Genomic DNA, 56,334 nt, shown 5'->3' with positions numbered 1-56,334 from the left:
TGGTGAGCCTGCGTTGAATGCTGCGGATAAAGACGCGTTGGTCAACATCGTTGCTGCCCGCACCGGTAAGAGCAAGGCAGAGGCCACGCAGATCGTCGACAACTATGCCCAGGCTTACCAACAAGCCATGCAAAAGGTCGATGAGTTGAAGCAGCAGGCCGAGCAGAAAGCCCGTGAAGCCGGTGAAGTGGCGGCTCAACAACTCTCCCGTGCGGCTTGGAGCACCTTGGCTATGTTGCTGCTGGGCGCAGCGCTGAGTTTCTTTGTGGGACGCATGGCCCTGACCACGCGTCGAGTGCCGTTGGCTTAACGGCGTGTGCAGCAAGGACGCTGCTTTTCGCCGGCATCAAACCTGCCACCGTCGGCAGCCATCCGGTTGCTGGATCAGTTGGGCAGGTGCGGATGACAGGTCGGCATCAACCTCAATGAATGGGTAAAATGCCGGCCTTTTACGCGTATCCCGCAAAGGTGCCCCTTGAGTGCAGGCAAAGCTGTCGGACTGTTATTACTCACATCCATGCTGGCGGCGTGCGGCACCTCGCCGCCACGCACGCCCAATGACCTCTGCGGTATCTTCCGCGAAAAGGACGACTGGTACGACGCCGCCAAAGTCACGCAAAAACGCTGGGGCGTGCCGATCCAGGTGCCGTTCGCCATCATGTATCAGGAGTCCGGCTTCCACCAGGACGCCCTGGCCCCACGCAAATACCTGTTGTGGATCATCCCCTGGGGCCGCGTTTCCACCGCTGCCGGCTACGCCCAGGCCAAGGACGAGGTGTGGAACGACTACCGCAAGAGTACTGGCCGCAGCGGCGCCAGCCGCCAGGACTTCGACGACGCCATCGACTTTGTCGGTTGGTACATGGACAAGACCTACACCGTTAACGGCGTATACAAATACGACGCTTACGGCCAGTACCTGAACTACCACGAAGGCTGGGGCGGCTACCGCCAGCGCACCTATGCCGCGAAGGCGTGGTTGCCGCCAGTGGCCAGCAAGGTACAGGCGCGTTCGCAGATGTATGCGGCGCAATATGCGCGGTGCAAGGATGATTTGGGGCGGGGGTTTTGGAGTCGGTTTTGGCGGTGGTTGTAAGAGGGTAAACGCTGTTCCCACGCTGCATGAATAGTGCAGCGTGGGGGAGGATCTACATCTTGATCAACCAGCCTACCAGAGGCACTATCATCAACGTACTCAACGCCATGGAAGTGACATTGCCTATATACGGATGAAAGTGTACGGGCAAGCGCCCCGCAATCGCAGAGGCCAGTGGCGGAGCGATCAGCGCCCCGAGCAGTGCACTTGAAGCGATGACTGTCCAACTGCCACCATGGGTCAATACAGCCGCCGGGACTACAGAGACCAGCGGAACGTAGGTCGGATACCAGCCTCGTTTCATCCACTGTTTTCGCCAGATCGCGACGCCCAACGCCGATGTCAACGCTTGGGCCGCCAGCAGGGGCAAGACCAGGCCTGATCCATACGCCGGGCTGATCGGGTTCAGTGCATAGGCCACCAGCACACCTGCCAGCAACCCGAGACTGGCGAGCTCGTTGCCGAAAAAAGGCGCTTCGGAAAAATCTGCCAGCACCCGACGCAGGCTCCAAACAATACCGTAAGTGGGCGGTCTGGCGGGTGCTGGCTTGGCGGGGGCTATGTAGTCAGAACTCACCAACGACGGCACTCGACGACACAGTACAAACGCAATGACACTGCCGATCGCCATGCCCACCACGTTGCCGATCACCACTGGAAGACCCAGTGGAACGCATACGAAGTTCACGATCAGCATGCAAATGGGTGTCACCAGCAATGCGCCCAATACAGCACCGTTTACAGCAACTTTCCAGCCACCGCCGAACATCAGCACCATGGCTGCCGGTAACGAGACGAATGCCGCAAACGTTGGCTGCCAGGTCTGTGCAGTGACGCTCCAGCCCCACAGAAGATTACTCAGCATTAGCCCCAGCAGTGAACTTGTCACCAGCCAAGGCCATAGCCCTGTTCCGTAGGAAATAGAAAATCCTTGCCAGGCTTTACCGTGCTTGCTCGCCCACCATGCCAGGTAGGCGCCGCTCAACAAACCGAGTGATGCCAATTCGTGCTTATAGAAGGCTACTTCGCTGATATCCCCGACTATCCATCGAAGCCAGGCAACAGGATGGGGCAGGCTTGCAACCATTTCGGCGTAGCCCGGCCATGACCATTGATTGCTGAGCGCCACCCAGAGCACCAGTACCATGCTGGCAAACCCCAACATCAGGACGGTGAGATCTACCCTGGACCGGCGGGCCCTCGTTTCGGTAATGAAGGTTTTCATATAGCGCCCTCCGATCAGCGTGGAAGGGCAGGGTGTCGGGAGTAGCCGAGCATTTGATCGTAGAGATCAATGCGTCGATCACGCTGCAGGTCATTGAGGCTGTTCCAGATCGGAGCACTGCGGGCGCTGGTGATATCAACGTCGGCGAACAGGATTTCCTGGCGATTGGCTGAAGCTACCGCGCCAATCGGCCAGCCGTTGGTTCCGGCAATCAACGAGCATCCGAGGTAACGCGCTTCACGCTCTTCGCCGATGCGGCTGGCGGCAGCGATAAACACGTTATTGACGTGGGCGGCGGTCATCGTCAGGTACGACGCCATGCATTTGCCTGCCTCATCGAATAGCGGCGGTGGCGTCCATACCCAATTGTTCAGGCTGCAAATAATATCGGCGCCCTGCTGGCTGAGAATACGTGGCACCTCCGGGAACCAGATATCCCAACAAATCAGCAAGCCAATACGGCCTATCGGTGTTTCAAATACTGGAAATCCGGTATCACCCGGAGTGAACCAGAGTTTTTCCAGGTTCCATAGATGTGCCTTGCGGTATTTGCCGATGAACCCGTCGGGACCTAGCAGCACAGCTGTGTTGAACAACTGCATACCGTCTATTTCACACAGGCCTGTCACCAGGTACACCTGGTGTTTGCAGGCAAAATCTATCCATGCCCGCACACTTTCGCCGCCTGGAATCAGCTCGGCATGATCAAAGGCATCCTGGCGACTGCTGAAGAAATACCCGCAATTGGTGAGCTCGGGCAGTACGATCAGGTTGGCTCCACCGTTTGCAGCTTCGGTCGCCAGTGCAAGACTTTGATGCAGGTTGCTGGACCGGTTGTTCATGCCAACCTGAGGGTCCAGTTGGATGACTGCTACGCGGGCGGGGCTTGCTGGTTCGCTCATGGCGGTGACCTCTTATTGTTATACAACCGGGAGTCGGTTGGGCGTTTATAAGAGGCGACCGAATGTTTAATTGAAAGTCAGGTGATTCCCCTTGAGTTGTAGTCTCTTTCTTTTATGGTTCGGCTTTGTAGATTGGGTAGTCATGCATGGTAAAGCCTCCGTTGAAATTGGCTTGGGTTCTATTACAAATGGCTATCACGGTATCAATTGCTCCCCTGAAGCAGGGCTCTGTCCAGCCCGAATCTACGGAGAAGGATTCGCCGCAGAGGTACAAACCCCCTGAACGACACCGCGTTAACTCGAGTGCATGCCCTCCAGCGACGGTTCCACCTTCACACTTGCCAAACCCACCCGATTCTGGGAAAACCCACCCTTTTGTACCGTCAACGAGCGCCCTATGAGCACCGAAGAACTCCGAATCACCGACATCCGCCCCGGCACCGGCAAAACCGTGGTGAAGGGCGCGCTGATCACCACTCAATACACCGGCACCCTGGAAGACGGCACGGTGTTCGATTCTTCCTGGGAGCGCGGCAAGCCGTTCCAGTGTGTGATTGGCACCGGGCGCGTGATCAAGGGCTGGGACCTGGGCTTGATGGGCATGCAGGTGGGCGGTGTACGTACCTTGTTCGTGCCGGCGCATCTGGCCTATGGCGAGCGATCGATGGGTGCGCATATCAAGCCCAACAGCAATCTGCGTTTTGAGATTGAGTTGTTGGAAGTACTGACGCGGGACGATTGAGGGCGAGTGAACATGGACGTTGATTCACCGCTGTTGCCGGGGTGCTCTGTCGCGGGCATTCAGGTCGTTGAGCTGGACAGCAGTGATGAGCAGGAGCTGCAGCGGTTTTTCGAGCGGGCGCCGGATTACTTCATTGCGGTCAACGGCGAGCCGGCCACGGCGACCGAAGCGCATGAAGAATTGCAGGGACAGTTGCCCGCAGGGTGGGCATGCAGCCGGATGTATTGGCTGGGTTACCGCGATGTGGAAAACCGGCTGGTCGCGGTGGTGAACATCGCGGCGGACTTGCTGGCCGTTGGCGTGTGGCATATCGGGCTGTTGCTGGTGGATGCACGCTTGCATGGCACTGGGCTGGCGCAGCAACTGCATGGGGATCTTGAAGCCTGGGCGGTTCGCAATGGCGCTCACTGGTTGCGGTTGACAGTGGTCATCGGCAACGCCAAGGCGGAGCGCTTCTGGCCAAAGCTTGGCTATGTGCAGGTACGCACCCGCGAGGGGATCACCCTGGGCCGCCAGGTGAACCGGGTTTCGATTCAGGTCAAGGCGCTGACAGGTGGACAGGTGGGTGATTACTTGGCGTCGGTTCAGCGGGATCAAGTGGATGCGCCTTCCTGAACCCATCCTGAAGAATTTTCTTATTCCCCATGCGGACACTTTCCTACGGTTTACTCTCCCATCATCGGGGCGTAAGCTTCGCGCGTTTTCATCAATAGCGGAGACCCTCAGTGGGTACTTGTTCGAGTGACAGTAGTCGGCCGGTTTCGGTAACCGGCACAGGCTTGGCAAGGTAACGCGCATTTTTCCGATGCCGTTGTCTCGCCACTAAAAGCGAGAAGCGGCATCCCGGCAGCGGCCAGTCCTGGCACCTGCCCGAATCCCTCTCATCGACGCTGACCAGCACCCGGTTCACCTCGGGATGCTACGGACGCGCCTGCCTTTTGCGGCAGGCGGGCCACGCTGGCTGTGCCTATAAAACGGGCGCGGTGCAGACGGCGGTACCTGCACGACGGTTTCTTCCTCGCGCAGGAGTAACACCATGAACTTGACTCTGTTGAAAGAGTTCTTTGCCGGCTTCCTGCGGACCCGGCACATCGCCCGGCATTTCCGCCGCCTGGCGATGCTCGATAGCGTGACCGACGCCAGCGTCAGCCGCGAAGTGCCGCCGACACTGGCGCAAACCCTGGTGGTTTCGGCCAACAGCAGTGCGGTGCAGTTGCTCGGCACGCTGGGCAGCCACTCTGAGGGTTTGAATACCCAGGAAGCTGACGCTCTGCGCGTGCAATACGGCCTCAACGAAGTCGAGCACGAACAGCCGCTGCCAGGGTGGGTGCACCTGTGGCACTGCTACAAAAACCCGTTCAACCTGTTGCTGACCTTGCTGGCGGTGATCTCCTGGCTGACCGAAGACATGAAGGCCGCCACGGTGATTTTCTCCATGGTGGTGCTGTCGACGCTGCTGCGTTTCTGGCAGGAGGCCAAGTCCAACAAGGCCGCCGATGCGCTGAAAGCCATGGTGAGCAACACCGCCACGGTGTTACGCCGCGATGAAGCCAAGCGCATCGAATTGCCGATCAAGCAATTGGTGCCGGGTGACCTGATCGTGCTGTCGGCCGGGGACATGATCCCTGCCGATTGCCGAGTACTCAGCGCCAAGGACCTGTTCGTCAGCCAGGCGGCGATGACCGGTGAGTCGATGCCGGTGGAGAAGTTCGCCCAGCAGCAGGACACCAAGACCCGCAACCCGCTGGACTTGGAGAACATCCTGTTCATGGGCACCAACGTGGTGTCCGGGGCGGCGACGGCGGTGATCCTGACCACCGGCAACAGCACCTATTTCGGTGCCTTGGCCCAGCGTGTGACCGCGACTGACCGTGCGACCACCTCGTTCCAGCACGGCGTCAACAAGGTCAGCTGGTTGCTGATCCGCTTCATGTTTGTGATGGCGCCATTGGTGCTGTTCATCAACGGTTTCACCAAGGGCGACTGGACCGAAGCACTGCTGTTCGCGCTGTCGATTGCCGTGGGCTTGACCCCGGAAATGCTGCCGATGATCGTCACGTCCACCCTGGCCAAGGGGGCGGTGTTTCTGTCGCGCAAAAAAGTCATCGTCAAGCGCCTGGATGCGATCCAGAACTTCGGCGCCATGGATGTGCTGTGCACCGACAAGACCGGCACCCTGACCCAGGACAAGATTTTCCTGGCGCGCCATGTGGACGTGTGGGGTGAAGAGTCCGACGATGTGCTGGAAATGGCCTACCTCAACAGCTACTACCAGACGGGCTTGAAAAACTTGCTGGACGTGGCGGTGCTGGAGCATGTGGAGGTGCATCGCGAGCTGAAAGTCGGCACGGCGTTCCAGAAGGTCGATGAGATCCCGTTCGATTTCAATCGTCGCCGCATGTCCGTCGTGGTCGCTGAGCAAGGCCAGCCGCACCTGTTGATCTGCAAGGGCGCGGTGGAAGAGATTTTGTCGGTGTGCAACAACGTGCGCCATGGCGACGTCAATGAAGCGTTGACCGAAGACCTGCTGGCGCGCATCCGCCAGGTCACTGCCGCGTTCAACGAAGAAGGCCTGCGCGTGGTCGCCGTGGCCGCGCAGCCGATGGCACCGGGTCGCGACACCTATAGCCTGGCGGATGAGAACAACCTCACGCTGATCGGCTACGTCGCCTTCCTCGACCCCCCCAAGGAAAGCACCGCGCCTGCGCTCAAGGCGCTCAAAGCCCACGGCGTTGCAGTGAAAGTGCTGACCGGTGATAACGAGTTGGTCACTGCCAAGATCTGCCGCGAAGTGGGCCTGGAGCAACAGGGCCTGCTGATGGGCAACGACATCGAGGCCATGACCGACGCCGAACTGGCCAAGGCCGTGGAAACCACCAATGTGTTCGCCAAGCTGACCCCGAGCCACAAGGAACGCATCGTGCGCTTGCTCAAGGCCAACGGGCATGTGGTGGGTTTCATGGGCGATGGCATCAACGACGCCCCGGCGCTGCGTACTGCTGATATCGGCATTTCGGTGGACAGCGCGGTGGATATCGCCAAGGAAGCCGCCGACATCATCCTGCTGGAAAAGAGCCTGATGATTCTGGAGGAGGGCGTGCTGGAAGGCCGGCGCACCTTCGCCAACATGCTCAAGTACATCAAGATGACTGCCAGCTCCAACTTCGGCAACGTGTTTTCGGTGCTGGTGGCCAGTGCGTTCATCCCGTTTTTGCCGATGTTGCCGATGCATCTGCTGGTGCAGAACCTGCTGTATGACATTTCGCAGATCGCGATACCGTTCGATAACGTCGACGCGCAAATGCTCAGCAAACCTCAACGCTGGCAGCCGGGAGATGTCGGCCGTTTCATGCTGTTTTTCGGGCCGATCAGCTCGATCTTTGACATCACCACGTTCGCACTCATGTGGTATGTCTTCGACGCCAATACCCCCGACCACCAGACCCTGTTCCAGTCCGGCTGGTTTGTGGTGGGGCTGCTGACCCAGACGCTGATCGTGCACATGATCCGCACCCCGAAAATTCCGTTCCTGCAAAGCCGTGCCGCGATGCCGTTGATGGTGATGACCGGCGTGATCATGGCGGTGGGCATTTTCCTGCCGATGGGGCCGCTGGCGCATTACTTCAAGTTGCAGGCGCTGCCGTCGCTGTACTTCGTATTCCTGCCGGTGATCCTGCTGGCGTACATGGCGCTGACCCAGGCGGTGAAGGGCTACTACATCCGTAAGTTTGGCTGGCAATAAGCAGGGAGGATGTCCTATGCAAGCAATCAACAACATCAACCTCGAATCCCTGGTCGACACCCTGGTCAGCCTCACTGCGGCCTTTGTCCTCGGCGGCTTGATCGGCTTCGAGCGTCAGTACCGCCAGCGCACGGCGGGCCTGCGTACCAACGTGCTGGTGGCGGTGGGCGCGGCGATCTTCGTCGACATGGCCAGCCGGCTCGGTGGCGCGGAAGGCGCGGTGCGGGTGGTGGCCTACGTGGTCTCGGGCATCGGTTTTCTCGGTGCCGGTGTCATCATGCGGGAGGAGGGCAACGTGCGTGGGCTCAACACGGCGGCCACCCTCTGGGCATCGGCGGCAGTGGGGGCCTGCGCGGGTGCCGACCTGGTCCTCGAAGCGCTGCTGGGCACGCTGTTTGTGCTGGCCGCCAACACCTTGCTGCGCCCGATCGTCAACAACATCAACCGTCAACCATTGGACGTGGTATCGGCAGAGGTCACCAACATCCTGTATGTGATCGCCCGGCGTACCCAGCAGAAAGCCGTGCTGGCCTTGCTGGAAGCAGAGCTGGCACGTTGCAACTACCCGGCCAGCGACGTGGACGTGCGCCCCTTCGGCACGGAAGAAGTGGAGATCGAAGCGACCCTGGCCGTCACGTCGGTGGACGGTGACGAACTGGATGCGCTGGTAGCGCGAATCTCGATGTCGACCCTGGTGGTGCAGGCATTCTGGAGCCCGAGTACCACCGAGTAGTTCCCGGCCGTCAGGCGTTATCCCGTGCAAAGCGGACTAAGCTACTGCGAGGAAAAGTCCTACAATCAATCGAGATTATCCCTTCATTTGATAAGCCGCGCCGTTGTTAAGGTTGCGCCCTTGCGCCTCAGGAACCAAGGCGCAGCTCAACGTATTGACCGTGATTTATCAAAAGGAGGGGTCTTTACTACCTGTAGTGTCATGCAGAGTTATCAGCACCGTTTGTCGGAACTGTTACTTTTCACAGGTAGATAGGTCCCGTGTGATATGTAAGCGTACTGATCCCTCGGGGAGTCTTATGAGCAAAGCTTTAATTGTGGATGATCACCCTTTTATCCGCGCCACCGTGAAGTACCTGTTGAAGCAAGAAGGCTTCGATGAAATCTATGAAGCGGGCAATGGTGCCGATGCCATGCAGCTGGCGCGTGAGCGGCGCCCGGATCTGATCATTCTCGACCTGGCCATGCCCAAGCTTGGCGGATTGGAGGTGATCAGCCGGATCAAGGCGCTGGAACTGCCTTGCAAGATCCTGGTGCTGACCTCCTATCTGGCCGTGTTCTTCTCCACCCGCTGCATGCGCGCCGGGGCCATGGGCTTTGTGGCCAAGACGGGTGAACTGGACGAGTTGCAAAAGGCGATCAGGGCGATCCGGTCCGGCTACAGCTGCTTCCCCAGCGTGGCCACCAGTTCAGTGCGCCGTGACGATTTGCAGACCACTGAGCAAGAGCTGGTCAATTCGCTGTCGGACCGCGAAGTGACGGTGCTGCAAAGACTGGCCACAGGCCTGACGAATAAGGAAATCGCCGAGGATATGCTGTTGAGCCACAAAACCATCAGCACCTACAAGACGCGACTCAAGGAGAAGCTGCGCATGTCTTCGGTGGTGCACCTGTCCAAGTTCGCCCAGCGCAATCATCTGATCTGAAATGACGACCACCCGGCTGTTGAGATTCACGGCCATCCTGCTGATCGGGTTGTTTTCCCCTGCAGCGATGGCCCTGGATGAGCCGCACACCCTACAGCTCCTTGGCCACGCGACCCTTGAAAACCCAGGGCTGGAGCTCGATGAGAGCGACTGGCGCTGGTTACGCCAGCGACGCACATTGGTGATGGGGGTGTCGGCGCCGGACTACGCACCTTTTGACTTGAGCAATAACAAGGATTTTGAAGGTATCACCGCTGACTACGCGTGGCTGATCAGCCTCATCTTAAGCGTGCCTATCGAAGTTCGACGCTATGACACCCGCGATGAGGTGATCGAGGCACTCAAGCTGGGCCAAGTGGATTTAGTAGGATCGGCCAATGGTTACGAAGCCGCCGACAAGGGCCTGGTGCTGTCCCGTTCCTACGCCAATGATCAACCCGTGCTGATAACCCGCGCGGGTGACAGTCATTTACTGAGCGCCGACCTGGCCGGCAAACGCGTGGCGATGCTCTACCACTACATGCAACCCGACGCTGTCCAGGCCTATTACCCCAAGGCGCAACTGCTGTTGTATGGCTCGACCCACCAAGCCATCGGCTCCGTGGCGTTTGGTCAGGCGGATGTGTACCTCGGCGACATTATCAGTGCCCGTTATCTGATCAAAAAGAACCACCTCAATAATATCCGTATGGCCGATTTTTCCGGGCTGGAGGTCAATCCGTTCGGGTTTGCTTTCACTGCGGATAACATCCGCCTGCTGAATATCATCAACGCAGCGCTGGCCGTGATCCCCGCCAGTCAGCAAATGAGCATCCTGCGCCGTTGGAGCGCCGCAGACAGTGGGGTTCTGGAGGCAGACCGACTGCGCTTGAGCGACAGTGAGCAGCGCTGGCTGGAGAAGCACCCGCGGGTAAAGGTCGCGGTGCTCGACAAGTTCATGCCGCTGTCATTTTTAGATGAGCGGGGGCAGTTCGTGGGGCTGAGCGACGAGGTATTGTCGCGGATCAGCTTGCGCACGGGCTTGAAGTTCGAGATGGTCCACGGCAATTCGTTAACTCGGCAAATTGATGAGGTCAGCAGCGGGCAAGCGGACATGCTCGCGGTCATCACCCCCAGCGTCGAGCGTGCCGAAAAGGTCCGCTTTACCCGACCTTATCTGTCCAATCCTTACGTGTTGGTGGCGCGTGCCAGTGATGAACGGCTGCTCACCCTGGAAGACATGCCCGGTAAACGCCTGGCGTTCATTGGTGGCAACAGCCTCGGTGCACAGATAGCACGCGACTATCCAGGTATCCAGTTTGTCGACGTCGGGAACCCTGAGGCCGCCATGGACCTGGTCGCGAAGGGGAGTGTCGATGCAACTATCGTGTCGTTGATCAGCGCACGCTACATGATTGCGCGCAATTATCGAGACCGTCTGCGTATCACCAGCACGATCGGCACGGAACCGGCGCGCATTGCCTTTGGCGTCAACCGCAGCCAACTGGAGCTGTATTCGATCCTCGAGAAGGCGTTGTTGAGTATCACACCTGAGGAAATGGACGAACTGAGCAACCGTTGGCGCAGTGAGATCATCATTGATGACAGCTACTGGAGCAGCCATCGCAATGTGATCATCCAGGGGTTTGGCCTGGCTGCGTTGCTGCTGCTGGTGACCCTGGGCTGGGTGCTCTACCTGCGCAACTTGATCCACAAGCGCGCCCAGGCGGAACAGGCCTTGAGCGACCAGATGCGGTTCATGAGCGTGCTGATCGACGGCACTCCCCATCCGATCTACGTGCGCGATCGCCAGGGCCGGTTGATGGCCTGCAACAACGCTTACCTGGATGTGTTTGGCTTCAAGTTGGAGGACGTGATCGGCAAGACCGTGGTGCAAACCGATACCGGCAACCCGCCGCAGGCTCAGTCGTTCCATGCCGATTACTTGAGCCTGATGGAGCGCGGCGAGCCGCAGATCCAGGATCGCGTGCTCAAGGTGCCGGGTGGCGGTGTGCTGACCATTTACCAGTGGATGCTGCCGTACCGTGACAGCAACGGCGCCGTCGTGGGCATGATTGCCGGTTGGGTGGATGTCAGCGAACGTCAGCGCCTGCTTGGCCAACTGCAGGAAGCCAAGGAGGAAGCGGACGCCGCCAACCGTGCCAAAACGACGTTCCTGGCGATCATGAGCCATGAGATCCGCACCCCCATGAATGCGGTGATTGGCATGATCGAATTGGCCCAGAAAAACGCCGAGCAGGGCCGTGTCGATCAGGATGCGTTGGAGGTGGCGTCGATGGCATCCCGGAGCATGCTGGAGTTGATCGGCGATATCCTGGACATTGCGCGCATTGAAACCGGTCACCTGTCCCTGAGCCTGGAACAGGCCAATCTCCATGAGTTGCTGGCGTCCGTAGCGCGGGTGTTCGAAGGGCTGGCGCGGGACAAGGGGTTGCTGCTGCAAGTCGAGCTCGACCCGATGATCGACCGGGCGGTGCTGATCGACCCTTTGCGTTTCAAGCAAGTGGTGTCCAACCTGCTGGGCAACGCTATCAAGTTTACCGCCACCGGGCAGGTGCGCCTGGCGGCTCAGAGCACACCGACATTGGCCGGTGACCACTTGAGCCTCAGGTTGTGTGTGGAGGATACGGGGATTGGCATCAGTGCCGAAGATCAGCAGCGCTTGTTCAGCCCCTTTATCCAAGGCAGCAACAACGACCAGTCGGCGCGCAGCGGTTCTGGCCTGGGGTTGGTGATCAGCCGCAACCTGTGCGAGATGATGGGCGGCCAATTGCATTTGAGCAGTGTGTTGGGCAAGGGGACGAGGGTGGACCTGACGTTGACGCTGGCCACGGCCACGGACACACCGGTTTACGCACCTGCGCCTCCCGCGCCTGCGACTCACGCGTTGAACCTCCTGGTGGTTGACGACTACCCGGCCAACCGTCTGTTGTTAGCTCGGCAACTGAGCTTCCTGGGGCATCGCATCGTCACGGCCGAAGACGGCGCCGAGGGTTTTGCGCTCTGGCAGGACGGGCAGTTTGATGGCGTGATCACTGATAGCAACATGCCGATCATGGATGGCTATACATTGGCACGTGATATCCGTGCCCAAGAGCGCCAGCGGGGGCTGGTGCCATGCCTGTTGCTGGGGTTCACCGCCAACGCCCAGCCCGAGGAGACCGAGCGCTGCCGGCAGGCGGGCATGGACGGCTGTCTCTTCAAACCGACCGGCCTCGATGATCTGCGCACGGCATTGGCATCGCGCACCGCGGCGCCGGAGGAGAAAGAGGTCGTGCCGGTATGTGACTTGAGTACGCTGGTCGCCCTGACAGGGGGCGATACTGCTGGGCTCAACGAGTTGCTGGCGCCATTGCTCGACAGCCTGGCAGAGGACCGCTTGGTGCTATCGACGCTGAGAGCACGCACGGATTTCGGCAAGTTGCATGACCTGGCCCATCGCGTCAAAGGTGGGGCTCGTATGGTCAAGTCGCAGGCGCTGGTCGCTTGTTGTGAAACGCTGGAGGACGTGTGTGAAAGGAGGGACCGTGATGCGTTGGCGGCTACGGTTGACGCGATTGGCCATGCCATGGATCGCTTGCATCACAGCTTGAGCACGTGCATCAAGCAGTCTTGACCCAGGTGGCTAGCCATTCGGTGGATTTGGGAGAACTCCTACGTTGGACGGGAATAAGCCTGATTTTGTCCTCGGGATATGTCTGGAAAATGGGCCTCGCTCACTGACGAGCGCTGCATGCCCAGGGTTCCGCCATGCCAAACAAAGCATTGACCATACTGATTGCCGATGAACAACACCTGCAACGCCTGCATATCGAAAAAATGCTCAACCGGTTGGGGTACTTCCGAATCGTACCGGTGGAAACCCTTGAAGAGGTCCTGTTGCTCACCGCCATCCCGGCCCGGCCGTTTGATGTGCTGATCATCAATTCGGGGCTGACGGCCCACGCTTGCGGGCCTCAACCTCAGGCACACCATGTGCTGGTCTACGATTATCTGGACCTGAGCGCCCGCACCGCTGACGCAACCCCGGCGGTGCTGATGCGGCTGCCCGGCATGCCTGATAACGTCAACCTCGAACACTTCATGGACATCATCGACCCACCCGCTGCCACCACCGGCCTGCGCGTGCTGCCGTGGCTGCGGGAGTTATCCCGTGCGCCCGTGGCCGGTGTTTAATCCCACTTTGGCGCGATACCCTTGGGGCTGGTCAGGCGATGGCCGCGTTCCAGTTCGGCAATCTGTGCCATATCGGCAGCGCTCAAGGTCAGTTGCAGGGCCTTGAGGTTGCTTTCCAGGTTGGCGCGCTTGGTCGATGATGGGATCACGGCGTAGCCCAATTGCATGGCCCAGGCCAGTGTCACTTGCGCCGGGGTCGCCTGATGGCGCTCGGCGATTTGCTGGATCACCGGGTCCTTGAGCACCTCGCCGTAGGCCAGGGTCATGTAGGACGTGACCTGAATGCCGTTGGCGGTGGCGAAATCCACGACCTTGCGGTTTTGCAGGTAGGGGTGCAGTTCGACCTGGTTGGTGGCGATGTTTTCGGCCCCGACGGCTGCAATCGCCTGTTTCATCAAGTCGACGGTGAAGTTGGAAATGCCGATCTGGCGGGTCAGGCCCAGGTGCTTGGCTTCCAGCAATTGGCCCATGAATTCGGCGACAGGTACCTGGTTTTCCGGTGAGGGCCAGTGGATCAGTGTCAAGTCCAGATAGTCGGTCTTAAGTTTGCTCAGGCTTTCACGCAGGCTTGGAATCAGCTGGCCTTCGGCGAAGTTGGCGATCCAGATCTTGCTGGTGATAAACAGCTCGTCACGCGGGACGCCACTGTTGGCAATCGCCTGGCCGACGTCGGCTTCGTTCTCGTAGATCTGCGCGGTATCGATCACGCGGTACCCCAGTTCCAGGCCGGTGCTCACGGAATCGATCACCACCTGGCCTTGCAGGCGGAATGTGCCAAGGCCGAAGGCTGGGACGTTTTGCGTTGGGATAGACATCGGTAACTCCTGAAGGGGTGTGAACAATGGCGTCGAGTATCCGCCCGTTGTTCCTTCGGAAAAACCGCCGAATCCGAAAAGGACTCTTTACCGCAAATCACGAATAGCAGCGCCGTGAACAGCTCGCGGCGTGCTATCGATTGGTCGCGCATTGCCGCATGAGCGACCTGAGCTGCGGACGCTGGATCAGGTGTCGCCGGGTTATCGCGACTGATGTAGAGTCGTGCTGCCGTCTCAATCGTAGGAATTCGCCGCATGACCCAGGAATCCCGTTTTTCCCGGATGGACCCGGAAGTGCGCAAGGCCAATCTGGTCCAGGCCACGCTCACGTGCCTCAAGCGTGATGGTTTTCAGGGGGCGTCGATTCGCAAGATCAGTGCCGAGGCCGGGGTGTCGGTGGGATTGATCAGCCATCACTATTCGGGCAAGGACGAACTGGTGGCCGAGGCCTACCGCACCATCACCGATCAGGTCATGAGCCTGCTGCGCGCGACCATGGCCAAGGCGCCGCCTAACCCTCGGGAGCGCCTGTCGGCATTGTTCCGCGGCTCATTTTCCGCCGAATTGCTCGACCCGCACTTGCTGGACGCCTGGCTGGTTTTCTGGGGCGCGGTCAAGACAGCGCCGGCGATCAACCTGGCTCACGAACACTCCTATGGCGAGTACCGCACCATCATGCGTTCGGCCCTGACCGACATGGCCAGGGAGGAGGGCTGGAAGCACTTCGACGCCGATCTGGCCGCCATCGGACTGAGCGCGCTGCTCGATGGGTTGTGGCTGGAGTCGGGGCTCAACCCTGGCACGTTCACGCCGGAGCAGGGCATCCAGATCTGCGAAGCCTGGGTCGATGGCCTGCAGGCCGGTGGGCGCCAGCGTTATCAGCTCAAACCCTGAGCCTTCTCCAGCCGCCTGGACGCACGGTTCAGGCCGGCCGTTTACCCCTCCTGAAAATATTTGCTGATTGCCGATTGCCTTCTTACTGAACACTTGTTTAGTATCGTTTCGTGTCGCACCCCTCAAGCCAACTAAAATAATTCGAGGAAGCCATGACTATTGATTCGCCCGTGCTCACTCAGGTGCAAGCTGGCGTTGCCTGGATCACCCTCAACCGTGGCCCGCAGCGCAATGCCTTGGACATTCCCACCCTCAAGCACCTGCACGCCTTGCTCGATACCTTCAACACCGACCCCGCTGTGCGTGTGGTGGTATTGACCGGCAACGGTCGCAGCTTCTGCGCCGGTGCCGACCTGGCTGAGTGGGCCGCCGCCGAAGCCCGTGGCGCCCTCGAAACTTATGGCTGGACCGACACTGCCCACGCCTTGATGACGCGCCTGCACACCCTCGACAAACCCACGATTGCCGCAATCAACGGCACCGCTGTCGGCGCGGGTATGGACCTGACCCTGTGCTGCGACCTGCGCGTCGCCGCCCAATCGGCGCGCTTCAAGGCCGGTTACACCAGCATGGCCTACTCGCCGGATGCCGGTGCCAGTTGGCACTTGCCGCGCCTGATCGGCAGCGAGCAAGCCAAGCGGCTGCTGTTCCTTGACGAGCTATGGAGCGCCGACCGAGCCCTGGCTGCGGGCCTGGTCGGTGAAGTGGTCACGGATGATCACCTGCACGCCCATACCAACGCACTCGCCACACGCCTGGCCAACGGCCCGACCTTTGCCTTCGCCCAGACCAAGACCCTGATCCGTGACGGCGCCGAGCGCAGCCTGACCGCGCAACTGCAGGCCGAACTGGCCGCTGGGCTGTTGTGCGGACGCAGCGCCGACGGTACCGAAGCCTTGCGCGCCTCCCTGGAAAAACGCCTTCCGATTTTCAGCGGCAAATAACAACAACACCTCCGAACAGGTAGCGCCATGAATTTCCAACTCAGCCAAGAACAAGACATGTTGGTGGACGCGGTACGCAGTTTTGTTGCCAAGGAATTGTTGCCCCATGAAGAGGCGGTGGACCGTGCCGACGCGGTCTCGCCCGAGCTGGCTGCGCAGATTCGCGACAAGGCCATTGCTGCCGGTTTCTATGCCTTCAACATGCCGGAAGAGGTGGGGGGCGGCGGCCTGGATTACCTGTCCCAGGCCCTGATCGAACGGGAGCTGTCCAAAGTCTCGTGGGCCTTGCATGTGTTTGTCGCGCGGCCGTCCAAGATCCTGATGGCGTGCACCGGCTCACAGATTGGCGACTACCTGTTGCCCTGTGTGCAAGGCAAGAAAGTCGACTGTTTTGCCTTGACCGAACCCGGCGCCGGTTCCGATGCCAACGCCATTAAGACCCGCGCCGTGCGCAGTGGCGATGACTTCGTAATCAATGGCAGCAAGCACTTTATCAGCCATGCCGGGCACGCCGATTTTGCCATCGTGTTCGCGGTCACCGATACCTACGAACACAATGGCCGGCAGCGCAACGCCGTGACCTCGTTCCTGGTCGATCGTGGCACCCCCGGCATGACCATCCGCCGTGGCCCCAAGTGCGTAAGCAACCGGGGTTATCACACCTATGAAATGTTCTTCGATGATTGCCGCGTCCCGGCTTCCAAGGTGCTGGGCGAAGTGGGCAAAGGCTGGGAGGTGGCCAATGCCTGGCTCACGGCCGGCCGTGTGATGGTGGCCGCCAACTGCGTCGGCCAGGCCCAGCGCGCCCTGGATGTGTCGTTGCAATGGGCGGCGGACCGCAAGCAGTTCGGCCAGCCGATCGGCACCTACCAAGGCGTGAGCTTCAAGCTGGCCGACATGGCCACACAGATCCGGGCCGCTGAACTGCTGACCCTGCACACTGCCTGGAAGATGGATCAGGGCAGCATGACCGATGGCGAGGCCGGCATGGCCAAGCTGTTCGCCAGTGAAACCCTGGGCAAGGTCGCCGATGAGGCGGTGCAGATTTTTGGCGGTATGGGCTTGATGGATGAAGGGCCGGTTGAACGTATCTGGCGTAACGCACGGATCGAGCGGATCTGGGAAGGCACTTCGGAAATCCAGCGCCATATCATCGCCCGTGAACTGTTGCGGCCGCTGTTGCGCTGATCGGCGAGGAGAGCGTATGTCCCAGGCTATTCGCGACAATCTCAAACGCCTGCTGGCGCCCCGGCACCTGGCTTTCGTTGGTGGACGCAGCATGGCGCGTGCGCTCAAGCGCTGTGCCGACGGCGGATTTACCGGGCCGATGTGGTTGGTCAACCCGCAGCATGACAGCCTTGATGGCATCCCCTGCGTGCGCCGCGTGACCGATTTACCGTGCGGGCCGGATGCGGTGTTTATCGCCACCAATCGCGAGTTGACGCTGACCTGCGTGGCTGAGCTAGCCGCTATCGGCACGGGTGGTGCCATATGCTACGCCTCCGGTTTTGCCGAGACGGGGGCCGGCGGTGCAGCTCTGCAGCAGCAACTTCTGAAGGCTGCGGGCGATATGGCCTTGCTTGGCCCCAACTGCTACGGCCTGCTTGACTACCTGCACTGCTCGGCGCTGTGGCCGGTGGCCCATGGCGGCAAGTCGGTAGAGAAGGGCGTGGCGGTGCTCACCCAGAGCGGCAACTTCGCCTACAACCTGTCGATGAGCGACCGTTCGCTGCCAGTGGCCTACATGGCCTCGGTCGGTAATCAGGCGCAACTGGGCGTTGCCGAGCTGATGGACGTGTTGCTCGATGAGCCGCGCGTCACCGCCATCGGCCTGCATTTGGAAGGCTTGAAGAATGTGCCGGGGTTTGCCCGAGCAGCGCACAAGGCGTTGGAGAAAGGCATTCCGATCATTGCGCTGAAAACCGGCGTGTCGCAGATCGGTGCGGAACTGGCCTTGAGTCACACCAGTTCGCTGTCGGGCTCCGACGCGCTGTACGACAGCTTGTTTGCGCGCCTGGGCGTGATCCGCGTCAGCGGCCCCGTGAGTTTTGTCGAAACCCTGAAGGCCGCAGCGTGCGGCAATCTTCCGGAGGGGAATCGCTTGATTGCACTGGCCTGTTCTGGTGGCGATGCGGGGCTGATTGCCGACTACGCCGAACGCAATCACCTGGCCTTGCCGACACTGGACGACGACCAACGTGCTGAACTGGCCCAGGTGCTGCCCAGTTACGCCAACCTGGTCAATCCGCTGGATTTCACCACCGCCATCTGGGGCGACCGTGATGCCCTCGACGCGATGCTCGACACCGTGCTGCGAACCGCCGCCGACGCCGCCATGCTAGTGCTGGATTACCCGGCCGAATTCACGGGTGAGCGCAAGGAGTGCGACCTGTTGCTGGAGCTGTTCTGCGCCGCGCTCGGTCGCCATGGCAAGACCGGGTTCGTCACTTCGGCACTTCCCGAACTGTTGCCGCCCCATGCCCGCGAGCGCCTGCATGCTCAGGGAATTGCTGCGCTGCAAGGCGTAGAGGATGCATTGGCCGCTTGGGGGCGGATTGCCGACTACCCGCGCAACCGCCGCGTGTTGCTGGAGCGAGGAGAATCGATCCTCGAACCGTTGTGCCCAAAAGCCCTGGATGACAGAGGCGAGGCCTTGGACGAATGGGCCTCCAAGCAAGCCTTGCGTGCATTCGGCCTTACGACACCGGCCGGCGTATTGAGTACGCCGGGCAGGGCGGTCAGCGATGCAGAAATGCTGGGCTATCCCCTGGTGCTCAAGGCGGTCAGCGCGCAGTTGCCGCATAAAACCGAGGCCGGTGCCGTGGTGCTGAACCTGCAAAACGGCAGGGCCCTGACCGCTGCACTTGAGCAGATGCGCGCGCACATCTCGGCTTATGCACCGCATGTCGTCTTCGATCAATTGCTGCTGGAGTCGATGGCTACACCGCCGTTGGCGGAGTTGATCGTGGGCATCAAACGCGAAAACGACTTTGGCCTGGCCCTGGTCATCGGCGCCGGCGGCATCCTGGTGGAGTTGCTCAAGGACAGCCGCAGCCTGTTGTTGCCGACCACCGACAGTGCCATCCGCAACGCCTTGCTCAGCCTGCGCAGCGCAGCATTGCTGCAAGGTTTTCGCGGGCGTGAAGTGGCGGATCTGGACGCCCTGGTGACGGCCATTCGTGCCGTGGCCGACTACGCCTGCGCCAATGCCGGGCAGTTGCTGGAGCTGGATGTGAACCCATTGTTGGTCAATGCCCAGGGCGCCACGGCGGTCGATGCGTTGATCCGTCTAGGAGATGAACATGTACGATAAAGCGATGACCGGTGGCCAGGCCCTGGTGCGACTGCTGGCCAACTATGGCGTCGACACGGTATTCGGCATTCCCGGTGTGCACACCCTGGAGCTGTATCGCGGCCTGCCCGGTAGCGGCATTCGCCATGTGCTGACGCGCCATGAGCAAGGTGCCGGCTTTATGGCTGATGGCTACGCGCGGGTCAGCGGCAAGCCGGGGGTGTGTTTTGTGATCACCGGCCCCGGCGTGACCAATGCCGCCACCGCTATTGGCCAGGCCTATGCCGATTCGATTCCGATGCTGGTGATTTCCAGCGTCAACAGCACCGTCAGCCTCGGCAAGGGCTGGGGCATCCTGCATGAGACCCAGGACCAGCGCGCGATCACGGCGCCGATCACCGCGTTTTCGGCGGTCGCTCTGAGCGCTGAGGACTTGCCTGAACTGGTCGCCCGTGCCTACGCCATCTTCGACAGCGAGCGACCCCGCCCGGTGCATATCTCGGTGCCGCTGGACGTGTTGGCCGCGCCAATCCAGCGCGATTGGAGCAACGAGGTCGTACGCCGGCCAGATCGCGGTTTGCCGCCGGCCAAAGCCCTGGATCAGGGCGCGGCCAAACTCGCGGCAGCCAAACGCCCAATGATCATCGCCGGAGGCGGTGCGTTGGCGGCTGGCGAGGCATTGCAGCGCTTGAGCACGCAGTTGGCGGCGCCGTTCTTCACCAGCGTGGCCGGTAAGGGTTTACTGCCTGTCAATGACCCGCTGAATGCCGGTTCCACCCTCTGCGTCGAACCCGGGTGGCAACTGATCAGTGAGGCGGATGTGGTGCTGGCGGTGGGCACGGAAATGGCCGATACCGACTATTGGTGTGAGCGTTTGCCTCTCGGCGGCGAGCTACTGCGGGTGGATATCGACGCGCGCAAGTTCAATGATTTCTACCCCTGTGCCGTGGCGCTTAAAGGCGATGCGCAGCAGACCGTGCTGGCCTTGCTGGAACGCCTGCCGACCACCGCGCGCAACGCTGAAGCCGCCATCTCGACGGTGGCGGCGTTGTTGCACGCGGTCGAATCGGGGCACGGCCCGTTGCAGTCCATCCACCAAGCCATTTTCGACCGCATTGAAGCCGAATTGCCGGCCAATGCATTCATCAGCAGTGACATGACCCAGTTGGCCTACACCGGCAATTACGCCTACCGCAGCCGTGCGCCGCGCAGCTGGTTGCATCCTACCGGCTACGGCACCCTGGGCTACGGCCTGCCTGCCGGCATCGGCGCCAAGTTTGGCGCGCCACAACGGCCGGGCCTGGTGTTGGTAGGCGACGGTGGTTTCCTCTATACCGCCCAGGAATTGGCCACCGCCGTGGAAGAACTGGACAGCCCGTTGGTGGTGCTGTTGTGGAACAACGACGCCCTTGGCCAGATTCGTGACGACATGCTGAGCCTCGATATCGAGCCCATCGGCGTGCTGCCTCGCAATCCGGATTTCGCGCTGTTCGCCCAGGCGTTCGGGTGCACCGTGAACCAGCCCCGCAACCTGGATGAATTACAGACGGACCTGCGCAACGCTTTCAAACGCAATGGCGTGACCTTGATCGAGTTGAGACATGCCTGTGCCTGTTGACCTTTGGAGAGACAAGATCAGGGGGGGGCCGACTGGCTCGATCATCTGCTGGCCCAACGGGCGGCGCACACTGTTTGAGGACATCCCATGAAGGTTTTGATTGTTCACGCCCATCCTGAACCGCAGTCATTCACCGCGGCCTTGCGCGATCGGGCGGTCGCCACGCTGGAGGGCCTGGGGCATGCGGTAAAGGTCAGCGATTTGTACGCCATGCGGTGGAACCCGGTGGCGTCGGCGGCGGACTTTTCGTCGCGGGAAAATCCGGATTACCTGGTATATGCCCTGGAGCAGCGCCTGGGGGTGAAGAAGCAGTCAATCGCCGCAGATATCCAGGGCGAGTTGGACAAGCTGCTGTGGGCTGACCTGTTGATCCTCAACTTTCCGATCTTCTGGTTCTCGGCGCCGGCGATGCTCAAGGGCTGGATCGACCGGGTGCTGGTGTCGGGGGTGTGTTACGGCGGCAAGCGCTTTTATGATCAGGGCGGGCTGGCGGGTAAACGGGCGATGATCACGGTGACCCTGGGCGGGCGCGAGCATATGTTCGGTGAGGGCGCGATTCATGGGCCGCTGGAGGATATGCTGCGGCCGATTCTGCGCGGGACGTTGGCGTATGTGGGCTATGACGTGCTGGCCCCGTTTGTGGCGTGGCATGTGCCGTACATCAGCGCTGAAGCGCGGCAGGATTTCCTGGTGGCGTATGAGCAGCGGTTGCAAGGGCTGACGGATGAACAGCCCTTGGTGTTTCCGAAGCTGGCGCAGTTCGATGAGGCGCTATACCCCCTATCCTGAGCGGATTACCGTTTAAATGTCAGTCGGTCTTGCGTTGTTCCCGCAACCTTTCGGCCGCACTGCGCAACAACCGCTCGGTGCCATTCCAGCCCAGGCAACCATCGGTCACCGATACGCCGTATTTCATCGACGCGCTCAGCGGCTGGCAGCCTTCGAACAGATGGCTTTCGAGCATCATGCCGATCAGCGAGGTGTCGCCCTGCAGGCGCTGGTCCAGCACCTCGTTGAACACCGCCGGTTGGCGCAACGGGTCCTTGCCGCTATTGGCGTGGCTGCAATCGACCATGATGCGCGCCGCCACCTTGGACTTGGCCAGATCGTGCTTCACCTGTGCCACGCTTTGCGCATCGTAGTTCGGCCCACGGTGACCTCCGCGCAGCACCAGGTGAGTGTCAGGGTTGCCTGGGGTCTGGATGATCGCCGGGTGGCCCTGGCTGTCGACGCCGAAGTGACGGTGCGGGTGGGACGCCGAGCGCATCGCGTCACAGGCAATTGCGACGCCACCGTCGGTGCCGTTCTTGAAACCCACGGGCATGCCCAGGCCGCTGGCCATCTCGCGGTGGATCTGCGATTCAGTGGTGCGCGCGCCAATCGCGACCCAGCTGAGCAGGTCATCGAAGTAGCCGGCGGCCATGGGTTGCAGCAGCTCCGTGGCGACCGGCAAGCCCAGGCGCAGCATTTCACGCATCAACTGGCGGGACAGCGTGAGGCCGGCGGCCATGTCATCGCTGCCGTCTAGGTGTGGGTCGTAGGCCAGGCCTTTCCAACCAATAGTGGTGCGCGGTTTTTCGACGTAGGCGCGAATCACCAGCAGCATCTGGTCGCTGACTTCGAGCGCGAGCTTCTTTAGGTTGCGCGCGTATTCCATGGCCGACTCAGGGTCGTGGATCGAGCACGGGCCGACAATCACCAGCAAACGCGAATCTTCGCCATTGAGGATGGCGCGCACGGCGTGGCGATGGGCGTGGACTTGTTCGGTGAGGAACGGGCTGAGGGGCAGTTGGTGCTTGAGCTCAAGGGAGCTGGGCAGGCGCTGGGTCAGGGCTTCATTGGCGCTGGTCAGTGCAGAAATCGGCAGAGCGGCGGTGGCGGAGTTCATATTCAAGGCTTCCTGGGCAAGCGGCGGGCTGTTCCCGCGCGCTCTGCCCTACTGGGGTGTTCGACAATTGGCCGTATTGGCTACGTGTGTTGGCTTGCCACCAAGAGGTGACCGATCGGAGGCGGCAGGCTGTCCCGAGCGGAGCTGGCTAAATCGCCATGCGGTGGAGGTGTCGTAGCGGTAATAGGTGGCGTAGTTCATGTCGTGTGTCCTTTAAGTGTTCTGCGAAATTAATAGAGGCCTGAAAAAACAAAACCCCCGGTCGGGGAGCCGACCGGGGGTTTAGATTTCTCTGGTAGGCGACCCCTTGAGTAGTGGGCGCCGATTTCAGGTATCAGGCGCGCCAGTGGCTAAACCAATACCCAAAATAAAAGCTTACTGCTGCGCTCGAACCGTTCACACGGGTAGCCGATACCGCGCGCGGGGCGCTGGTAGCAGGGCAGACCTGAGTGTGGGTGAGTTGCAACATGGTGTGTCTCCAAATGATTGGCAGAGCTTACTTGACGCACACCGGTAGTTTCAATCAGAAATTTCTATTGTCATGGGCTACTTACGACTATGGGGTGAGTGCCGATATGCTGTGGACACTCTAATTGGGATGGATACGGACAGATGGCGTTTCACTTACGCGCAGCCACGGACCTTGACCTGCCGTTCGCACGCACCCTGACCTTTGAGGCTATGAGCCATTACTACCGGCAATACGGGCTGATGTGGTCCAACGATGGTTTTGACGTCGCCTGGGCTGGCCGTGAAAACTGGCTGATCTGCAATGACGACGGGGTGATGGGCTTTGTCAGCCTGAGCCGCGACAGCCGCGCGCTCTACATCCGAGAGCTGCATATGCTCGAAACGTGTCGCAGATTGGGTGCGGGCAGTTGGGTGTTGGAGCAGATGGCGCTCAAGGCGCAGGCGTTGGGTTTGCTGCGTTTGACGGTATTCAAGACCAATCCGGCCAGGCGGCTCTATCAGCGTAGGGGGTTGAGCATTGTCGGTGAGGAGGACTGCTTCTGGCGTATGGAGCGTGTCTGCCCATCCCGCTAAATCATGCAGTCAATCCTAATAGGCGCATACTGGCTTCAGTAGACGACTTCCTGATCGTTGTTTTGGCCATCAGCCTTAATAAAGGATGATCCCTTCTTTCATGCCCAAAAGGACCGCTACCTTATGGGCTTCTCCACGCCGTCCCTTTTTGCGCCCAGCGAGCACTTGATAGGTGGTTGCCGGATTGGCTTATGCAGCATTACGGATTCCGGGCGTAGTTTAAAGCCGTTCAAGTTCGTTTAATAAAGAGATGAGCGTGTCACCTCTTGAGGTGTGCCAAATAGGAGCATGCATTCAAATGAGTGGAATCGGTTCGCGTTTGAGGCAAGAAAGAGAGCGACTTGGCCTGTCGCAAAAAGTCTTTGGTGAAATAGGCGGCGTTGAAGCCAACGCACAAGGCAAATACGAAAGTGGAGGGCGCGTGCCCAAGGCCGACTACTTGTCGCGTGTTGCCGAGAGAGGCGTTGATGTGTTGTACGTGCTGACCGGCGTGATTACGCCGATTCAACTGAAAAACCTCAGCCAGATTGAAGAAAAGGTACTGGGTGACTACCGCGTAATGTTCAAGGAAGACCAGGCTGCTATACGCCGCTTGACGGCAACCCTGGCCGAGCACTCCATTTTGCAGAGTAGAAAAATCAAGCCGCAGCCCCGGAATTCCTGACCTATTGCCCAGCAAATAGAGCCGTTCGCCACTCGGTGGATGGCTACTGTGTGTTCAAACTCTATATATATGACGCTTGCAGCTAGGTCTGCGCCTTGGTTTTTTGCTAAGGTGTTCAGCAACCTATAAGACCATATCGCGAGGTGTCTGCTTGATTAGGGTGCTAGTAGTCGATGACCATGATCTCGTTCGTACAGGCATTACACGAATGCTGGCTGACATCGATGGCCTGCAAGTAGTCGGCCAGGCCGAGTCCGGGGAAGAGTCCCTGATCAAGGCCCGGGAGTTGAAACCCGATGTGGTGCTGATGGACGTCAAGATGCCTGGTATCGGCGGTCTTGGCGCCACGACCAAATTGTTGCGCAGCCATCCGGACATCAAAGTCGTGGTGGTGACTGTGTGTGAAGAAGACCCGTTCCCGACGCGCTTGTTGCAGGCGGGAGCGGCGGGTTACCTGACCAAGGGCGCGGGCTTGGCGGAGATGGTGCAAGCCATTCGCCTGGTGTTTGCCGGCCAGCGCTACATAAGCCCGCAGATTGCCCAGCAATTGGCGATCAAATCCTTCCAACCCGTCAGCGACTCACCGTTCGATGTGCTGTCGGAGCGGGAAATCCAGATCGCCTTGATGATCGTCGGTTGCCAGAAGGTGCAGACCATCTCCGACAAATTGTGCCTATCGCCCAAAACCGTCAACACCTACCGCTATCGCATTTTCGAGAAGCTCGCCATCAGCAGTGATGTTGAATTGACCCTGCTCGCGGTGCGCCACGGCATGGTGGACGCCAGCGCCTGACATGAGCACACCGTTTGATCCAAGTGCCTTTCTCTCAACCTGCAGTGGCCGCCCCGGCGTGTACCGCATGTTCGACAGCGAGGCGCGCCTGCTGTATGTCGGCAAAGCCAAGAACCTGAAGAACCGCCTGGCGAGCTACTTTCGCAAGAGCGGTCTCGCGCCGAAAACCGCCGCGCTGGTGGCGCGCATCGCCCAGGTCGAAACCACCATCACCGCGAATGAAACCGAGGCGCTGCTGCTTGAGCAGACGTTGATCAAGGAGTGGCGCCCGCCCTACAACATCCTGCTGCGCGACGATAAATCCTACCCCTACGTGTTTTTATCCGACGGCAACTTCCCACGGCTGAGCATTCACCGTGGCGCGAAGAAGCAGAAGGGCAAGTATTTCGGCCCGTACCCGAGTGCCGGCGCGATCCGTGAGAGCCTGAGCCTGCTGCAAAAGACCTTTTTTGTGCGCCAGTGCGAAGACAGTTTCTACAAGAACCGCACCCGGCCGTGCCTGCAGTATCAGATCAAGCGCTGCAAGGCGCCTTGCGTGGGCTTGGTCGAGCCGGCCGAGTACGCCGAGGATGTGCGCCACTCGGTGATGTTTCTGGAAGGGCGGAGCAATGCCCTCACCGATGAACTGTCCGGTGCCATGGAGCAGGCCGCCAGCACCCTGGACTTCGAGCGCGCCGCCGAGCTACGTGACCAGATCTCACTGCTACGCCGCGTCCAGGACCAGCAGAGCATGGAGGGCGGCACCGGCGACGTCGATGTGATCGCGGCCTTCGTCAACCCAGGCGGCGCCTGCGTGCACCTCATCAGCGTGCGGGGTGGTCGGGTACTGGGCAGCAAGAACTTTTTCCCACAGACCGGTATCGACGAGGACGTGGCCGAAGTCATGGCGGCCTTCCTTGGGCAGTACTACGTCAGCAGCCCCGAGCGCGATTTGCCGTCGGAGCTGATCGTCAACGTGGTGCATGAAGACTTCCCCACGCTGATCGAGGCGATCCACGAACTGCGCGGCCGTGAGCTGGACATCAGCCACCGCGTGCGTGGCACCCGCGCGCGCTGGCAGCAACTGGCGGTGACCAACGCCGAACAGGCCCTGAGTGCGCGTCTGGCCAATCGACAGCACGTCGCCGCACGCTTCGATGCCCTGGCCGAAGTCCTCAACCTGGACGAACCGCCGCAGCGCCTGGAGTGCTACGACATCAGTCACTCCAGCGGCGAGGCCACCGTGGCGTCGTGCGTGGTGTTTGGTCCGGAAGGGCCGATCAAATCCGATTACCGGCGCTACAACATCGAAGGCGTCACTGCCGGCGATGACTACGCGGCCATGCACCAGGCCCTGACCCGGCGTTTCAGCAAGCTTAAGGACGGCGAGGGCAAACTCCCGGATATCCTGCTGGTGGACGGTGGCAAGGGCCAGTTGTCGATGGCGCGTGACGTGCTCAACGAACTGGCAGTGCCCGACCTGATCCTGCTCGGCGTGGCCAAGGGCGCCACGCGCAAAGCCGGTTTCGAGACGTTGTACTTGAATGATGCCGCCCATGAGTTCACCTTGAAGGGCGACTCACCTGCGCTGCACCTGATTCAACAGATCCGTGACGAAGCCCACCGTTTCGCCATTACCGGTCACCGCGCCCGGCGTGGCAAAACCCGGCGAACCTCAACCCTGGAAGGGGTGGCGGGCGTCGGGCCGACACGGCGACGCGACTTGCTTAAACATTTTGGTGGCTTGCAAGAGCTATCCCGTGCCAGCATTGACGAAATAGCCAAAGCACCCGGTATCAGTAAAAAGCTCGCTGAGTTGATTTATGCGAATCTGCATAGCGAATAGAATGCCTTTCCACCTCGTAGCCAGTTGTGCCGATGAATATCCCTAATCTGATCACCGTTCTACGCGTCCTGCTTATTCCGATTTTCATTCTGTTGTTCTATTTGCCGTACGAATGGAGCTATGCGGCCTCCAGTTCCGTGTTCGCCTTCGCGGCCGCCACCGACTGGCTCGACGGTTATCTGGCCCGGCGCCTGGAGCAGAGCACGCCGTTTGGCGCGTTCCTGGACCCGGTGGCTGACAAGCTCATGGTGGCCGTCGCCCTGGTGTTGCTTGTGCAAGAACACGGCAACCTGTGGCTGACCCTGCCCGCCGCCGTGATCATCGGCCGTGAGATCGTCGTTTCCGCCTTGCGCGAATGGATGGCTGAAATCGGCGCTCGCGCCCACGTGGCCGTTTCCAACATGGGCAAATGGAAAACTGCTGCGCAGATGCTTGCGCTGGTCATCCTGCTAGCCAACCCGTCGCACTTCACCTTCTGGGTCCTGCTGGGCTACGCCTTGCTGCTCGTCGCGGCCGGCCTGACCCTGTGGTCCATGCTCCAGTATTTGCGTGCTGCCTGGCCACATCTGCGCACCACTGTTGAAAAGAAATAAAACTTTTTTGAATCAAAGGGTTGACCGCTTCTGATAATTCTATAGAATGCGCATCACCAAGTCGCGGGAATAGCTCAGTTGGTAGAGCACGACCTTGCCAAGGTCGGGGTCGCGAGTTCGAGTCTCGTTTCCCGCTCCAAACACAAAGAAAAAGCCACTCAATAGAGTGGCTTTTTTTTGCCTGTAATTTGGCTTTTCTACAGGGACCTTCAGCTCGCGCCTGGTGTTGGGCTCCGTGCTTAAACCTCCTGGTATCCAGCGACAGTGATTTCACTCGACTGGCGTCGCGTCTCCGGGAGGGGCGGCACACGGTTTATGGGCTCGGCGAAGCGAAAACCCCACCGCCGTTCGTGCCGGCCTGCGACAAGTATCATTTATACCGAGTTGCTCCGCGAACACGCGTCCGCCTTGAGCAGCAGCGATACACGGGCCGTAGTGCTTTCGGTAAACGTCAAGCCGACCCCGTCGACTTGATTAGTGGCATAATGATTTCACGTGTTTCTCAGTGGACGCATGGATGCCATGTTCAAGACGCTTACTTTTCTACTGCTGTTGATCTCTATCACGGGCTGCCAGAGCCTGACCCGACCCGCCGACTACAACGCTCCACTCGTTGGCCTTCGCTGTATGTGGATCGCCGGCCAGAAGCCGTTTGAGCGAGATAATCTGCGGTATATCGAACGCTACGCGGGTTATGGAAATGCCACGTGCAAGGCCATGCTGGGCAAGTTGTATCAGGAAGGCGGCTACGGCGTCGATCAAGACTTCGGCCAGGCCCATGCGCTATTCGTCGAGGCCGCCCAGCTTGACCCGGCTGTGAATGTGCTCTTGGGGCAGATGGCCGAGCGCGGTGAGGGTGAGCCGGTGGACTATGTCAAGGCACGTGAGTTTTACCGCCTCTCGGGCAAGAACGCCGTGTTGCAACTGGGGCGACTCATGGAGGAGGGCAAGGGTGGCCCGCAGGATTTGCCGGGTGCGCTGGCGCTGTATCTGGATGCGGTCGAACGCTGCCGCGATGACGCCTGGGAGGCGATGAACCGTCTGCGTAGAGCAGGGCAGCCGCTCAATGAAAGCCAGGCCCAGCGTTATCAGCAACTGTGGATGAAAGGTTTCGTCAGTTTGCAGACGCGACGTCTGGCGGTAGGGGAAGTATTCGAGGCCGTCAATGCCTCGGGTGCAGCCAAGACCGTGACGTTGGCGTATCGCTTCAAGTCGGACAGTGGCCTGCCCCAGGTGACGATGGTCAAGGGCTCGGGCGATGCCAATGTGGATCAGTGGATCATGAAGGCCGCGGCGCGAATCACCATGGGCGACTCGGCGCCATTGACTGACAGCTCGGGTGAGATGGAGATCAAATCACCCTTGGTTTTTCCTCCTCAAGACACGCCACGCACGTCACACCTGAATTGGATCTGCGGCAGGAAACCCTGTGCTTGATTGCGTCTTCGCTATCGTTTGAGGGTACGTAATGTCTCGTTCTCATCACCGGATGATCATGCTGGGCGTTGTCCTGATGCTGTCGAGCACGATCAGCCTGGCTGCCAATACGCCTTGCTCAGGTCGCAAGGGTGGGATTGCCGGTTGTGATGGGGACGTATTCCTGTGCAACGACGGCTCCATCAGTGCCTCGAAAAGAAGTTGTCTGGCCTACACCGGTAATCAGCAGTCACGGCCCGCGTTGCAACCGCTGCAAGGTCGTACGGGCAGCTGCGGCTGCGGCAGTGGTACTTACTGCACCGGCCCGCGGGGTGGGGTGTACTGCCTCACGCCCGCCGGACAGAAAAGTTACCGGCGGCGTTGATATCTATCCCACAAGTGTCCGGGCATTCTTTGTGTCCAGAGGCTCGAATGGCTTACACACGTGACCGATTCAAGGCGGCTGAATGGGTGTCGAGGGGCGGATAAATACGCCGGCCGGCAATGCTGGTGTGAGGCGCAATCATCAATCAACGGCTGTCTTTGCGCGATGAATTGAGGGTTGCCCTTCACCGCCTTCACTTGATAGCTACGACTCGATCAACTCCCGCACTCGCGCCGTCAAGGTGTCTATCGCAAACGGCTTGGTCAGCACCTGCATCCCCGGCCCGAGGCTGTTGTCGCCGATGATGGTGCTTTCGGCATAGCCGGTGATGAACAGGGTTTTCAGCGCCGGCCGTACTTCTCGGCCAGCATCGGCCATCTGTCGACCGTTCATGCCGCCGGGCAGGCCGACATCGGTGATCAGCAGGTCGATATGCACGTCGGAGCGCAGGATCTTGAGGCCGGTAATGCTGTCGCTCGCTTCGATCAGGCTGTAATCGAGTCCGCCCAGTACATCCATCAGCAGGGTGCGCACACTGGGTTCATCGTCCACGATCAGGATGGTCTCGCCGCGCTCGGCCGGGGTGGCGCTGGTACTGTCCAGTTCAGGATCGGCCTCGATGGCCTGCCCCTGGTAGCGCGGCAGGTAAAGGCTGATCGCCGTGCCGCGCCCGACCTGCGATGCAATCCGTGCCTGCCCGCCGGATTGCTTGGCGAACCCGTAAATCATCGACAGCCCCAGGCCGGTACCCTGGCCGATGGGCTTGGTGGTAAAGAACGGATCGAACGCCTTGGCCATGATTTCGGGCGTCATGCCCGTGCCGGTGTCGCTGACTGTCAGCGTCAGGTATTCCCCTTCGGTCAAGTCGTGGGCGCTGGCGGTGGCAGCATCCACGCATACATTGGCGGTTTCAATGCGGATACGCCCGCCGTGGGGCATGGCGTCCCGAGCGTTGATGCACAGGTTCAGCAGGGCGTTTTCCAACTGGCTGGCATCCACCAGTGTCGGCCATACGCCGCTGGCACCGAGGGTGTCGACCGTGATGCTGGGGCCTACCGTACGCTGGATAAGTTCGCCCATGCCTTCCATCAGCACGTTCACATCGGTTGGACGTGGGTCCAGGGTCTGCCGGCGCGAGAACGCCAGCAGACGATGGGTCAACGCCGCCGCACGCTTGGCCGCACCCTGTGCGGTGCTGATGTACTTGTCCACTTCTTGCCAGCGCCCTTGTGCGATGCGCAGCCCGGTAAGTTCCAACGCCCCGGAGATACCTGCGAGCAGGTTGTTGAAGTCATGGGCGAGGCCGCCGGTCAATTGGCCCACGGCTTCCATTTTCTGTGACTGGCGCAGTTTTTCTTCGGCCTGGATCAATTCGACGGTGCGCTCGGCCACGCGTTGTTCCAGGGTTTCATTCAGGGCGCGCAGTGCGGCAGTCGCACGGTCGCGCTCAGCCTCGACAGAGCGGCGACTCTCCACATCGATGACCACGCCCGGCAGCGTCAACGGTGTGCCATCTTCGGCAAGGTCAACGCGCCCATTGGCTTCGATCCAATAATATCGACCGTCATCGCGACGCACGCGGTACTGGTGGGCGTAGGCGCCACCCCGGGCAATCGCAGCATGGATGGCCGTGGTCAGTCCCTCCCGGTCTTCCGGGTGTACCGAGGTCATCACTTGCGCGAGGCTAAGGCCCTCATGGCCCAAGGCTGGGTCCACGCCAAAGGCGCGGGCGAAGGCTTCATCGATGCTGAAGCGGTCGCTGGGAATGTCCCAGTGCCAGGTGCCGATGATTGCGCCTGCAGCCAGCGCCAGTTGCACACGCTCCACGTTTTGCCGCGCCACTGCCTCGCTGATGCGCAGACGCTCCTCGGCGTTGCGGCGTTCAGTGACGTCGCTGAAGATAATTGCGATTTGCCGGTCAGCCGGATCACCAACGCGCACCGCGCGTACATCGAACCAGCGCTTGAATGCTTCGGCATAGCTTTCGAAGGTTGCCGGCTCACCGGTCTTGGCCACGTGCCCGTAGGTCTCGAACCAGAACTGTTCCAGGTCCGGCGCGAATTCGGTGACCCACTTGCCGCGCAGGTCGACCCCGGCTTGATGCTCGAAGGCCGGGTTGGCTTCGACGAAGCGGTAGTCGATCGGTCGGTCATCGGCGTCAAACTTGACCTTGACGATGGCGAACGCCGACTCGACCGTCTCCAGGATTGTGCGAAAGCGTTCTTCGCTCTGACGCAGTGCGGTGTGCTCAACGCGCATGCTGGACAGGTCGAGCACCGCCTGGCGGTAGCATGCTTGCGTTTCATCCACAGAGCGCTGCGCCGCGCCATTGCCAGGTGAACCTGACAACGGATCAAGGCCTGCGCCTTCCAGCAGGGCACGCAAATGCAGGACTTGCGCCTCCAGTTCTGCACGAGTCAGGTTTTTCACTGCTGTTTCCATAGACGAGTTAGAGGGGCTCCCAGCCGCTGTATGACCGGCGCCCCTGTCACAGGGTTCAATTGTTGCGGCGCGCGGCATCCCGGCAAGTAACGTCGGGTTTTCCGTAGCTGGCTACTCTTTCAGGTCTGCATCGCGCAGGCGCACATCACCTGTCGCAGCACTGTCCTTGCCGGGGCCTCGACCCCACTGTAGTGCGCCGGATGCGCAGCAGGTCTTGGTACGCTTCAGCGCGTTTCGTCTCGGCCACCCGCTTGGCTTCAGAAAAACGCAGCCAGGCATCGGCATCCGCCAGGCTAGTGTCAATGATGTCGTAGGCGGCTTTCTCCAATCGATCTGCTTCGTAGAACAGTTCGGCATTCCTTGCGAGTTCGTCCGGGACGAAGGGTGTCGATGCTTCACGCGTGTTCGCGGCCATGGCCTTTACCTCAAGGTCGTCGTAGGCGAGCGCGGTGAAGGGCGCCTAGGGTGCCGGGTTCGTAGCTCGCACAAGAACTGACACAAGCCGTTCTTGTGTCTGGGGTCCTGCTTAATGGAGAGGTAAAAGCGCAGAATCGTTCAAGTTAGTGCAAGGTTGGGGGCGTTGAGCCTTCAAACTGCCCAAGCGATGGGTCGGGCAGGGCGTACAGGAAATGTACGTCGATGTACATTCCCTGTGCGCTGCACGTCTTGCGGTGTAGAGTGGCGTGCAATTCCCTGGCAAAGGTAACCCCCGGATGTCGCACACCGCAAAACCGCGAGGCAAGGCCCAGGACACCGGCTGGCGAGGCTCGGTCGACGTGTGGCTGGACGCCGCTTACGCCGCCTTGAAAGAGTCCGGCATCGACGCCGTACGCGTCATGCCACTGGCCAAGCAATTGGGCTTGTCGCGTACCAGTTTCTATTGGTTCTATGAGGACCGCGAGCAATTGCTCGCCGCCTTGCTGACCCGCTGGCGCGACAAGAACACCGGCAACCTGGTGCACCAGTGCGAACGTTATGCCGAGAGTATTTCCGAAGCCATCCTCAACGTCTTCGAGTGCTGGTTGAACCCGGAATTGTTCGACTCGCAATTCGAATTTGCCGTACGCAGTTGGGCGATGCAATCGGCGGACGTCTCGGCAGAAATCGCGTTGGCCGATGACACCCGTATCAACGCGCTGACCGGTATGTTCCGGCGTTTTGGCTACGATGAAGAGGCGGCCGATGTGCGTGCCCGGACCATCTACCTGACGCAGATCGGCTATATCTCGATGAACACCACCGAGGATGTGGTGGTGCGGTTCCGGCGTATTCCCCAGTATGTCAGCGTGTTCACCGGCAAGGCGTTGAAGCGGCGTGAACTGGACCGCTTCTATGGGGCATTTGGCTACGCCGAAACCGCACCGGGCGTATTTGAGCTTTTTTAGAGGTCCTTGACCAAGCGCAACGCATCGTAGATCGCCGCATGGGTATTGCGTGCGGCCACCGCATCGCCGATCCGGAACAACTGGAAGCGGCCCTCGGCGTGGGTCACGATATTCTGCACGTTGCCGGCAATCAAATCGTGCTGCTCGACCGCGCCGCCGTTGCTGGAGTGCGCGCGCAGGTCGAAGTACAGGTCGTCCAGCGGAACCGTGCCATGGTTGATCACCACCTGGTCGACCACCCGCTGTTTGTGCACCGTGCCGTAGTCACTGCCAAAACGGGCGACCAGCCGACCGTCGCGTTTCTCCACCGACTCGACCCGATAGGTCACGGTAAAGATCACGTCCAGGTCCTGCAGGCTGCGCATGTAGGGCACCAGGTTCATGGCCATGACTTCCGGGGCGAACGCGCGGTCCGGGGTGACGATTTCGACGCTCGCGCCGCTTTGCGCAATCACCTCGGCGGCTTGCAGCGCGGCATGGTCGCCGGCATCGTCGAAGATCAACACATGACGCCCCGGTTTGACGTCGCCGGAAATGATGTCCCAGGTCGACACCACCAGTTCATTGCCCTCGGCGAGCACCTCGGTATGGGGCATGCCGCCGGTGGCGACGATTACCACGTCCGGCTCATGGGCCAGCACCGTCTCGGCCTCGGCCCAGGTATTGAAGTGGAATGTCACGCCAAGGCGTTCGCACTGGGCCATGCGCCAGTCGATGATGCCGATCATTTCGCGACGCCGCTCGCTCAGGGCAGTCAGGCGGATTTGCCCGCCGGGCCGGTCTGCCGCTTCCAGTACTGTCACCTCATGGCCGCGCTCGCCGGCAACCCTTGCGGCTTCCAGCCCGGCCGGGCCCGTGCCGATAACCAGCACTTTGCGCTTTACGGCCGCCTTGGGAATGTCGTGGGGCATGCTGGTTTCCCGGCCGGTCGCCGCGTTGTGGATACAGTAGGCAGCGCCACCCTGGTAGATGCGGTCCAGGCAGTAGTTGGCGCCGACACAGGGCCGGATATCTTCTTCACGCCGCTCGATGATCTTGCGCACGATATGTGGGTCGGTCATATGGGCGCGGGTCATGCCGACCATGTCCACCTTGCCCGATGCGATGGCGTAGCGTGCGGTGGCGACGTCCGGGATTTTCGCCGCGTGGAAGGTGGGGAATCCGGTGGACGCGCGGATCTCGCCGGCAAACTCCAGGTGCGGCGAGTTGCGCATGCCCTGGATCGGAATCACGTCGGTCAGGCCCGCGTCCGTATCGATGTGCCCGCGCACCACGTTGAGGAAGTCCACCAGCCCGCTGTCCTTGAGCATGTGCGACACCTGCAGGCCTTCGTTGGCGGTGAACCCGCCTGGCAGCGCTTCGTCACCGGTGTAGCGCACGCCCAGCAGAAAGTCTTCACCGACGCGCTGGCGAATGCCGCGCAGGACGTCGAAGGTAAAGCGCATGCGGTTTTCCAGGGAACCACCGTAAGGGCCCTCTAGCTCGTTGGTCAGTGGCGACCAGAACTGGTCCATCAAATGACCGTAGGCTTGCAGTTCCAGGCCATCCAATCCGGCCGCTTTCATACGCTCGGCGGCGTCGACGTAGTCCTTGATGATCCGCTCGATGTCCCAGTCTTCCAGCTTCTTCGGGAAGGAGCGGTGTGACGCCTCGCGGCGGTGCGAGGGCGAGACCACCGGCAGCCAGTCGGCCTTGTCCCAGCGTGTACGACGGCCCAGGTGCGTTAGCTGAATCATCACCGCCGCGCCGTGTTCGTGGCACTCATCGGTCAGGTCCTTCAACCAGCCGACCACCTCATCTTTGTACGCCAGCACGTTGTTGAACACCGGCGGACTGTCCCGGGATACGGCGGCGGAACCTGCGGTCATGGTCAAGGCCACGCCCGCCTTGGCACGTTCGACGTGGTAGGCGCGGTATAACGCCTGCGGCATGCCGTCCACCGGGTAGGCCGGCTCGTGGGCCGTGGTCATGATCCGATTGCGCAGGGTCAGGTGCTTGATTTTGTAAGGCTGCAGCAGGGGATCGCTGGACATTATTCTGTGCTCCGTAGTGGGCATCATCAGGCTCGGCGATCTGAAATTAGGATAAATGTACATAGGTGTCAATAATGGTCGACATACATGTACATTTTTATTGCGGGGCCCTGAACTCATCGCTAAGATCGGCCTCACCCCTTAGGAGGACGCCTGATGAATGCTCATGTGCACTATCGGAAAAAAGCCTGTGCCTACCTGCTCGGCCTTGCGCTGGGAGCCAGTGCGGCGGTGACCCAAGCAGAGGAAAAACCACCGGTCCGCATCGGTTGGGTGAACTGGTCCGACACGGAAATCACCGTCAAGATCGCCAGTACGGCCTTGCAAGAGCATCTCAAGCAACCGGTCAAGTTGGTGATGGCCGACATCGGCATCCAGTTCCAGGCGCTGGCCAACGGCAACATCGACCTGATTCCGATGGTCTGGCTACCCAGTACCCACAAGGCGTTCTACGACAAGTACAAGGACCGGCTCGAAGACCTTGGCGTGCTGTATGAAGGGCGAATCGGCATGGCCGTGCCCACCTCGGTGCCGGTTGCAGAAGTCGCCAGCGTGGAGGACCTGAACAAGCCTGGGATCCGCGAGAAGTTCGACGGCAAGATCTTGACCTCCGAAGTCGGCAACGGCCAGTACACGCTCACCGTCAAGGCGATCGAGGACTACAAGTTGACGGGCTACAAATTGGTGGGGTCTTCGGAAAGCGGCATGCTCAACGAGATGGACCGCAATCTCAAGCGTGACAAGTGGTCATTGGTCAACGCCTGGAGCCCGCACTGGATGTTCTCCAAATGGTCGCTGCGCTACCTGGAGGATCCCAAGCAGATCTTCGGCGGCGCCGAACAGATCCACGCCATGGCCCGCAAAGGCTTCAGCCAGGAACACCCCGAGGTGGCGTACTTCTTTGCGCATTTCTCCCTCCCCCAGGCCGACCTCGAAGCGTTGATGATGCAGGCGCGGGAGAGCACGGCAGACAAGGCGGTGGCGGCGTATTACGCGGCGAACAAGGCGCGTTTTGAGGGGATGTTCAATCCAGAACTGGTTTCCCGCACCCGGTAAGCCTGCTTATGCCTGCGACTTGAACATCGGCAAACGCGCCAGCATCCAGTCCAACAGCTCCTGGGCGGGGGCCGCCAACGGGCGTGCGGCCTTCACCAGCAATTTGGCTTCCACCCCCAGCAGTAGGGGATGATCGATCAGCACCGATGCCAGCTCGCCATTTTCGATCTCCCGAGAGGCCGCGAACTCCCCGGCCAGCGAGGCAAAGTCGCCGCTGGCAACCAGACGCTTGAGCGCCGCCAGCGAATTGCTGACCAGGGTCGGGCGCACCTGGATCTTCTCGGCATACTCAAGCAGGGTGATGGCGTGCCCGATGCCGAAGGTGGTGGGGGTGAGGACCAGCGGGCATTCGAGCACGTCCTGCACACTGGCCATGCTGCCGCGCACAGCCAATGGGTGGTCAGGGCGCACCAGCAACATCACCGGCTGCAAGGAGGCAGCGCGAAACTCAATGTGCGGGTGCGTCGGCGGGTTGTACGCCAGGCCAATGTGCGCACGGTTTTCAGCGACTTCGTTGAGCACATCCACCACCGGCAGGATATCCAGCGTGACTTCCAGTTTGGGGTACTGCTTGCAGAAAGGCGCGAGCACGTTGTCCACCAGCACATCGACATACCCTTCACTGATCACCACGCGCACATGGCCTTGCTGCAAGCCCTTGATCGCCTGCAACTGGTCTTCGAGTTTCTCCTGGTGTGAACGATAACCGCGCCAGAATTCAAGCAAGTGCGCGGCCGCCTCGGTCGGTTGTACGCCACGGGCCTGGCGCTCGAATAGCTTCGCGCCGAGTTCTTCTTCCAGCAGTTTGATCTGGCGGGTGATCACCGACGGCGAGGTGTTGATGCTGTCCGCCGCACCCCGGATAGAACCGTGCATCAGCACTTCATGAAAGTAGCGCAGGCGTTGTTGATTGATCTCTCGCATGAGGGTCACCGTCGTAAAGGTTGCGTTGCCTATAAAGCAACACTTCGCGAACTTAGTTGCTCTTGCTGGCGATAATGGCGCGGCGCACCATGGATTGGCAAGCCCGCAGCACCCACAAGAATAATGGGAGACACGTATGCCAACCGCTCCGGCACCCGCAACCAACGAGGCCATTGCTGCCCTCTACCACAAACTCAATTGGCGGCTGTTGCCGCTGTTGTTCATCGGCTACGTCTTCGCTTATCTGGACCGCATCAATGTCGGCTTCGCCAAGCTGCAGATGCAAAGCGACCTGGGCTTGTCCGATGCGGCGTACGGCGCCGGTGCCGGGATTTTCTTCATCGGCTACGTGCTGTTCGAATTGCCCAGCACCCTGATGCTGCCGCGCATCGGCGCGCGCAAAACCTTCAGTCGCATCCTGGTGCTGTGGGGCATCACCTCCGCCTGCATGCTGTTTGTGCGCGACGTGCCGACGTTTTATGCCATGCGCTTTTTGCTGGGCGTGTTCGAAGCCGGTTTTGCACCGGGCATGATCTATTACCTGTCCCGTTGGTACGGCCCGAACCGCATGGCGCGGGCGATTGCCATCGTGTTTATCGCCGGGCCCATGGGCGGCATCCTGGGTGGCCCGATTTCAGCGTGGCTGATCACCACGTTTGCCGGCGTCGGCGGCCTGGCCGGGTGGCAATGGATGTTCCTGATCGAAGGCCTGCCCTGTGTGTTTCTCGGCGTGCTCATGTACGTCGTGCTGTGTGATCGGCCCGCAGACGCGCCGTGGCTGAATGCCGCCGAAAAGCAGTTGCTGGAAACCGAACTGGGCACTGCGAGCGCGCGCGGCCATTCATTTCGTACCGTGTTGCGCGACCCCAAGCTATATGTCCTGGCATCGGCGTACTTCTGCATCATCTTTTCGATCTACGCCATGAGCTTCTGGCTGCCGGCCGTCATCAAAGCCCTGGGCGTCAACGACACCCAGCAGTTGGGTTGGTACGCCGCGTTGCCTTATGTCGGCGCTGCACTCGGTATGTATTGGATCGGACGGCGTTCGGACCGCCTCGGCGAGCGACGCCTGCACTGCGCCATCCCTGCTGCCACCGGTGCCGTCCTGCTGATCCTCTATCCCCTGGCAGGCGGCAACCTGCTGGTGTCGATGGCACTGCTGACCCTGTCGATCAGCATGATGTTCATGGCCTACACCGTGTTATGGGCGATGCCCTCCGAGCACATCAAGGGCGAAGCGGCCGCGGGCGGCATTGCCTTGATCAATACCATCGGACTGTCCGGTGGTTTCTGGGGCCCGGCCATGATCGGCTGGGCCAAAACCGCTACCGGTAGCCTCGACACGGGGCTCATCGCCGTGGGCTGTGTGTTCCTGTGCGCGGCCTTCGTGATCATCGCGACCACACCGCGAACACGCACCGGGCAGACGGGCGATTACATCCGCAGTCATTGAAACCAACGAGGAAACCATCATGCTTTTATACCTGTCGACCTGGGCCGAGATCGGCCAGTTCCTTGAGCGCAGCCGCACCATCGTGATTCCGATCGGCTCCAACGAGCAGCACGGCCCCACCGGTTTGTTGGGCACCGATTGGATGTGCCCGGAGATCATTGCGTGCCAGGCGCAAAAAAGCGCCGATATCCTGATCGCGCCAACGTTCAACATAGGCATGGCCCAGCACCACATCGGCTTTCCCGGCACGATCTCGCTGCGACCCTCGACGTTTATTGCCGCCATCGGCGACTGGGTGCACTCGCTGGTCGCCCACGGCTTTGAAAAGATCCTGCTCCTCAATGGTCATGGCGGCAATGTCGCCTCCATTGAAGCCGCATTCTCCGAGTTGTACGCCGAGGCAAGTTTCGCCCGGCGCCCTGCGGGATTCGCGCTGAAGTTATGCAATTGGTGGGACCTTGAAGGTGTCGGTGAACTGGCCAAGGAACAGTTCCCCACCGGGCACGGCATTCATGCCACACCGTCGGAGATAGCGGTGACCCAATGGGCCTACCCGGAGGCGATCAAAACCGCTGACTACTCGCCTCAAATCGCGCCCTGGGGCCCGATCCGTGAAGCCTTTGATTTCCGTGCGCGCCATGTGGACGGGCGCATGGGTTCAGACCCGGCGCAGGCCAGCCCGGACAAGGGACGTGATCTGGTGATGATGGCTGCGCGAGGTTTGATACAGGAAGTCGAAGCGTTCAGTAGTGAGCCGATGCCAACGCCTTACGCGAGAGGCTCAGGCGTATGAAAACCTGTCACGGGCCGCTCTCAACGCGTCGCGAACGGCATCGGTGCGCAACTGCAGTGTCATTTGCGTCTCGTCGATCACGATTTCCGCGACGATCAACACGCAGATCAGCGGCGCGGTTACGAACCAGTGGCACCAGCACTGGGTCGCCAGCGACACGGAAACGCCGATGATCCACAGCGCCAGCACCCACTTTGGCGCGTGCTGTTGCAGCGGCACCCAGAACCGTTGCAGCCTTTTCAGGCGGGCCGTGTGCAGGCGCAGTGACTCTTCAAGGAGTGACAGGGAAGGGCTCATGTTCACACTCGTTAAGTTATCCGGGCACGACTGGGGAGGGACTTCCCCAGCCACGACAAGTTGATGCGGTCAACTTCTATCCAATGCCCGCTTTGAGGTGCTGCGATGCAGCTTTTGAACGCAATGCACATACATTCGGCGTCCAACAGGACAAAGCATCGATAGCGTTGAATGGGTCTGAACAGCCTGGAAAAGATGTGCATGACGGGCCGGGTTTACTCAAAGGTTCCAACTGAGTTCGAACAGCGTTCCGCCGTTTTCCATTTTTCGACACGTCACCGCGCCACCATGGGCAATGGCAATCGCGCGCACCACCGCCAGGCCCAGGCCACTGCCGCCCTGGGCGCGTGAGCGAGAGTTTTCGCCGCGCTGGAAGGCTTCGAACAGGTGCGTCGCAAAATCCTCATCAATGCCAGGGCCGTCGTCGCGTACCCTCAGGTAGTGAACGCCGTCGCGCGTGCTCAGGTGCACATTGACGTTGCCAGGTGTCGCGTGCCGACGCACGTTGTCCAGCAGGGCCAGCAAGGCCTGGCGAATCCGTGCAGGGTCGCAGCGCAGGGTGCGGCGTTGCAGGTCCAGTTGCAGGGTAAAACCAGCAGCGGCCAGGCTGGGTTCGAACAGCCGCACATCGTCCTCAACCCCTGCGGCGAGGTCGGCGTCTTGCACGTTGACTTCCAGGTAGCCGCTGTCCCCCAAACCGACCACGCGCAAATCCTCGATCATCCGTGCCAGCCCTTCGACCTGCCCAAGCAGGCTGTAGAACTGCGCCGTGTCCGGCTCGAACACCCCCTCGGCCAAGCCTTGCAGGCGACCGCGCAGGATGGTCAGTGGCGTGCGCAGTTCATGGGCAATGGCTGCATTCCAGAATGCTTGTTCCTGTGCCATACGTTTCAAGCGTTGGGCCATGCTGTTGAAGTCATTCACCAAAATAGCCGCCTCACCGATGGACTCGTCGCCGGCCACGGCTTGCACATCGAGATCGCCGTCCGCCAGCTTGCGCAGGTTCTCGGCCACTGAGTTCAATGGCATCAGGATGCGCCGCGACAACTTGGTGGCGACAAATGCGCCGACGGCCAGGCTGACGCAGGTGGTCAAGCCCATCCACGCCCATTCGGCATTGGCCGGCATCCACTCGTCGACCTGCTCGTCCGGAAGTGGCCAGTAGGTCCAAAGCAGGGCGTAGAACACATAGGAGCCGATCACTGCCAGGGCGACCACGCACAGCACCACGACCGACATGGACAAGATGATCTGGCGGCTCAAACCATTGAATAGTTTCACGCGCCACTCCCGAACCGATAACCCACCCCGCGAATGCTCGCCGGCACGCCTTGCAGCCCAAGGTCTTCGATCTTGCGGCGCAACTTGCTGATATGGCTGTCGACTGTACGTTCCAGGCTGTCGCTTTCCGGCGAGCACAGCGCCAACAATTCCGCGCGGCTGAACACGCGTTTCGGCGCTCGGGCCAACTGGGCCAGCAGTTTGAACTCGGTGACGGTCAGCAGCAGCGGCAGGGCGTTGCCCGAGATGTTCACCGTGACCTGATGGCTCTCGATATCGATCTCAAACCCATCCACCCGCAACACGCTGGCGCTGACACCGGATGTGTAGTTGACGGAGCGCCGCAGCACCGCCTGGGTACGGGCCACCACCTCGGCCGGGTTGAACGGCTTGACGATGTAGTCATCGGCGCCGATACGCAAACCCATCAACTTGTCCATGTCCTGGTCCTGTGCGGTCAGCATGATCACCGGCGTGTTGCCGCGATGGCGCACTTCGGCCAGGACTTTCCAGCCATCGACATGGGGCATCAGCACATCCAGCAGCATCAGGTCTGGCTTGAGGCTCAGGTGCAGTTCCAGCGCGCGCCGGCCATCAAGGGCGTGGGCGGTACGGAAGCCGCTGCGCTTGAGATAGGCGATGAGGATATCCGCGATCTCGGGCTCGTCTTCGGCGATCAGCACCAAGGCCTGGTTCTCTCGGATGCTGTTGGGACGGGGTGTCGATGCGACGGGGTAATCGTTCATAGTCTGCTCGGTGAAGAGGCCTTGTCGTGATTGCCGCTCCATGGCCCACGCTGTCAGGTGTTGATCATAGCTTCTGGGTAAGGGCGCCCAACATCTGGTTGGCGGTGGAAATCACTTTGGAATTCATCTCGTAGGCCCGCTGCGTGGTGATCATATTGACCATCTCTTCAACCGTGCTCACGTTCGAAGTCTCCAGGGCGCGTTGCAACGTGGTGCCAAAGCCGTTGAGCCCCGGCGTGCCGACTTGGGGCGCTCCACTGGACGCGGTTTCCAGGAACAGGTTGTTGCCGATTGCCTGCAAACCGGCCGGGTTGATGAAGTCGGCGGTCTGCAGGTTGCCGATCACTTGCGTCGCGGAGTTGCCGGCCAGAGTGATGGACACCGTGCCGTCCTGGCCGACGGTGAAGGTCTTGGCGTTGTCCGGCACCACAACGGCGGGCTCCAGGACGAACCCGCTGGCGGTGACCACCTGGCCATTGGCATTCAGGTGGAAGGTGCCGTCACGAGTGTAGCCGGTGGTACCGTCCGGCTGCAGCACTTGGAAGAACCCTCGGCCATTAACGGCCAGGTCCAGCGGTTGTCCGGTGGTCTGCAGGCTGCCGGCGCTGAAGTTCTTCTGGGTGCCGACGATCTGTACGCCGGTGCCCAGTTGCAGTCCTGATGGCAATGCACTGTCCTGCGTCGACTGCGCGCCCGGCTGGCGCTTGATCTGATACAGCAAGTCCTGGAACTCGGCACGGTCGCGTTTGAAACCGGTGGTCGAGACGTTCGCCAGGTTGTTGGAAATGGTCGTCAGCTGGGTGTCCTGGGCCGACAAGCCGGTTTTTGCGACGTACAGGGCTGGAATCATGGGGTTCTCCGTGTGACCCGTTCAAGGGGGCACTGTGATGAACCTGATTGTGCGCAACCAACGTGCGCATTCATGGGAGGTTTTGTGGAGGAATGATGGAGAGGGCAGTTTTTTTCCGGCCATGCGCATTTAAGCCAGGCTCGATCAAACTCGCAGTAGAGCGCGCGGTCTGCGGTGGCAACGTTGTCGCTGTTTTGGGAGGCGCCGGTGTGCACAAGGGGGGTGGAGTTTTACGGGAGGTTCGATGGAGGGGGCGTGGAGCCGATGGGAAACGCAATCACAGGGGTTGGATAAATTTCACATACACCTGCTCAGGGTCGTGGTCGTCCAGGTTGTCGATCTGCCCGCTCGGCACGAATCCAGCCTTGGCAAGCAGCGCCTGGGCTGCGGTGTTTGACGCATTGGTCGACGCAAACAGCTTGGGCGTCTTGCATGCCGCCTGTGCCGCGGCCAGCAATCGCAGCGCCACACCTCGACGCTGGTGCGCCGGCGACACGACGACCAGCGCCACAAAGCCGTGATCGAAAAAGTCATGGGTCAGCACCAGGTAACCGGCGCATCGGCCAGCGGTGTCGACGGCAACCAGGCATTGTTGGCGAATCACAGCATCGTGGATGAACACGCGACGATGGGTGTGAGCGGTTGCGTAGGTGTCCAGTTCGATCAGGGCACGCACGTCGTCGGGTGTGGCTTGGCGAATGGGATCTTTCGCGTGGTTGCTGTCGTTAGGCATTGGAAGCGTCCTGCCAGTGTTGGAGTGCTGCTTTGACAGAGCCTACTCCATGGGTTGCTGACCTGGAAACACCCTTCCTTTCCAACGTTGCCTTCTGGCTTTTGCGCAGCCTCATGTCGATATCAGACCAATCTATGCCGCTCCCAGGCTATTTTCGATGAAGTCAGGCCGCGTAAGGTGACCCATCATTAAGAAATGATGATCGCCTGACTCTTCAGTCAGTACGCCCTAACGTCGATCACCGAGAACAACAAAAACAATGAATAGCCTGAATTCCAACGATTCCAACGGCCAGTTGGCGCAAGGCTTCAAGCCGCGTCATGTGACCATGCTTTCCATCGCAGGCATTATCGGCGCGGGGTTGTTTGTCGGTTCCGGGCATGCGATTGCGGCGGCGGGGCCGGCGGTACTCCTGGCTTATCTGTTCTCCGGCACACTGGTGGTGCTGGTGATGCGCATGCTGGGGGAGATGGCGGTGGCCAATCCTGACACCGGGTCTTTCTCGACCTATGCCGACCAGGCCATCGGTCGCTGGGCCGGGTTCACCATCGGTTGGTTGTACTGGTGGTTCTGGGTGCTGGTGATCCCTATCGAGGCCCTGGCCGCCGGGCATATCCTCAACCAGTGGTTCCCGCAGATCGACGCTTGGCTGTTTGCCTTGTTGTCGATCTTTTTGTTGGTGGTCACCAATTTGTTCAGCGTGTCCAAATACGGCGAGTTCGAGTTCTGGTTCGCCATGGCCAAGGTCATTGCGATCATCGCTTTCATCGGCCTAGGCTTTGCGGTGCTGATGGGCTGGATTCCCGAGCGGGAGGTCAGCGGGTTGAGTCGGTTGATGGAGGAACACGGTGGGTTCGCGCCCAACGGGCTGTCGGCGGTGGTCGGGGCCTTCATCACCATCATGTTCAGTTTTATCGGCACGGAGGCGGTCACCATCGCGGCGGCCGAGTCCAGCAACCCCGCGCAGAACATCGCCCGGGCCACGCGCTCGGTGATGTGGCGCATCGGTGTCTTCTACCTGCTGTCGATCTTCGTGGTGATTTCCGTAGTGCCATGGAATGACCCGTTGCTGGCGTCGGTCGGGTCTTACCAGCGTGCACTGGAACTGATGAACATTCCCCACGCCAAGTTGCTGGTTGACGTGGTGGTGTTGATCGCCGTGGCCAGTTGCATGAATTCCTCCATCTACATTGCCTCGCGCATGCTGTTTTCCCTGGGCAAGCGTGGGGATGCACCCGCACTGATGAAGAAAACCTCGGCGGCCAGTGTGCCGCGGGCTGCGGTGATTGCCAGCACCATCCTGGGCGCGGGCGTAACCCTGTTCAGTTACTTCGCGCCGGCCGGGTTGTTCCAGTTCCTGCTGGCCAGTTCGGGTGCCATCGCCTTGCTGGTGTACCTGGTGATCGCCGTGTCCCAGTTGCGCATGCGCAAGATCCTGCGCCAGCGCAACGTCACGTTGACCTTCCAGATGTGGCTGTTTCCCTGGCTGACCTGGCTGGTCATCGCGTTCATCTGTGCCGCATTGACGGTGATGCTGGTAACGCCTGAACACCGATTTGAAGTGTCATCGACCATCGGCCTGGCCCTGGTGATTTCCCTGGTCGGTTTGCTGACTGCACGACAGCCGGAACGCACGCAAAAAACAGTGGGCGCAGCCTCACAGCTATGAGTGGCCGCCCTGTAAGCAGCATCGTGTTCCTGCTGCTGGACCAGTTCACCCTGATGTCACTGGCTTCGGCGGTCGAACCCTTGCGCATGGCCAACCAGCTGTCGGGCCAGGAGCTCTACAAGTGGCACACCGCGAGTTCGGACGGTAACCCCGTGTGGGCCAGTGACGGTGTGCCCATCACCCCAGAGGGTTCGATATTCAGCGTGCCGCCGGCCGACATTGTGATTGTCTGTGGTGGCATTGGCATCCAGGGCACTGTGACCGGCGAACTGGTCAAGTGGTTGCGCGGCCAGGCGCGTTACGCCAAGCGACTGGGCGGTATCTGCACCGGTAGCTTTGTGTTGGCACGGGCCGGCTTGCTGGATGGCTATGAATGCAGTGTGCATTGGGAATGGTTGGCGGCCATGCAGGAGGCCTTTCCACGGGTCACCGTCAGCTCCAGTCTGTTCAGCCTTGACCGGGACCGTCTCACCAGCTCGGGCGGCACAGCGCCCTTGGACATGATGCTGCACCTGATTGGTCGTGATCACGGGCATGAGCTGTCGGCGGCCATCTCCGACATGTTTGTGTACGAACGGATTCGCAACGAGCAGGACCATCAGCGCGTGCCCCTCAAGCACATGCTCGGCACCCAGCAGCCCAAGTTGCAGGAAATCGTGGCGTTGATGGAGGCCAACCTGGAGGAGCCGATCAACCTGGATGAGCTGGCCGCGTATGTCGCGTTGTCCCGTCGCCAGCTTGAGCGCATGTTCCAGAAATACCTGCACTGTTCGCCTTCGCGCTATTACCTGCGGCTGCGGCTGATCCGTGCGCGGCAGTTGCTCAAGCAGACGCCCATTTCCATCGTGGAGTTGGCGGTGCTTTGCGGCTTTGTGTCCACGCCGCATTTCTCCAAGTGCTACCGCGAGTACTTCGGCGTGCCGCCCAGCGACGAACGCTCGATCACCGACAGCGAGCGAGCCACCGTGATCAAGCCGGTGATGCACGCGTTGCCTACCCCCGTGCCCATGAATGTAATGGAGCAGGCGCGGGGCGAGGCAACGTTTGCCAGTGTGAAAAACCTGAAGTCCTGAACTCAGCGCATGTGCAGGATGATCGGGCTGCTGCTCGCCGGGTCGGTGTGCCCGCGCAGCTTGCCCACCGCGTTGGCGTCAACCGCGCCCCCGTTGTTGCCCCAGGTGCTACGCACGTAGCTCAACACCTCGGCGATTTCCGTGTCGGACAGTTGCTCACGGAACGCCGGCATGCGGTAGGCATCCGGCACGCCAGACGCCACCACGCGTTGCGAGCCGTTGAGGGTGATGTTGATCGCCGAGGCGCTTTCCTTCGCCAGCGCCGAGGTGGCCCCGGCGAGGGGGGGCATCCACTCGGGCTGGCCCTTGCCGTCGAGGCCATGGCAGGAGGCGCAGCGGGTTGCGTAAGTGTGGGCGCCGGGGGCGTCTTGCACCGCTGCCACCGCCTGATACTGCCAGGGGGCGCCGTCGCGCTGCGGGTCGCCGGGCAATGACTTGAGATAGCGGGCGATGGCCGCCAGGTCGTCGTCCTGCATGAACTGCGTGGAGTTGTTGAAGGCTTCGGTCATCGAGCCGTAGACCACTGCATGGGCGTTGCGCCCGGTCTTGAGGAACTGCACGATCTGCGGTTCGCTCCAACGGCCCAGCCCGGTGTTGGGGTCCTGGCGCAGGCTGGGTGCGTACCAGCCATCGAGCAGGGCGCCGGCGAGGAACGGCGCGCCGGCTTCGTCCAGGGCTTTTTCGTTGAAGGCCAGGCCGCGTGGCGTGTGGCAACTGCCGCAGTGGCCGGGGCCCTGGACGATGTAGGCGCCGCGGTTCCACAGGGCGTCCTGGTCGGGCTTGGCGGCGTAAGTCGCAGTGGGGGCGAACACGCCATTCCACAGCGCGATGGGCCAGCGCATATTCAGCGGCCAGGGAATATCACTGGGGATATTCGGCTGGTTGGCCGGTTTTATGCCCTGCATGAAAAACGCGTACAGCGCTTTTATGTCGTCATCGCTGAGTTTCACGTAGGACGGGTAGGGCATGGCCGGATACAGCCGGCGGCCGCCCGGTGCTACGCCATGGCGCACCGCACGGTCGAAGTCGGCCAGGCTGTAGGTGCCGATACCCGTGGATTTGTCCGGCGTGATGTTGGTGGCGTGGATCGCCCCCAACGGCGTGGCCATTTCCAGGCCCCCGGCGAACGGTGCCTTGCCCGCCAGACTGTGGCAGGCCACGCAGTCGCTGAGACGGGCAACATACTCGCCACGGCTGACCAGGGCGGGTTCGAAGGTGGCGCCCGCCTGTTCCTGTTCGAACGGCGTAGCCGGTTCACGGGTGACGTACCAGGCCAGCAGGCCTGCGGCGACCAGGCAGGGCAGCGCCAGCCAGCCTGCGGTTCTTGCGAATCGACGGTTGTTCATGGGCGTTTCCTGAAGGTCAGCTGAAAGTGTGTCGGCTCAAGGGCAGGCTGCGCACGCGCTGGCCTGTCAACTGTGCCACCGCATTGGCCACGGCCGGTGCCACGGCTGGCAATGGAGGCTCGCCGATACCGCCCATTTTTTCGCCACTCTCGACCACCCGCACATGCACCCGCGCCATCTGCGCAGGCGCCAGGATCGGGTAAAGGTCGTAGTTGCGCGCCCGGGGCTTGCCGTCCACGTAGACCGCTTCTTCCAATAAGGTCTGGGACAAGCCCAACGCCACGGCGCCGTTGACCTGTGCCTCGACAATCGCCGGGTTGACGATGCTGCCGGGGTCGATGGCCTGCCAGATATCGTGCACTTTGACCTTGCCATTCTCGATCGACACTTCCGCGATCGCCGCAGTGTGGGAACCGAACGGCGAAGCCATTGCCACGCCGCGTGCGCGCCGGGTGCCGTCCTCGGCGGTAAAGGGGCCGCGCTTCCAGCCACCGGAGAGTTCACCCGCTGCTTGCAGCAACGTGGTCAGCCGTGGGTTGTCGCGCAACAGGTGCAGGCGCAGCTCATAGGGATCATGCCCACCCTTGTCCGCCAGTTCGTCGAGGAACGACTCGTAGAAAAAGTCGTTGAGCGAATTGCCCACCGAGCGCCAGTAACCAAGCATCGGTGCGCCTTTGACGTAGATCTGCGCGATGCGTTTGTTGGGGATCGCGTAGGACTTGCCCGACAACCCTTCAACGGCCGTGGGGTCGATCTTATCGCCCTGTTTGCCGGCGAGTGCCTCGGTCGGGCCTTCGGTTGCACTGACCGCTTCGATGGCCACCGGCAGGCCTTTGTCATCCAGCGCGGCACGGAACTTGACCACCGCCAGGGGGCGCAGCACATCGCGCAGGAACTCTTCCTCACGGCTCCAGATCAGCTTGATCGGACGGCCCACCGCCTTGGCCAGTGCAATGGCCTGCGGATAAGGGTTAGCCGAGTCATACAGGAAGTGCCGGCCGAAAAAACCACCGAGTAGCGGCGAGTGCAGGGTGATTTGCGCAGGGTCTAGGCCGGTGCGTTTGGCAATGTCGGCGCGGAACATGTCCGGCGCCTGGTTGGGCAGCCAGATTTCCAGCGTGCCATCGGGGTTGAAGCGCGCCAGGGCCGACGGCGGCTCCAGCTGGGCGTGGTTGAGGTATTGGTTGTGGTAGGTCGCCTCGACCTGGGTCTTGGCGCCTTTCAACGCACCGGCCACGTCACCTTCGTTCTCGTCGTCGCGGGTTGGGCCCTGTTGGGCCGCTAGGAACTCGCGGTGCTTGTCGCTGGAAAAATCCGCCGGCATGACGCGCAGTGTCGAGTCGGCAGCCGCCTCCTGCCAGTCGACCTGGATCGCTTCTACCGCACGCTTGGCGTGCCACCAGCGTTCAGCCACCACGGCCACTGCGCCAGGCAGCACGTGCACCGAATGCACGCCTTTCATGCCTTCGACCTGCGACTGGTTGCGCAGGCTGCCCACGGTCATGCCCAGACGTGGCGCATGCTGGACGGCTGCGTGAAGCATATTGTCGACTTTCAGGTCGATGCTGTAGAGCGCCTTGCCAGTGGATTTGTCGTAGGCGTCCAGGCGCTTGACCGGTTTGCCGATCCAGCGGAATTGGCTCGGGTCGCGCAGGGTGATGCTGGCGGGATCGGGCACTGGCATGTCGAGGGCGCTACTGGCCAGTTCGCCATAACCCAGCGAACGACCGGAAGCCGCGTGCACCACGCGACCAGGCTGGGTAGTCAGTTCGCCAACCGGTACGCCCCATTGTTTGGCGCCCGCCTGCAGCAGCATCGCGCGGGCCAGGGCGCCGAGGCGGCGCATGGTCGGGTAGCTCATGCGCACCGACATGCTGCCGCCGGTGATGCGCAGGCCGTTTTCCATCACCACATAGGCTTCGCCGGGCGGGGCGGCTTCGACGATGAACGTCGCGGGGTCGGCATCCAGTTCTTCACCGACAATCTGCGCCATGGCGGTGTGCGTGCCTTGCCCGCCTTCCATGAAGGGGCTGAGCAGGCGCACCGTGCCGTCCGGACGAATCTCCAGGAACGCCGGCACCTGGGTGCCGCGTTCAGCCGCGGTGGCGGCTTGCACCCGACCCGAGCCCAGTGGCAGGCCAAAACCAATCACCAGCGCACCCACGGCCGTACTCGCCAGAAAGCGGCGGCGCGAAAGGTTTACCGGCGCGTCGAGCAGTTCGTTGATGAGGTTCATCAGACGCCCCCCTGCTTGGCCAGGTCGTCGACAGCCGCATGGATGGCGTTATACGTGCCGCAACGGCACAGGTTGATCATCGCCGCGTCGATCTGCGCCTTGCTGGGCGCCGGCGTGTGCTTGAGCAGCGCAGTGGCCGCCATCACTTGCCCGGACTGGCAGTAGCCGCATTGCGCCACCTGATGCTCGACCCAGGTCGCGACCACACGCTTGCCCACTTCATCGGTTTCAATCGCTTCGATGGTGGTGATTTCTCGTCCGACCACCCCGGCCACCGGGGTGACGCAGGAGCGCACCACGTTGCCATCCACCAGTACCGAACACGCGCCGCACTGGGCCAGGCCACAGCCATACTTGGTGCCAGTCAGGCCCAGGTCATCGCGGATCACCCACAGCAATGGCGTGTCCGCGTCGGCATCGACCTGATAGGCCTTTTGGTTGATTCGTAATTCCATGGCTCACCTGCTGATCGACGGTAGGTGCGGCCTGTTTTAGTCATGAACGCAGTGGCCGCTTATTGTCGAACTCTAGACCAGCGCGCAAGGGCTATCTATCCATTAGTCGATAAGTCGGAGGATCAGGCAAGTATTCAACAGGATTGTGCGACTACGATTCAGCGGTTGGGCGCACGAAGTCTTCCTCGAAGTGCTCATGCTCACCCCGCGTATCACCCTGGCGCCGCAGCACCTCCATTTGCCGCAGTTCCACCCGCCGAATCTTCCCGGATATGGTCTTGGGCAGCTCGGTGACGAACTCGATGCGTCGCACCCGCTTGTACGGCGCCAAATGCTCACGGGCGAAGGCCAGAATATGTTGGGCCAACGCCGCGCTGCCGGGTTCGTCATGGGCCAGGATCAGGAATGCCTTGGGCACCGCCAGGCGCAACGGGTCGGGGCTCGGCACCACGGCGACTTCCATGACGGCCGGGTGTTCGATCAAGGCGCTTTCCAGTTCGAATGGGCTGATGCGGTAGTCGGAGGCCTTGAACACATCGTCGGCGCGACCGACGAAGGTGATGTAGCCGTCGGCGTCGATCTGCGCGGTGTCGCCGGTGCGGTAGTAGCCGTCACGCATGACCTCGGCGGTTTTCTCCGGGCTGTCCTCGTAGCAGAGCATCAGGCCGAGCGGGCGCACGTCCAGGGGCAGGGCGACTTCGCCTTCGTTGCCGGGAATGCCATCCGGGTCGAGCAGGGCCACCTGGTAGCCCGGCAACGGGCGCCCCATGGAACCGGGCTTGAGCAACTGGCCGGGCGTGTTGCCTACCAGGGCAGTGGTTTCCGATTGGCCGAAACCATCACGTAACGGCAAGCCCCAGGCCTGTTGGATCTGCTCGATGATTTCCGGGTTCAGCGGCTCACCCGCGCCCACCAGCTCGCGCAGGCTCAGGCGCGGTCTGTAGCTGGCCAGGTCTTCCTGGATCAGCATGCGCCACACCGTCGGCGGCGCGCACAGGCTGGTTACGCCGTAGCGTTCCAAGGCACTGAGCAAGGCCGGCGCGCTGAATCGCGCGACGTTATGGATAAAGATGCACGCACCGGCATTCCACGGTGCGAACAGGCAACTCCAGGCATGCTTGGCCCAGCCTGGCGATGAGATATTCAGGTGCAGGTCGCCCGGTTGCAGGCCGATCCAGTACATGGTCGACAAGTGCCCGACCGGATAGCTCTGGTGGCTGTGCAGCACCATTTTCGGCTTGGAGGTGGTGCCGGAAGTGAAGTACAGCAGCATTGGGTCGGTGGCCAGGGTGCGGCCTTGCGCCTCAAACTGTTCGGGGTATTCAAAAGCCGCGTTGTGCGCGACCCAGCCGGCAGGCGCCGAACCCACGCAGATACGGCTGCAACCCTGAGCCAGGCCGGCGAACTTGTGCACATGCGCTTCGCCGACCACCACGTGGCGAACCTGGCCACGTTCGATACGGTCGCGCAGGTCATCGGGGTTCAGCAACGCCGTGGCGGGAATGACCACGGCGCCGAGCTTGAATGCAGCCAGCATGGTGTCCCACAGCGCGACATCGTTGCCGAGCATCAGCAGCACACGATCACCCCGGTTTACACCGAGGGCGCGTAGGTGGTTGGCCACCTGATTGGAGCGCGCAGCCAGTTGCTGGAAACTGTAACGCTGCTCGCTGCCGTCCTCCTCGACGATCCACAGCGCATCGGCCGGATTGCCTTCGGCCATCGCATCGAAATAGTCCAGGGCCCAGTTGAATTCGCCCAGTTGCGGCCAACGGAAATCCCGTACGGCTGTGGCGTAATCGGTGCGGTGAGCGAGCAGAAAATCCCGAGCGGCCAGGAAGGGCTGGGTCATGGTGGCTGTCCTTAATTATTGTTGTGGGACTCCCCCCCGGCTGAACCGAGAGGCTGGACCGAGTATAGGCACGCATAAATCAGAGCAGAACGCTCAAAAACACCGGTACGTTGTGCAAAAAAGTCATGGGTGTCGAACCGCAAAGCGGCGTGATTGACGATAAAGACGTAAAAGTCCAATATGGAATTATAAGTACAAAGTTAACGGCTTCGTTTCTTTCTTCAGGTCTGCCAAACCAACAACAACTTGCGAGAACACCACCATGAAGAAGCGCTCCCTTATCACCGTCCTGGCCCTGGGCCTGCTTGCGTCCAGCCACGCGATGGCCGCCGAGAAAACCCTGCGCATCGGCATCGAGGCGGCTTACCCGCCATTCGCGTCCAAGACCGAGGAAGGCAAGATCGTTGGCTTTGACTACGATATCGGCAATGCGCTGTGCGCGCAGATGAAGGTCAAGTGCGTGTGGGTAGAAGGTGAGTTCGACGGTCTGATTCCTTCCCTCAAGGTGAAGAAAATCGACATGGCCTTGTCGTCCATGACCATCAACGAAGACCGCAAGAAGTCGGTGGACTTCACCCACAAGTACTACTTCACGTCATCGCGCCTGGTGATGAAGGAGGGCGCCGTGGTGGATGACCAATATGCCAGCCTCAAGGGCAAGACGATCGGCGTGCAGCGCGCCACCACCACCGACCGTTATGCCACCGAGGTGTTCGAGCCCAAGGGCATCAACGTCAAGCGCTACAGCAATAATGAAGAGATCTACATGGACCTGGCAGCCGGTCGCCTCGATGCGATCTTTGCCGACACCATTCCCCTGAACGACTTCCTGCAGATGCCACGCGGCAAGGGCTATGCGTTTGTCGGCCCGGAACTCAAGGACCCGAAATACGTGGGCGAGGGTGCAGGGATCGCGGTGCGCAAGGGCAATACGGAGTTGGTCGGCCAGTTGAATGCGGCCATCGATGGCATTCGCGCCAGTGGCGAGTACCAGAAGATTTCGCAGCAGTACTTCAAATCCGACATCTACGGCGATTGATGACCTTTGTAGGAGCGAGCAAGCTCGCTCCTACAGGGGTAAATCCATCAGCCCTTCAACTCTTTCAGGTGTTTGTAGACCGTCGCCCGTCCCATGCCCAGCACATTGGCCACATAGTTCGACGCGCTCTTGCCCTTGAATGCCCCTTCGGCATGCAGGGCCAGAACCAGCTCGCGCTTGTGGTCACGGGTCAGCAGGTTCAGGCTCAACTGGCGCTCACGCATCCACGCATGCAGGAAGGTATTGATGCGCTCCTGCCAGTCATCGCGAAACAGCGAGTCTGGTTGCGGGATCAGTTTGCTCGGTGACAGAAACAGGTCCAGCGCCGCCTTGGCGTTTTCAAACAATGAAATATTCAGGTTGATGCACAGTACCGCCAGTCGACGGCCTTTGTGGTCATGCAGCACGGTACTCAGGCTGCGGATTTTCTGACCGTCCCAGTTGAGCTTTTCGTACGGGCCGATGTTTACATCGCTGACATCGTCGCTGAGCATGTCCTCCAGCGCCGAATCATCGCCTATGCTGCGCTTGGACAAGTTGTTGGCGATGTAATCGACTTTTTGCGAGCGCAGGTCATGCAACACCGCTTCGGCGTGGGGGAAAAACAGGGTAGCGATGGCGTCGGCCATCGCACGGAAGTTCTGCATGACCTTGTCTTGTTCAGCGGTGTTCATCAATGGGGCTCCAGGCGGGCAGGGGAGAGCATACCAGCGTCGAGGCCGAACCGCGTCAGTGCCTCCGGCAGCGGGGCGCCGCGCACCAGTGCCGCACTGGCCTGGCCCATGGCCGGCGAGGTCTGAATGCCATAACCCCCTTGCGCCGCCACCCAAAACAGGCCCGCTACCTTTGGGTCAAAACCTGAGAGCAGATCACCGTCGTGCACAAAGCTGCGCAGGCCGGCCCAGGTTCGCGTCGGACGGCGGATGGTCAGGGTGGTGGCTTCCTCGATCTGGTAGATGCCCATGGCGATGTCCAGTTCTTCGGGCTGGATGTCCTGGGGTTCGACCGGGTCGGCATTGGCCGGTGAGCCAAGGAACATGCCGGCGTCGGGTTTCATGTAGAAGGATTCGTCCAGCGCCACCAGCATTGGCCAGTGGTGGCTGTCGACCCCTTCGGGGCCGGCGAAGATCAGCGCCGAGCGCCGCTTGGGCTGCAAGCCGATGGACGCGGCCCCGGCGAGCCCGCCGATGTGGTCGGCCCAGGCGCCGGCGGCGTTGATGATGACGGGCGCGGTGCAGGTCGCGTCCTGGGTCTGTACCTGCCAGATGCCGTCGGCGTCGCGGCTCAAACCGAGCACATGACTGTCGGTGCGTACCTCGCCGCCGTTGCGGCGGATGCCACGCAGGTAGCCCTGGTGCAGAGCGTCGGTGTCGATGTCGCTGGCGGTGGGGTCATACAACGCGCCGTGGACTTTTTCGCGGCGCAGGATCGGCAGTCTCGCACAGGCTTCGTCGGCGCTGAGCAGTTCGACCTGCGGCACGGTGGCCTTGGCGCTCAGGTACTGGTCGTTCAACTCCACCGCATCGCCAATGAAATCCACCGTTATTTCGCCCCTTGGCGTGAGTAACGGATGTTCGCAAAAACCAGGTGGCGGGTTATCGAAAAACTCACGGCTGGCCAGGGTCAGCGCCCGCACCTGCGGGGTGCCATAGGCGGCGGTGTACAGCGCCGCCGAACGCCCGGTGGAGTGATAGGCCGGGTGGCTTTCGCGCTCCAGCACCAGCACTTTGCCGTGCTGCGACAACCAGAACCCCGTGGACGCGCCGGCAATGCCGCCGCCGATGATGATGAAGTCTGCGTGGCTCATAGCTGTCTCCAGAGGGCGTTGGCCAGTGCGATGTCTTCCAGGCCCAGGCCGATGGAGCGGAAAAACACAGGGCTGTCGTAGGTCGGGCGCTGTACCTGTTCGCTGAGCAATTCGGGCAGGTCACCGGCCACTGCGCGCGGATCCCAACCGTATTGTTCGGCTGCGATTAACATTTCACCGGCCGAGCCAGGGGTGGTCCGGCGATAGTCGCAAAATACCTGCATTGTGTTGAGGCGTTGCGGCGGCACTTCATGGGCGCGTGGGGCGTTGGTGCTGATCGACGTGATCAGTGCCGGCTTGGTCAACCGCGCCGGGTCGAGCACCGGTCCGGCCGACGACGTACACAGCAGGATCACATCGGCGTCTTCCACCGCCGTCTCGCAACTGCTGGCGATGACCACGCGTGGGTCCAGGCCTTTGAGTTGCGCGATGGTATCGGTGGATGCGTTGGCCAGGCTGGGTGAAAACACGCTGATGCGCTGCCAATCCCTGAAGCCTTTCACATAATGCAGGTGCGCCTGGGCCACCTTGCCACTGCCGATGATCGCCAAGCGTCGCGCTGATAAAGGCGCTAATGCATCCACTGCCAGGGCTGTGGTGGCGGCCGTGCGGGCGGTGGTCAGTTCGGCTGCATCGCATAGCAGCAACGGTTGGCCGGTCTGCATCGACATCAATAATGTCCAAGCCGTCACCAGCGGGCCTTGTTCACGCACGATATAGGGCGAAGTCTTGACCCCGTACACCCCATCCTCGGCCAGCACGCCCAGGTAGTTGATAAAGTCGCCCGCCGCTTGCGGGAACTCCACGAGCTGCTGCGCCGGCTGCACCGCTTGCCCGGTCGCCAGGTCACGGAACAACTTGCGCAGGATAGACGGCACATCGATTTGGCCGAGCAGCTCGCGGGCCTGGGCCTGATGGATCACGTGGGGTGTGCTGGACATGGGTGTCTCCGCGGGTGAACTTATTTGTCCATTATGGACTTTTAGTTCTGTCGAGCAATATCCCGCGAGAAAAAAGCGCGCGCCTCACTTGCCCCGGTTCCGATTCATCAGACTGCCCGGCACCGCGCCCCGGCGGGCTGGCGCAATCAGTGGGCGTTGTATTGAAACCCGCCGGACAATTTCCCCTTCAAATAGCTGACCAGCGCACTCA

Annotated in this window: 50 protein-coding genes, 1 tRNA gene and 3 pseudogenes (2 of these 54 running past the window's edge); 31 read left to right on the top strand and 23 right to left on the bottom strand. The window is 60.9% G+C overall.

Translation table 11 applies throughout. The annotated features are described in order from the left end of the window. Together BMZ57_RS16265 and BMZ57_RS16260 are read left to right on the top strand one after the other, a co-directional pair. Positions 1 to 310: the end of a hypothetical protein gene (locus BMZ57_RS16265; RefSeq protein ID WP_010211300.1), read on the top strand. The gene continues 659 nt to the left of window position 1, outside the view; 310 of the gene's 969 nt are visible here — the last part of the coding sequence; its start codon lies beyond the left edge, outside the window; it ends in the stop codon at positions 308 to 310. 165 nt (positions 311 to 475) lie between these two features. Then, entirely contained in the window at positions 476 to 1,096 is a 621-nt protein-coding gene (locus BMZ57_RS16260; protein ID WP_021493370.1) for a transglycosylase SLT domain-containing protein, read from the top strand. 52 nt (positions 1,097 to 1,148) lie between these two features. Here the strand turns inward: BMZ57_RS16260 and BMZ57_RS16255 are convergent, their stop codons facing one another. The 3 genes and pseudogenes from BMZ57_RS16255 to BMZ57_RS29795 form a co-directional block, all read right to left on the bottom strand. Next, positions 1,149 to 2,321 carry a hypothetical protein gene (locus BMZ57_RS16255; protein WP_010211296.1) on the bottom strand — a complete coding sequence of 391 codons (1,173 nt, stop codon included), beginning with the start codon at positions 2,319 to 2,321 and terminating at the stop codon, positions 1,149 to 1,151. A 14-nt stretch (positions 2,322 to 2,335) separates the two neighbouring features. Then, positions 2,336 to 3,223, bottom strand: a complete 888-nt coding sequence (locus tag BMZ57_RS16250; RefSeq protein WP_010211295.1) for a nitrilase family protein — start codon at positions 3,221 to 3,223, stop codon at positions 2,336 to 2,338. Between the two features lie 112 nt (positions 3,224 to 3,335). After that, positions 3,336 to 3,500, bottom strand: a pseudogene (locus BMZ57_RS29795) (FAD-dependent oxidoreductase); the annotation flags it as partial. Between the two features lie 120 nt (positions 3,501 to 3,620). Between BMZ57_RS29795 and BMZ57_RS16240 the strand changes: the two are divergent. The 7 genes from BMZ57_RS16240 to BMZ57_RS16205 all read left to right on the top strand — a co-directional run bounded on the left by BMZ57_RS16240 (position 3,621) and on the right by BMZ57_RS16205 (position 13,541). Next, a complete protein-coding gene (locus tag BMZ57_RS16240) occupies positions 3,621 to 3,965 on the top strand; it encodes an FKBP-type peptidyl-prolyl cis-trans isomerase (RefSeq protein WP_010211294.1) in 345 nt (114 codons plus the stop codon). A gap of 12 nt (positions 3,966 to 3,977) precedes the next feature. Then, on the top strand, positions 3,978 to 4,580 hold the full coding sequence (locus tag BMZ57_RS16235) for a GNAT family N-acetyltransferase (RefSeq protein WP_010211293.1): 603 nt from the start codon (positions 3,978 to 3,980) through the stop codon (positions 4,578 to 4,580). A gap of 421 nt (positions 4,581 to 5,001) precedes the next feature. Further along, positions 5,002 to 7,707, top strand: a complete 2,706-nt coding sequence (gene mgtA / locus BMZ57_RS16225) for a magnesium-translocating P-type ATPase (RefSeq protein WP_010211292.1) — start codon at positions 5,002 to 5,004, stop codon at positions 7,705 to 7,707. Between the two features lie 16 nt (positions 7,708 to 7,723). Next, positions 7,724 to 8,440, top strand: a complete 717-nt coding sequence (locus tag BMZ57_RS16220) for an MgtC/SapB family protein (RefSeq protein ID WP_010211291.1) — start codon at positions 7,724 to 7,726, stop codon at positions 8,438 to 8,440. A 298-nt stretch (positions 8,441 to 8,738) separates the two neighbouring features. After that, positions 8,739 to 9,365 (top strand): response regulator transcription factor, encoded by a 627-nt coding sequence (locus BMZ57_RS16215; RefSeq protein WP_010211290.1) that lies wholly within the window; start codon positions 8,739 to 8,741, stop codon positions 9,363 to 9,365. A gap of 1 nt (position 9,366) precedes the next feature. Further along, a complete protein-coding gene (locus BMZ57_RS16210; RefSeq protein ID WP_069672704.1) occupies positions 9,367 to 12,981 on the top strand; it encodes a transporter substrate-binding domain-containing protein in 3,615 nt (1,204 codons plus the stop codon). Between the two features lie 134 nt (positions 12,982 to 13,115). Continuing rightward, complete coding sequence (locus tag BMZ57_RS16205; protein WP_010211288.1) at positions 13,116 to 13,541, top strand: hypothetical protein; 426 nt, start codon at positions 13,116 to 13,118, stop codon at positions 13,539 to 13,541. Here BMZ57_RS16205 and dkgB read toward each other — a convergent pair. Beyond that, positions 13,538 to 14,356: a 2,5-didehydrogluconate reductase DkgB gene (gene dkgB, locus BMZ57_RS16200; protein ID WP_021493368.1), complete on the bottom strand. Its 819-nt coding sequence runs from the start codon at positions 14,354 to 14,356 to the stop codon at positions 13,538 to 13,540. The genes BMZ57_RS16205 and dkgB overlap by 4 nt on opposite strands. A 255-nt stretch (positions 14,357 to 14,611) precedes the next feature. On the opposite strand from dkgB, the gene BMZ57_RS16195 reads away from it, so the two are divergent. The 6 genes from BMZ57_RS16195 (at position 14,612) to BMZ57_RS16170 (ending at position 21,893) form a co-directional block, all read left to right on the top strand. Beyond that, entirely contained in the window at positions 14,612 to 15,250 is a 639-nt protein-coding gene (locus BMZ57_RS16195) for a TetR family transcriptional regulator C-terminal domain-containing protein (protein ID WP_010211286.1), read from the top strand. Between the two features lie 152 nt (positions 15,251 to 15,402). Continuing rightward, the gene (locus tag BMZ57_RS16190; RefSeq protein ID WP_069672703.1) at positions 15,403 to 16,194 is read left to right on the top strand and encodes an enoyl-CoA hydratase/isomerase family protein; all 792 of its coding nucleotides are present in this window, start codon (positions 15,403 to 15,405) and stop codon (positions 16,192 to 16,194) included. 27 nt (positions 16,195 to 16,221) lie between these two features. Continuing rightward, positions 16,222 to 17,382 carry an acyl-CoA dehydrogenase family protein gene (locus BMZ57_RS16185; RefSeq protein ID WP_010211284.1) on the top strand — a complete coding sequence of 387 codons (1,161 nt, stop codon included), beginning with the start codon at positions 16,222 to 16,224 and terminating at the stop codon, positions 17,380 to 17,382. Positions 17,383 to 17,398: 16 nt separating this feature from the next. After that, entirely contained in the window at positions 17,399 to 19,507 is a 2,109-nt protein-coding gene (locus BMZ57_RS16180) for an acetate--CoA ligase family protein (RefSeq protein ID WP_010211283.1), read from the top strand. Then, entirely contained in the window at positions 19,497 to 21,104 is a 1,608-nt protein-coding gene (locus BMZ57_RS16175; protein ID WP_069672702.1) for a 5-guanidino-2-oxopentanoate decarboxylase, read from the top strand. Before BMZ57_RS16180 ends, BMZ57_RS16175 begins: the two co-directional genes overlap by 11 nt. A gap of 87 nt (positions 21,105 to 21,191) precedes the next feature. Next, positions 21,192 to 21,893, top strand: coding sequence for an NAD(P)H-dependent oxidoreductase (locus tag BMZ57_RS16170; protein WP_069672701.1), 702 nt, complete (start codon positions 21,192 to 21,194; stop codon positions 21,891 to 21,893). Between the two features lie 19 nt (positions 21,894 to 21,912). Here BMZ57_RS16170 and BMZ57_RS16165 read toward each other — a convergent pair whose 3' ends face one another. Then, the gene (locus tag BMZ57_RS16165) at positions 21,913 to 22,992 is read right to left on the bottom strand and encodes a 3-deoxy-7-phosphoheptulonate synthase (protein ID WP_021493367.1); all 1,080 of its coding nucleotides are present in this window, start codon (positions 22,990 to 22,992) and stop codon (positions 21,913 to 21,915) included. Between the two features lie 612 nt (positions 22,993 to 23,604). On the opposite strand from BMZ57_RS16165, the gene BMZ57_RS16160 reads away from it, so the two are divergent. Next, positions 23,605 to 24,036, top strand: a complete 432-nt coding sequence (locus BMZ57_RS16160; protein ID WP_010211279.1) for a GNAT family N-acetyltransferase — start codon at positions 23,605 to 23,607, stop codon at positions 24,034 to 24,036. A gap of 35 nt (positions 24,037 to 24,071) precedes the next feature. Here the strand turns inward: BMZ57_RS16160 and BMZ57_RS16155 are convergent. Next, a pseudogene (locus BMZ57_RS16155) lies at positions 24,072 to 24,222 on the bottom strand (helix-turn-helix domain-containing protein); the annotation flags it as partial. Between the two features lie 112 nt (positions 24,223 to 24,334). Between BMZ57_RS16155 and BMZ57_RS16150 the strand changes: the two are divergent. The 8 genes and pseudogenes from BMZ57_RS16150 to BMZ57_RS16115 all read left to right on the top strand — a co-directional run bounded on the left by BMZ57_RS16150 (position 24,335) and on the right by BMZ57_RS16115 (position 29,712). After that, a complete protein-coding gene (locus BMZ57_RS16150) occupies positions 24,335 to 24,700 on the top strand; it encodes a helix-turn-helix domain-containing protein (RefSeq protein ID WP_010211278.1) in 366 nt (121 codons plus the stop codon). Positions 24,701 to 24,851: 151 nt separating this feature from the next. Beyond that, positions 24,852 to 25,493, top strand: coding sequence for a response regulator transcription factor GacA (gene gacA, locus BMZ57_RS16145; protein WP_010211277.1), 642 nt, complete (start codon positions 24,852 to 24,854; stop codon positions 25,491 to 25,493). Position 25,494: 1 nt separating this feature from the next. Beyond that, positions 25,495 to 27,318, top strand: coding sequence for an excinuclease ABC subunit UvrC (gene uvrC / locus BMZ57_RS16140; protein WP_010211276.1), 1,824 nt, complete (start codon positions 25,495 to 25,497; stop codon positions 27,316 to 27,318). Between the two features lie 32 nt (positions 27,319 to 27,350). Further along, positions 27,351 to 27,911: a CDP-diacylglycerol--glycerol-3-phosphate 3-phosphatidyltransferase gene (gene pgsA / locus BMZ57_RS16135; protein ID WP_010211263.1), complete on the top strand. Its 561-nt coding sequence runs from the start codon at positions 27,351 to 27,353 to the stop codon at positions 27,909 to 27,911. 63 nt (positions 27,912 to 27,974) lie between these two features. After that, positions 27,975 to 28,050 (top strand) — tRNA-Gly (locus BMZ57_RS16130). A 49-nt stretch (positions 28,051 to 28,099) separates the two neighbouring features. Further along, positions 28,100 to 28,273: pseudogene (locus tag BMZ57_RS30050) on the top strand (NYN domain-containing protein); the annotation flags it as partial. A 160-nt stretch (positions 28,274 to 28,433) separates the two neighbouring features. After that, on the top strand, positions 28,434 to 29,348 hold the full coding sequence (locus tag BMZ57_RS16120) for a tetratricopeptide repeat protein (RefSeq protein ID WP_181195576.1): 915 nt from the start codon (positions 28,434 to 28,436) through the stop codon (positions 29,346 to 29,348). Between the two features lie 52 nt (positions 29,349 to 29,400). Then, complete coding sequence (locus BMZ57_RS16115) at positions 29,401 to 29,712, top strand: YdcA family protein (protein ID WP_021493365.1); 312 nt, start codon at positions 29,401 to 29,403, stop codon at positions 29,710 to 29,712. 204 nt (positions 29,713 to 29,916) lie between these two features. On the opposite strand, the gene BMZ57_RS16110 is transcribed toward BMZ57_RS16115, so the two are convergent. Together BMZ57_RS16110 and BMZ57_RS16105 are read right to left on the bottom strand one after the other, a co-directional pair. Beyond that, complete coding sequence (locus BMZ57_RS16110) at positions 29,917 to 32,142, bottom strand: ATP-binding protein (RefSeq protein ID WP_010211260.1); 2,226 nt, start codon at positions 32,140 to 32,142, stop codon at positions 29,917 to 29,919. A gap of 157 nt (positions 32,143 to 32,299) precedes the next feature. Next, complete coding sequence (locus BMZ57_RS16105) at positions 32,300 to 32,569, bottom strand: hypothetical protein (protein WP_010211259.1); 270 nt, start codon at positions 32,567 to 32,569, stop codon at positions 32,300 to 32,302. 298 nt (positions 32,570 to 32,867) lie between these two features. Between BMZ57_RS16105 and BMZ57_RS16100 the strand changes: the two genes are divergently transcribed. Continuing rightward, entirely contained in the window at positions 32,868 to 33,539 is a 672-nt protein-coding gene (locus BMZ57_RS16100) for a TetR/AcrR family transcriptional regulator (RefSeq protein WP_010211258.1), read from the top strand. Here the strand turns inward: BMZ57_RS16100 and BMZ57_RS16095 are convergent. After that, a complete protein-coding gene (locus BMZ57_RS16095; protein WP_010211257.1) occupies positions 33,536 to 35,572 on the bottom strand; it encodes an NADH:flavin oxidoreductase in 2,037 nt (678 codons plus the stop codon). The two genes, BMZ57_RS16100 and BMZ57_RS16095, sit on opposite strands and share 4 nt — an antisense overlap. Positions 35,573 to 35,728: 156 nt before the next feature. On the opposite strand from BMZ57_RS16095, the gene BMZ57_RS16090 reads away from it, so the two are divergent. Then, positions 35,729 to 36,628, top strand: coding sequence for a glycine betaine ABC transporter substrate-binding protein (locus tag BMZ57_RS16090; RefSeq protein WP_021493363.1), 900 nt, complete (start codon positions 35,729 to 35,731; stop codon positions 36,626 to 36,628). A 6-nt stretch (positions 36,629 to 36,634) separates the two neighbouring features. Here the strand turns inward: BMZ57_RS16090 and BMZ57_RS16085 are convergent, their stop codons facing one another. Continuing rightward, complete coding sequence (locus BMZ57_RS16085; protein ID WP_045792299.1) at positions 36,635 to 37,552, bottom strand: LysR family transcriptional regulator; 918 nt, start codon at positions 37,550 to 37,552, stop codon at positions 36,635 to 36,637. A gap of 136 nt (positions 37,553 to 37,688) precedes the next feature. On the opposite strand from BMZ57_RS16085, the gene BMZ57_RS16080 reads away from it, so the two are divergent. Together BMZ57_RS16080 and BMZ57_RS16075 are read left to right on the top strand one after the other, a co-directional pair. Then, positions 37,689 to 39,005 (top strand): MFS transporter, encoded by a 1,317-nt coding sequence (locus BMZ57_RS16080; protein WP_069672700.1) that lies wholly within the window; start codon positions 37,689 to 37,691, stop codon positions 39,003 to 39,005. A 19-nt stretch (positions 39,006 to 39,024) separates the two neighbouring features. Further along, positions 39,025 to 39,798, top strand: a complete 774-nt coding sequence (locus BMZ57_RS16075) for a creatininase family protein (RefSeq protein ID WP_010211253.1) — start codon at positions 39,025 to 39,027, stop codon at positions 39,796 to 39,798. Here the strand turns inward: BMZ57_RS16075 and BMZ57_RS16070 are convergent. The 5 genes from BMZ57_RS16070 to BMZ57_RS16045 all read right to left on the bottom strand — a co-directional run bounded on the left by BMZ57_RS16070 (position 39,787) and on the right by BMZ57_RS16045 (position 43,705). Beyond that, positions 39,787 to 40,095 carry a hypothetical protein gene (locus BMZ57_RS16070; RefSeq protein ID WP_010211252.1) on the bottom strand — a complete coding sequence of 103 codons (309 nt, stop codon included), beginning with the start codon at positions 40,093 to 40,095 and terminating at the stop codon, positions 39,787 to 39,789. The two genes, BMZ57_RS16075 and BMZ57_RS16070, sit on opposite strands and share 12 nt — an antisense overlap. Before the next feature lie 219 nt (positions 40,096 to 40,314). Next, entirely contained in the window at positions 40,315 to 41,376 is a 1,062-nt protein-coding gene (locus BMZ57_RS16060; protein ID WP_021493360.1) for an ATP-binding protein, read from the bottom strand. Further along, positions 41,373 to 42,122 (bottom strand): response regulator, encoded by a 750-nt coding sequence (locus BMZ57_RS16055; RefSeq protein ID WP_069672699.1) that lies wholly within the window; start codon positions 42,120 to 42,122, stop codon positions 41,373 to 41,375. Before BMZ57_RS16055 ends, BMZ57_RS16060 begins: the two co-directional genes overlap by 4 nt. Before the next feature lie 64 nt (positions 42,123 to 42,186). Continuing rightward, the gene (gene flgG / locus BMZ57_RS16050; protein WP_069672698.1) at positions 42,187 to 42,972 is read right to left on the bottom strand and encodes a flagellar basal-body rod protein FlgG; all 786 of its coding nucleotides are present in this window, start codon (positions 42,970 to 42,972) and stop codon (positions 42,187 to 42,189) included. A 277-nt stretch (positions 42,973 to 43,249) separates the two neighbouring features. Further along, the gene (locus BMZ57_RS16045) at positions 43,250 to 43,705 is read right to left on the bottom strand and encodes a GNAT family N-acetyltransferase (RefSeq protein WP_010211248.1); all 456 of its coding nucleotides are present in this window, start codon (positions 43,703 to 43,705) and stop codon (positions 43,250 to 43,252) included. Between the two features lie 259 nt (positions 43,706 to 43,964). Between BMZ57_RS16045 and gabP the strand changes: the two genes are divergently transcribed. Both gabP and gbdR read left to right on the top strand, forming a co-directional pair. Then, entirely contained in the window at positions 43,965 to 45,374 is a 1,410-nt protein-coding gene (gabP, locus tag BMZ57_RS16040) for a GABA permease (RefSeq protein WP_010211247.1), read from the top strand. Further along, positions 45,371 to 46,447: a choline metabolism transcriptional regulator GbdR gene (gene gbdR / locus BMZ57_RS16035; protein ID WP_069672697.1), complete on the top strand. Its 1,077-nt coding sequence runs from the start codon at positions 45,371 to 45,373 to the stop codon at positions 46,445 to 46,447. The genes gabP and gbdR overlap by 4 nt, the downstream gene beginning before the upstream one ends. 2 nt (positions 46,448 to 46,449) lie before the next feature. Here the strand turns inward: gbdR and BMZ57_RS16030 are convergent, their stop codons facing one another. The 4 genes from BMZ57_RS16030 to BMZ57_RS16015 all read right to left on the bottom strand — a co-directional run bounded on the left by BMZ57_RS16030 (position 46,450) and on the right by BMZ57_RS16015 (position 52,336). Continuing rightward, entirely contained in the window at positions 46,450 to 47,793 is a 1,344-nt protein-coding gene (locus tag BMZ57_RS16030) for a c-type cytochrome (RefSeq protein WP_010211245.1), read from the bottom strand. A gap of 16 nt (positions 47,794 to 47,809) precedes the next feature. Then, complete coding sequence (locus BMZ57_RS16025) at positions 47,810 to 50,029, bottom strand: xanthine dehydrogenase family protein molybdopterin-binding subunit (protein WP_021493357.1); 2,220 nt, start codon at positions 50,027 to 50,029, stop codon at positions 47,810 to 47,812. Next, positions 50,029 to 50,484: a (2Fe-2S)-binding protein gene (locus BMZ57_RS16020; protein WP_010211243.1), complete on the bottom strand. Its 456-nt coding sequence runs from the start codon at positions 50,482 to 50,484 to the stop codon at positions 50,029 to 50,031. The genes BMZ57_RS16025 and BMZ57_RS16020 overlap by 1 nt, the downstream gene beginning before the upstream one ends. 151 nt (positions 50,485 to 50,635) lie before the next feature. Further along, positions 50,636 to 52,336, bottom strand: coding sequence for an AMP-binding protein (locus tag BMZ57_RS16015; RefSeq protein ID WP_010211242.1), 1,701 nt, complete (start codon positions 52,334 to 52,336; stop codon positions 50,636 to 50,638). A 262-nt stretch (positions 52,337 to 52,598) separates the two neighbouring features. On the opposite strand from BMZ57_RS16015, the gene BMZ57_RS16010 reads away from it, so the two are divergent. Next, complete coding sequence (locus BMZ57_RS16010) at positions 52,599 to 53,375, top strand: ABC transporter substrate-binding protein (protein WP_010211241.1); 777 nt, start codon at positions 52,599 to 52,601, stop codon at positions 53,373 to 53,375. Between the two features lie 47 nt (positions 53,376 to 53,422). On the opposite strand, the gene BMZ57_RS16005 is transcribed toward BMZ57_RS16010, so the two are convergent. From BMZ57_RS16005 to BMZ57_RS15990, 4 genes are all read right to left on the bottom strand, one after another. Next, positions 53,423 to 54,049, bottom strand: coding sequence for a helix-turn-helix transcriptional regulator (locus tag BMZ57_RS16005; protein WP_010211240.1), 627 nt, complete (start codon positions 54,047 to 54,049; stop codon positions 53,423 to 53,425). Then, positions 54,049 to 55,182 (bottom strand): NAD(P)/FAD-dependent oxidoreductase, encoded by a 1,134-nt coding sequence (locus BMZ57_RS16000; protein ID WP_010211239.1) that lies wholly within the window; start codon positions 55,180 to 55,182, stop codon positions 54,049 to 54,051. Before BMZ57_RS16000 ends, BMZ57_RS16005 begins: the two co-directional genes overlap by 1 nt. After that, a complete protein-coding gene (locus BMZ57_RS15995; protein WP_010211238.1) occupies positions 55,179 to 56,123 on the bottom strand; it encodes an ornithine cyclodeaminase family protein in 945 nt (314 codons plus the stop codon). Before BMZ57_RS15995 ends, BMZ57_RS16000 begins: the two co-directional genes overlap by 4 nt. A 146-nt stretch (positions 56,124 to 56,269) precedes the next feature. After that, a protein-coding gene (locus tag BMZ57_RS15990; protein ID WP_010211237.1) for a LysR family transcriptional regulator crosses the window boundary here: on the bottom strand, positions 56,270 to 56,334 show its 3' end. The gene runs 877 nt beyond the window's last position; the window shows 65 of its 942 coding nt (coding positions 878-942); the start codon falls outside the window, past its right edge; the stop codon is at positions 56,270 to 56,272.

This window comes from Pseudomonas simiae (genome assembly GCF_900111895.1).
Taxonomy (GTDB): domain Bacteria; phylum Pseudomonadota; class Gammaproteobacteria; order Pseudomonadales; family Pseudomonadaceae; genus Aquipseudomonas; species Aquipseudomonas simiae.
The sequence above is the reverse complement of the archived record's forward strand: the minus strand, read 5'-3'. Positions and strand labels throughout refer to the sequence as shown.

Excerpts from the sequence above, each read along its gene's own strand:
- BMZ57_RS16085 (WP_045792299.1), bottom strand. The coding sequence starts at position 37,552 with ATGCGAGAGATCAATCAACAACGCCTGCGCTACTTTCATGAAGTGCTG.
- BMZ57_RS16205 (WP_010211288.1), top strand. The coding sequence starts at position 13,116 with ATGCCAAACAAAGCATTGACCATACTGATTGCCGATGAACAACACCTG.
- BMZ57_RS16100 (WP_010211258.1), top strand. The coding sequence starts at position 32,868 with ATGTCGCACACCGCAAAACCGCGAGGCAAGGCCCAGGACACCGGCTGG.
- gbdR (WP_069672697.1), top strand. The coding sequence starts at position 45,371 with ATGAGTGGCCGCCCTGTAAGCAGCATCGTGTTCCTGCTGCTGGACCAG.
- BMZ57_RS16165 (WP_021493367.1), bottom strand. The coding sequence starts at position 22,992 with ATGAACTCCGCCACCGCCGCTCTGCCGATTTCTGCACTGACCAGCGCC.
- BMZ57_RS16080 (WP_069672700.1), top strand. The coding sequence starts at position 37,689 with ATGCCAACCGCTCCGGCACCCGCAACCAACGAGGCCATTGCTGCCCTC.
- BMZ57_RS16000 (WP_010211239.1), bottom strand. The coding sequence starts at position 55,182 with ATGAGCCACGCAGACTTCATCATCATCGGCGGCGGCATTGCCGGCGCG.
- BMZ57_RS16195 (WP_010211286.1), top strand. The coding sequence starts at position 14,612 with ATGACCCAGGAATCCCGTTTTTCCCGGATGGACCCGGAAGTGCGCAAG.
- BMZ57_RS16010 (WP_010211241.1), top strand. The coding sequence starts at position 52,599 with ATGAAGAAGCGCTCCCTTATCACCGTCCTGGCCCTGGGCCTGCTTGCG.
- BMZ57_RS16215 (WP_010211290.1), top strand. The coding sequence starts at position 8,739 with ATGAGCAAAGCTTTAATTGTGGATGATCACCCTTTTATCCGCGCCACC.
- BMZ57_RS16105 (WP_010211259.1), bottom strand. The coding sequence starts at position 32,569 with ATGGCCGCGAACACGCGTGAAGCATCGACACCCTTCGTCCCGGACGAA.
- BMZ57_RS16115 (WP_021493365.1), top strand. The coding sequence starts at position 29,401 with ATGATCATGCTGGGCGTTGTCCTGATGCTGTCGAGCACGATCAGCCTG.
- BMZ57_RS16075 (WP_010211253.1), top strand. The coding sequence starts at position 39,025 with ATGCTTTTATACCTGTCGACCTGGGCCGAGATCGGCCAGTTCCTTGAG.
- BMZ57_RS16170 (WP_069672701.1), top strand. The coding sequence starts at position 21,192 with ATGAAGGTTTTGATTGTTCACGCCCATCCTGAACCGCAGTCATTCACC.
- BMZ57_RS16015 (WP_010211242.1), bottom strand. The coding sequence starts at position 52,336 with ATGACCCAGCCCTTCCTGGCCGCTCGGGATTTTCTGCTCGCTCACCGC.
- BMZ57_RS16055 (WP_069672699.1), bottom strand. The coding sequence starts at position 42,122 with ATGAACGATTACCCCGTCGCATCGACACCCCGTCCCAACAGCATCCGA.
- BMZ57_RS16235 (WP_010211293.1), top strand. The coding sequence starts at position 3,978 with ATGGACGTTGATTCACCGCTGTTGCCGGGGTGCTCTGTCGCGGGCATT.
- uvrC (WP_010211276.1), top strand. The coding sequence starts at position 25,495 with ATGAGCACACCGTTTGATCCAAGTGCCTTTCTCTCAACCTGCAGTGGC.
- BMZ57_RS15995 (WP_010211238.1), bottom strand. The coding sequence starts at position 56,123 with ATGTCCAGCACACCCCACGTGATCCATCAGGCCCAGGCCCGCGAGCTG.
- flgG (WP_069672698.1), bottom strand. The coding sequence starts at position 42,972 with ATGATTCCAGCCCTGTACGTCGCAAAAACCGGCTTGTCGGCCCAGGAC.
- mgtA (WP_010211292.1), top strand. The coding sequence starts at position 5,002 with ATGAACTTGACTCTGTTGAAAGAGTTCTTTGCCGGCTTCCTGCGGACC.
- BMZ57_RS16150 (WP_010211278.1), top strand. The coding sequence starts at position 24,335 with ATGAGTGGAATCGGTTCGCGTTTGAGGCAAGAAAGAGAGCGACTTGGC.
- BMZ57_RS16025 (WP_021493357.1), bottom strand. The coding sequence starts at position 50,029 with ATGAACCTCATCAACGAACTGCTCGACGCGCCGGTAAACCTTTCGCGC.
- pgsA (WP_010211263.1), top strand. The coding sequence starts at position 27,351 with ATGAATATCCCTAATCTGATCACCGTTCTACGCGTCCTGCTTATTCCG.
- BMZ57_RS16090 (WP_021493363.1), top strand. The coding sequence starts at position 35,729 with ATGAATGCTCATGTGCACTATCGGAAAAAAGCCTGTGCCTACCTGCTC.
- BMZ57_RS16030 (WP_010211245.1), bottom strand. The coding sequence starts at position 47,793 with ATGAACAACCGTCGATTCGCAAGAACCGCAGGCTGGCTGGCGCTGCCC.
- BMZ57_RS16185 (WP_010211284.1), top strand. The coding sequence starts at position 16,222 with ATGAATTTCCAACTCAGCCAAGAACAAGACATGTTGGTGGACGCGGTA.
- dkgB (WP_021493368.1), bottom strand. The coding sequence starts at position 14,356 with ATGTCTATCCCAACGCAAAACGTCCCAGCCTTCGGCCTTGGCACATTC.
- BMZ57_RS16160 (WP_010211279.1), top strand. The coding sequence starts at position 23,605 with ATGGCGTTTCACTTACGCGCAGCCACGGACCTTGACCTGCCGTTCGCA.
- BMZ57_RS16005 (WP_010211240.1), bottom strand. The coding sequence starts at position 54,049 with ATGAACACCGCTGAACAAGACAAGGTCATGCAGAACTTCCGTGCGATG.
- BMZ57_RS16250 (WP_010211295.1), bottom strand. The coding sequence starts at position 3,223 with ATGAGCGAACCAGCAAGCCCCGCCCGCGTAGCAGTCATCCAACTGGAC.
- BMZ57_RS16180 (WP_010211283.1), top strand. The coding sequence starts at position 17,399 with ATGTCCCAGGCTATTCGCGACAATCTCAAACGCCTGCTGGCGCCCCGG.
- BMZ57_RS16190 (WP_069672703.1), top strand. The coding sequence starts at position 15,403 with ATGACTATTGATTCGCCCGTGCTCACTCAGGTGCAAGCTGGCGTTGCC.
- BMZ57_RS16210 (WP_069672704.1), top strand. The coding sequence starts at position 9,367 with ATGACGACCACCCGGCTGTTGAGATTCACGGCCATCCTGCTGATCGGG.
- BMZ57_RS16095 (WP_010211257.1), bottom strand. The coding sequence starts at position 35,572 with ATGTCCAGCGATCCCCTGCTGCAGCCTTACAAAATCAAGCACCTGACC.
- BMZ57_RS16240 (WP_010211294.1), top strand. The coding sequence starts at position 3,621 with ATGAGCACCGAAGAACTCCGAATCACCGACATCCGCCCCGGCACCGGC.
- BMZ57_RS16070 (WP_010211252.1), bottom strand. The coding sequence starts at position 40,095 with ATGAGCCCTTCCCTGTCACTCCTTGAAGAGTCACTGCGCCTGCACACG.
- BMZ57_RS16045 (WP_010211248.1), bottom strand. The coding sequence starts at position 43,705 with ATGCCTAACGACAGCAACCACGCGAAAGATCCCATTCGCCAAGCCACA.
- BMZ57_RS16020 (WP_010211243.1), bottom strand. The coding sequence starts at position 50,484 with ATGGAATTACGAATCAACCAAAAGGCCTATCAGGTCGATGCCGACGCG.
- gabP (WP_010211247.1), top strand. The coding sequence starts at position 43,965 with ATGAATAGCCTGAATTCCAACGATTCCAACGGCCAGTTGGCGCAAGGC.
- BMZ57_RS16220 (WP_010211291.1), top strand. The coding sequence starts at position 7,724 with ATGCAAGCAATCAACAACATCAACCTCGAATCCCTGGTCGACACCCTG.
- BMZ57_RS16120 (WP_181195576.1), top strand. The coding sequence starts at position 28,434 with ATGTTCAAGACGCTTACTTTTCTACTGCTGTTGATCTCTATCACGGGC.
- BMZ57_RS16255 (WP_010211296.1), bottom strand. The coding sequence starts at position 2,321 with ATGAAAACCTTCATTACCGAAACGAGGGCCCGCCGGTCCAGGGTAGAT.
- BMZ57_RS16175 (WP_069672702.1), top strand. The coding sequence starts at position 19,497 with ATGTACGATAAAGCGATGACCGGTGGCCAGGCCCTGGTGCGACTGCTG.